This is a genomic window from Paucisalibacillus algeriensis (assembly GCF_000577245.1).
In the GTDB taxonomy this organism is placed as follows: domain Bacteria; phylum Bacillota; class Bacilli; order Bacillales; family Amphibacillaceae; genus Ornithinibacillus.
In genome coordinates, this window is record NZ_CBYO010000007.1 from 346,029 (window position 1) to 403,699 (window position 57,671).

A 57,671-nucleotide genomic window follows, 5' to 3' on the forward strand; every position below is an offset into this window, starting at 1 on the left:
CGGTTACAGATAGTAGCCCTGTTTCATGCATGATTTCATCAGCAACAGTGAAACAGAAGATAACAACCGTAAACACTGCAGGAGATTTAAGGAATTCTGGAATATGACCTCTTTCAAAGATGAAGCCAATTCCCTTACCACAAAACCAACCAAATATCGCTGCAAAAAGTGAAGCTGCAAAGAACATCATTAATGCTGTTCCATCTGGGTCAGTAGCAGTTAAATAAGCAATGATTTCAAAAGCAAATACTGCAAGAAGTGCCCCGATTGGATCAACAATAATGCCTTCCCACTTCAGGATTTTTGCTGGTCTTGGTTTTAATTTTGACTGACGTAGTAATGGCATAATAACGGTTGGACCGGTCACGATAAATAATCCACCAATAACAAATGCCACAGGCCAAGATAACCCAGCAATATAGTGTGCTGTTAATGACCCCAGAATCCATGCTATAAAAGCACCTACTGTAGAGATTCTAAAAACTGGCTTTCCTAATCCTCGTAGCTCTTTGAAGCTTAAATTCAAACTACCTTCAAAAAGTATAATTGCAACTGCAACAGAAATAATTGGACTATATAAATTACCAAAATCTTCTTGAGGATTAATAAATCCTAACAATGGACCAATGATTAGACCTGTTAAGGCCATCACTACAATTGCTGGCATTCGGTAGCGCCATGCAACCCATTGTGAGCCAATCCCAAGAAAGAAGATTAACATTACTTCAAATAATAAAGATGTTACCATTACATGCCCCCTAGTTTTAAAATATATGGTCATTCTAATTGTCCCACTAAAAAAAGTAAACTAATTTCTCCTTAAAAAATAATACGTTTACTTAACAAAATGTTATTCCATTATTACTAGTATCCTCTTTTTGTTTGATATTTAATTATGCCTCTAATGAAAACAGCATTCTTTCCATATTATTACTAGATAGTAAGCTTTCTACATCATAAATAGGTTATAATTTCTAGTTTTATCAACTCGTTTCAACCAAAAATATGTGGTAGGATATACAGGTGAGAGGAGTAATGTCATGATCCTAGAACAAGAAAAAGTATTAAAAACATATTTTGGTTATGAATCCTTCAGACCCGGTCAAAAGGAAGTTATTGAACGTGTTATAAAGACAACGAATACATTAGCGGTTATGCCAACAGGTGGCGGTAAATCCATTTGTTATCAGGTACCTGGATTGACTTTAGACGGAACCGCTATCATTATTTCCCCATTAATATCACTTATGAAAGACCAAGTAGATTCTCTCCTAGCTTTAGGAATTCCCGCAACTTTTATTAATAGTTCGTTATCCAATGAAGAACAGGAAATTCGTATGTCTGAAATAGCTGATGGACGATTCAAGTTTGTTTATGTTGCACCGGAACGCTTTGAGTCCTATGGATTTGTAAACGTAATTAAAAAAATCAATATTTCATTAGTAGCTTTTGATGAAGCACATTGTATCTCCCAATGGGGACATGACTTTCGTCCAAGCTACCGATCCATTGTTCCAAATCTGAAACAGATTGGTAATATTCCAGTTTGTATGGCTCTTACAGCAACAGCTACAGAAGAAGTTATTTCGGACATTCAAGAATTACTACATATAGATAATACTAATGTCATCAATACAGGTTTTGCCCGTGACAATCTTGCTTTTCACATTGTCAAAGGTAAAGACCGGACAAGCTATGTTCGCTCATTTCTAGAAGAGCATTCCGGTAAATCTGGTATTATCTATACGGCTACCCGTAAACAAGCAGATGCGTTATTTGATCAGCTTGAAAGTCGTGGTGTTCAAGTTGCGAAATATCATGCTGGAATGTCTGAACAAGCACGCAAACAAGCACAGGCTGCGTTTATACATGATGAAAAACCAGTCATGATTGCGACAAATGCCTTTGGAATGGGAATCGATAAGTCAAACGTACGATATGTGATTCACTATGCAATGCCGATGAATATTGAGTCTTATTATCAAGAAGCAGGTAGAGCAGGACGTGATGGAGAAGCTAGTGATTGTATTTTATTGTTTTCCCCGCAAGATATTCAGTTACAAAAGTTTCTAATTGAACAGTCCTTAATGGATGAAATTGCCAAGCAAAATGAATACCGAAAGCTTCAATCTATGGTGAATTACTGCCATACGCAAGGATGTTTAAGTTGCTTTATTTTAGATTATTTTAAGGATAGTTCTCCAATTGAAAATTGCGGTAGATGTAGTAACTGCGTAGAAAAGGTCGAGAAAACAGATATCACAGAAGAAGCACAAATGATTCTTTCCTGTGTCAAACGGATGGGCGAGCGTTTTGGTGTGAGCATGACAGCCAAGGTTTTAAAAGGTTCTAAAGATAAAAAGCTTCTAGAATTCAGACTGCAAACTCTATCAACCTATGGGTTGTTGTCTGCGTACACAGAAAAAGAAATCACAGAGCGGATACATTTTCTTGTTGCGGAACAGCTCCTTGGTACTGAAGAAGGAAAATTCCCTACGCTTAAATTGAACCAACACTCTGTAGATGTGTTGAAAGGTAAGCGAAATGTTGAAATGTATACAGCGCCTATCCCAACAAGTGAAAATGATGACTATCATAAAGACCTATTTGAAGAATTACGTGCACGAAGAAAACAAATGGCCGATGAACTCAATGTTCCCCCTTATGTGTTATTTTCGGATGCAACACTTAAAGAGCTTAGTAGGTATTTCCCCGTTACCAAAGATGATATGCTTGAGGTTAAGGGAATTGGGGAGAAAAAATATGAACAATATGGTGAAGTGTTCTTAGAGGTTATTAAAAAGTGGAGAAACGAACATCCAGAAGCTAAAACTAGAGTGAAAATTTCTAGCTCCGCTCCGCCACCAAAACCTAAGAAGAAGGAAGAGGAAGGGCCAAGTCATCTAGTAAGCTATAAACTTTTTCAGTCTGGAAAGTCAATCAAGGATATTGCAGCAATACGTGATATGACGACTATTACAATTGAAAATCATTTATTCAAAGCCTTTCAAGATGGCTATCCAATTGCTTGGAATATCTTTTTTAACGAAGTAGAGGAAGCTACTATATTAACTGCAAGAGAGCAAATGGATGAGTTAAAACTTAAACCATTAAAAGAGTCACTACCTGAAGAATATGATTACCTGAAGATAAAAGCAGTTTTAGTTAAAAATGGAATGATGTAGTTGATGGAGTGCTTGAATGCGCTCCTTTTTTTATCGTATAATTCATCAATTTTTTCTTTCCACTTCTAATTAATTAATCATATGTGTATAATTGTTACTATCACCGAAAAAAGGGGGCTATATTCTGAAGAAATATTTTGCCCTATTGATACTATTTTCCGTCATAACTCATTCCTATTTTGCTATCATAACTGACCCGAAACTTGATAATCCACTAGTCATCCAAGAAACTGAATCAATCAGTTATTCTGTTCTTGGGGATATTCATCCAGTTGACGGAAATTGGAAACAAAAGGGACACAATGGTATTCACGAGCTAATCATAGCAATAATATTAATTGTTACATTTTCCTTCAATCGCTTTATTCAATTCATCAAGAGACTCACCATTCTTTGCCCCGTTTTCTTCCAATCGAGTTATTTGATCCATTCTCCTTCGAATTTAGATTAAATCTTTATTTCAGGAGGAGGAAAAGCAATGATATGGGCTCGCTTTATTATGATGGGATTTTTTTCTTTATCTGCGGTGACTTTAATTTCTTATCAAGGTATTGAAATATTCCAAGCGTATATGGATTACTTTCGTAAAAACTAATATTTAATAATTTCGGAGAAGTGTTAGACACTTCTCCGATACTACTTTCTTTATTAGTTTATCTCAATGAAATTCAATATCCCTAATAAAACAAAACGTTAATCTTTCCACTATCATCTACCGTGGCCAGTAATATATTATTCAAATCTGCAAGTTGATAGGTGCTAGATATTTTATGTAATAACCAAGCATCATCTTTTCCAAGTTGTTCTAATACCTTATAATCAATCTTCTTTTCCTTAATGACTGTTTTGGGAAGCTTAAAAGGCTTAACTGTTTTCCCAATGGTAGAAGGTGTTAATGTTTGATGTTCAGCTCTTAGAAAGATGGATACTGTTCCCCCTGGTTCCCAAAGGGCAAGAGCAACCTTTTGAATATCCTCTGTATTATTCTTCCTTAACTCCGACATTAAGATATCAATAGAAATTCGGACCTTCTTTAAATTTTTATAGATGATCGACCCGTTTTCTATAAGCGGTATAGGAGATGGAATAAATAATTTCCGTATGCCTGGTACATGAAGACTCAAACCTATTCCAATTAAATACATAACTAAAATAACAACCATCGTTATCATAGATCCTTCTAATCCGAGCCCTTCATCTGATAGAGGATGGGCAATAATATTACCGATCAGTAATACTATAACAAAGTCTAATAGGCCAACTTGTGATATCGTACGCTGGCCCATTACCTTTACAACAACAACAAAAAATGTAAAGCCAACCAATGCTCTTAATGTCCATTGAACCCAAGTTAATGTCTCTTGAGAACTGAAGAAATCCATTACAATCATCTACCCTTACTAGAGATATACTTGCCCTAGTTTTAGCTAAATCAATGAAAATTATTTTCTATTCTCTGATATTATCCACCTGGTCTTATCGTTCTTTCTTCACCTTTATTATCGAATATGTCATACTTACAAATACCAACAATTTCTTGAAAGGAAGACACGCATTGGGTAAAACTATCATTCTTCTAATTGTATTAATGGTAATCATTGCGATATTAACTAAGAAAAACATCCTAACGTTAACGCAAAAATCAAGTTATAAATATGTTAAAGGTCCACGAAAAGCTACCTTCTCGTATAAATACTTTAATGGAATTGAGCATTTTCAGTTTGAATTTATTCCTAATCAACCTGTTACCATTCACTATCAAATGGAAGTGGAGCAAGGTCAACTTGTACTTTTAATAGGTCGTCCATACACCAAAGAAAGAAATGCAGATATTCATAAATTATTTACCGAAAGTACCAATGGAAGTATAGAATTCACTCCCACTCAAATTTATTATACGATTCGCCTTGAAGGGTTAAAGACAAGAGGTAGTGCTAGAATAGAGTATTAATCTATCTTTAATTTCACAGCCCTAGTTGCTATGAACGTATTTATATAGTTATCTAGCATCCGGCTCCCACCGAAATTATCTTCATAGAACCCTGTAATGACAAAGCCTGCATCCACTTGTCCTTGAATTTGGTCTTCTAAACTATGTCCAAATTCTAATGCGCGCTTAGATTCCCTATATTGCTCAAGTTTTTCCTCTGATAGAGTCTCTAAGTCAGAATATGGAACTTTATGTTTAACAACCAGTTTCCCTTTGTCCTCTTCCTCCTCATCAAAAATATAGAGAAGTGGATTCGTAATCCCTGCAATGAGAATGCCCTTATCTTTTAATACTCTTGAGGCCTCCTTCCATACTGGAAGCACATTTTCAACAAATACATTTGATACAGGATGTACAATCAAATCAAAAGAATCTTCCTCTAAAAAATGCAGGTCTAGCATACTACCTTGAATTGTTTGGATGGATAATCCATCTCGTTTAGCTACATATTGATCTTGCTCTAATTGTTTTAAAGAAAGGTCTACAACAGTTACATTTGCACCCGCAGCAGCTAATACCGGACCTTGTTGGCCACCGCCAGATGCTAAACAAAGTACCTTTAAGCCCTTTAACGAATCAGGAAACCAATGTCGTGGAACCATCTTCCCTGCTGTTACACCAATCTCCCAGTCTCCTGCTTTACTTCTTTCAATAGTTTCTGAACTTACAGGTCTAGTGTAATTACCTCCGTCTTCAACTTTTTTATCCCATGCCATACTGTTTTGTTTTAATACGTCCATAATTATTTCCCCTCTATAATAAATTCCAGAGCTCTTGTTATATATTCGTCTTCTCTACTCTTAATTCCTTCTAGAGTAGTTTCTACGAGATTTTTCAACTATTCAATTGTCTTTAGTTCCTTTGTTACTACGAAAATATTCATGAAAATGGTTTCAACCTGCTTATTTTTAAATCTAAATACAAAAAACCTGCTGCACCTTATTTTGTGCAGCAGGTATCATTCGGATTATTTACTTTTAATATCTAATGCCCAAGTTCCATTACGGAATACAGCTTCTGTTGTGCCATCGGCTTTTACACCATCAATATCTAATTGCTCAGATCCAAACATGAAATCAACGTGTGTTAAGCTGTCATTTACTCCAGCTTTATCGAGTTCTTCATCACTCATCGCAGATCCGCCTTTTACATTCGTTGGATATGCTTTACCTAAAGCAACGTGGCAAGATGCATTCTCATCAAATAAAGTGTTATAAAAAAGTAAACCGGATTGTGATACAGGTGATTCATGTGGTACTAGTGCAATTTCACCTAGACGACTTGCACCTTCATCCGTTTCTAGTAAATGTTTTAGCGTGTCTTCTCCTTGCTCGGCTTTGAAATCAACTACTTTACCGTCTTTAAACGTTAAAGTGAAGTTGTCGATTAAACTACCACCATAGTTTAATGGCTTCGTACTAGATACAGTTCCATTCACACCATATTTACTTGGCACAGAGAAAACTTCTTCTGTCGGCATATTCGGATTGAAAGTAATTCCTTTTTCTGAGACAGCAGAACCACCTTTCCAAATATGACCTTCTGGAAGTTCCATTTCTAAATCTGTTCCAGGTGCTTTAAAGACTAATTTCTTGTAATTTTTCTCATTTAACACTTCACGTGCCGTTTTTAAAGTTTCATTATGCTCGTCCCATGCTTTGATTGGATCCTCTTGGTCAACACGGACGATCTTAATGATAGCTTCCCAAAGGCTGCGGATTGCATCTTCACGAGACTTTTCAGGAAAGATTTTTTGTGCCCAATCACCAGTTGGGATTGAAATGATTGACCAAGTAATCTTGTCGTTCATGGTATATTTGCGGAAATTTGTCATTGCTTGTCCAGCAGCTTTATTTGCTTTAGCTATTTTTGTCGGATCGATATCTTTTAATAAATCAGGGTTTGTCGAACGAATGGAAAGTACTGCAGCCCCATCCTCGGCATACATATCATGAAGTTTTACTCTCCACTCAGGGAAATCTTCTAGTACTTCATCTGGAGCATATTGATATTTCCAAAGGGTTAGATCATCGTCTCCCCAATTAATATGTACATCCTTTGCACCCAATTCATAAGCCTTTTTGGCAACGATTTTTGTGAAACCTGCACCCTCAAGTGAGGAATTTATCATTAATGCTTGCCCTTTTTGCAAATTAACGCCTTTTCGAAGGGCTAATTCTGCATATTTTTCTTGAATTTGTTGAGATACCATCTGAAAACCTCCAAATAAAAAATTATTTCGCATATCGTTATTATTTCATAAATTCGCAAAATATCCAACTACAAATATACGATATTGTCGATTTGTAATTATTGGTATTTTACACTATTCTATATTTTATGATACAATCTTAATAGTTACTTTTTGTAAGTTGATGAACTCTTTCGATATAGAAATGTGAGGTGGATTATCGTGAGTGAATTATGTCCACGTTTTGAAAAAGCAATGCAAATTATTAGCAAACGCTGGGTTGGATTAATTCTTTTTGAATTATTGGAAGGACCGAGACGTTTTTCTGAGATGGAATCAAATTTACCGATCAGCGGAAGATTACTATCTGATCGCCTTAAAATGCTGGAAAAAGAAGGTATTGTCAACCGTAATATATATTCTGAATTTCCAGTCCGTATTGAGTATACTTTATCTAAAAAAGGTGAGTCGTTACGTCCTGTTATTGAAGATATACAAGGTTGGGCAGACGAATGGATCACCCCGGAAGAATTAGATAATGAAAAATAAGGCTGTTTTGGAAATATAATTTTCACGGTTGATAGAAACTGTGCGGTATTTGAGAATTTTGTTACAGCAACTTACCCGCTCCGGAAATACACTCCGCTTTCTGCGGGAGGACAGGCATAGGTGAGACCCCGCAGTGCGATAGCACGAGGAAGCTCACCAGCCGCCCGCGGAAAGCGGAGTATTCTGCCGGAGCGGTAGTCCTAGCTTCACTAATATTTAAATGGTTACCGCGCAGTTTCTATCAATTATATAATTAATAATCACCTTTTTGGCAATAACCAAAAGTAAACATTAGCACGCATGGATTTTCCATGCACGCTAATGATTATTTAATTTCTTCCCCTTCATAAATTCCAACAATACATATGCCGCTACTCTACTTGTCATATTCCGAAAATCTATGGTTGGGTCTATTTCTACAATATCCATTGCTTTCACAGAATCGTACTGGGAAGCTATGTGGATTCCTTGAAGTAATGTCATACTGGCCATTCCACCTGGTCCTATTGCTGGACATCCCGGTGCATATGCTTGGTCTAGGACATCCATATCAACTGATAGATATATATAATCCACACGTTTCGCCAATTTTTCTATCTCATATTTTAGAATAGATTCTATTCCTTTTTCTTGAACATCCCCCATTGTATATACGGTTACTTTGTTCTTTTTGGCATACTCATGGTAGGACTTCGCATTTGTAAAATCTCGTATTCCAATTTGCACAAGATCCTCACCAGAAATAATTGTATCTTCTAATAACCTCCGAAAAGGAGTCCCGTTTGTCGGTCCGCCGTCCTCGGTATTACGTAAATCGTGATGAGCATCGAATTGTATAATTCCAACCGATCCATATCGCTCCTTGAAGGCTTTAATAGCTGAATAGCTAACTGAATGGTCTCCGCCAAGTAAGAACCAATTTTCTACAGCTTCCGTTTGAAAAGCATCCAGTAATCCCTCGTATAGCCTCTTCTGACTTCCAACTATATCAGTAGGATGCATTTCCAAATCCCCAAAATCTATGATTTCATCTTCCAAATCAAACGTTTGTTCACCAGAATAAATAGAATAGCTCTGTAATGCATCTCGAATTGTTCCGGGTGCAAAGGCTGCTCCGGAATGACTGATTGATGGTTTTGATAATGGTAAACCTACTAATCCAAATACTGCCTTTTTACCTGGGGACCATACTGTCAATAATTCCTTTGCTTTCTTTGTGTAACTGTCTGTAAATATTGCTTTTCCTGCAGGCTTTAAATGGCGAATTTCACTCATCGTATTTCCTGCCTTTCATATATTACTTTACCGTTTTTAATGACAGTATTCGTATGATTCACACCATAATGGTAAGGAATATATAGGTAATTTGGAGCATCCCACAAGACAATATCTGCCTTTCTTCCAACTGCTATTTTTCCAGCAACATCACCTCGACCTATCGCATGAGCGGCATTGACTGTTACCGCATGCCAAATTTCTTCTGGTGATAGTTTTAGCTTCAGAGCAGCAATAGACATAATAAGCTGTAGATTTTCTGTCACCGAGCTACCTGGATTGAAATCGGTTGAAATAGCAATTGCAGCTCCCGCATCAATCATTTCTCTTGCTCTACCATAATCATCTTTTCCAAGGTAAAAGCTTGTTCCTGGTAGGATAACACCAATAGTATCCGAGTTTGCTAGCTTCCCGATTCCTTCGTCGGATGCCACCGCCAAGTGATCTCCACTAATCGCACCCAGCTCTACAGCTAGTTCTGTTCCACCTAATGGGTCTATTTCATCTGCATGTATTTTTAATCCAAATCCTTTTTCTCTTGCTTTCATCAGATAGCGTCTTGACTCTGGTACAGAGAACACGCCTGTTTCCGTAAAAATATCGACAAACTCAGCTAGGTCCTCTTGTTTGATTTCATCAAACAGCCCAGCCATCTCATTTAAAAATGCTTCAGGGTTTTCCTTGTACTCCGGTGGAATAGCATGTGCCCCTAAAAATGTGGAAACAATATCAAGTGGATGTTTTTCATTCGCTTCTTTTGCCACCCTTAATTGCTTTAATTCTGTTTCACGGTCAAGGCCATATCCGCTTTTAGCTTCAACAGTAGTAATTCCATATGTCGCCATCCGGTCCAAGTGAAATAAAGCTTTTTCTAAAAGTTCTCCATAGGAAGTGGCTTGAGTTGCCCTTACTGTAGATAAAATGCCTCCACCTTGCTTTAATATCTCTAAGTATGGAACACCTTGCTGCTTTAGGGCCATTTCTCTTTCACGGGAACCACCAAACACAAGATGGGTGTGTGGTTCTACTAAGCCTGGTGTAACTAGTCTTCCTTTTGCATCAATAGTTTGTGAGGCATCTAGAATACTAGCTTCTTCCGCCGAGCCAAGCCATACTACTATATCATCTTTAATTCCGATTGCTGCATGATTCCATACAGTTAGGTCTGACATTTCTGTGCCTTTAACCGGTCCTATTGTATCCATCGGTAATAGCTCACCTATATTGGTAATGAGTATGTCTACTTGCACGTTATTACCTCCTCATCGGTACCTTAATATCATGTTCATCTGCAAATTTCTGCGCACTCTCATAACCGGCATCTGCGTGGCGAATAATGCCCATTCCTGGATCCGTTGTTAATACTCTTTCTAGTCTCTCTTTTGCCAAATCAGTACCATCTGCTACTGCAACCATGCCAGCATGTAAGGAGTACCCCATCCCCACACCACCTCCATGGTGGAAGGAAATCCAAGAGCCTCCTGCAGCGGTATTAATTAATGCGTTCAATACTGCCCAATCACCTACAGCATCACTACCATCCTTCATTCCTTCTGTTTCACGGTTTGGTGATGCAACAGAACCACAATCTAAATGGTCACGACCAATGACAATTGGAGCTTTCAATTCTCCTTTACGAACAAGTTCATTTATCGCAAGGCCCATCTTGACCCTCTCCCCATATCCTAACCAACATATTCGCGATGGAAGGCCTTGGAATGCCACTCGTTCCTGTGCCATATCAATCCAGCGAAGTAATGCTTCATTTTCAGGGAAGAGTTCTTTTATTAACTGGTCTGTCCGATAGATATCCTCCGGGTCTCCTGATAATGCTGCCCAGCGAAATGGCCCTTTTCCTTCACAGAATAATGGGCGAATATAGGCTGGAACAAAACCAGGGAAGTTAAATGCATTTTTAATTCCCTCATCTTTGGCAACTTGTCGGATATTGTTACCGTAGTCGAATACAATCGAACCTTGGTCTTGATACATTAGCATTGCGTCAACATGTTTCGCCATACTTTGTTTAGCAAGAGTCATGTAATGTTCAGGATTAGATTTCCTTAGTCCTTCTGCCTCCTCAACAGAGTGCCCAATTGGAATATACCCATTTAAAGGATCATGGGCAGACGTTTGATCTGTTACGATATCAATCTTGATAGTTTTTTCTAATAGCTTGTAATGTACTTCCGCTGCATTTCCAACTAAGCCAATGGATAAAGCCCTTCCCTCTGCTTTGGCCTCATTTGCAAGTGCAACTGCCTCATCAATACTCTCTGTCATCACGTCACAGTATTTTGTTCTCAAACGCTTTTCAATTCGGCTTTTATCCACATCAACCGCAATCACGACACCCTCATTCATCGTAACTGCTAAGGTCTGAGCTCCACCCATTCCACCAAGTCCTGCAGTTAAGGTAATCGTCCCTTTTAACGTTCCACCAAAATGTTTCTTTGCAACAGCAGAAAATGTTTCATATGTCCCTTGTAAAATTCCTTGTGTTCCAATATAAATCCAACTTCCTGCTGTCATTTGCCCATACATCATTAATCCCTTTTGATCTAATTCATGGAAATGCTCCCAATTCGCCCATTTTGGAACGAGAACCGAATTAGAAAGTAATAACCTTGGTGCATGTTTATGTGTTTTAAATACACCTACAGGCTTTCCAGATTGAACCAACATTGTTTCGTCATTTTCTAAATTCCTTAGTGTTTTCACAATTGCCTCAAATGCTTCCCAATTACGGGCAGCTTTACCAATGCCACCGTAAACGACTAATTCTTCTGGGTTCTCTGCAACATCTGGATCAAGATTGTTATAAAGCATTCTTAATGCTGCCTCTTGTTCCCAGCCTTTACACTCCAATTCCAGGCCCTTTTTAGCCCGCACTTCAACTTTATTCATATACTTTCACCTCTTCTTTTTTGTTTTTAATACCGCTTTTATTATCTTCTTTCAGCCATTTAGTTAGGTTTTCGATATCACTTGAGAAAATTCGATCCTTCGTAATGCTAGGAACAATTTTTCTAGCTTTCGTATAATAGGTGCCTGTTACTGAGGATAATTTTTCAACACCACGATATTCTACTGCTTGCATGGCACAAATGAGTTCGATGGCAATTACTCGTCTTGTGTTTTGCAACATGACTAGTGCATGTCTTGCTGCAATGGTTCCCATACTGACATGATCCTCCTGGTTAGCAGAGGATGGAATAGAGTCAACACTAGCTGGGTGTGCCAGTGTTTTATTCTCGGAAACTAGTGATGCTGCACTATATTGCATAATCATGGCTCCCGATTCGAGACCCGGATTTGGGCTAAGAAATGCTGGTAGGTCATTCAGTTGAGGGTTCACGAGACGCTCTATCCTTCGTTCTGAGATATTTGCAAGCTCTGCAATTCCTAACTTCAAAAAGTCCATCGTAAAAGCGATTGGTTGCCCGTGAAAATTACCTCCTGAAATTACTTTGTTATCATCTGAAAAAATTAATGGGTTATCGGTTACGGCATTAATCTCTATCGTCAGTTTATCTTTTGCATAATGTAATGGTTGCCAACATGCACCCAGTACTTGTGGAATGCATCTTAAAGAATAGGCATCTTGAACCCGAATCTCACCTTGAGACGTTGTGAGTTCACTATCATGCAGGATGTTTCGCATTCTCTCCGCAACCTCTATTTGCTCTTGATGTCCTCTTACATGATGTAAATCTGCATCAAAAGCATCGATGATTCCATGAAGTCCTTCCATTGTCATTGCGGCGATTAGTTCGCTTTGATACAATAACTTTTCCATTTCTAAATAAGTGATAACGCCAGTGGCAGTCATAGCTTGGGTCCCATTAATTAGCGCTAAGCCCTCTTTTGCTTTTAATGTTATTGGTAGTAATCCTGATAGTTCAAATGCTCTTTGCGTCAACATCCGCTTCCCTTGATAAAATACTTCTCCTTCCCCAAGTAGGACTAGTGCTAAGTGTGAAAGTGGAGCCAAATCACCACTAGCTCCTAGTGATCCTTGTTGCGGAATCACAGGACAAATTCTTGCATTTACAATAGAAATTAAGTGTTCCACAAGTTTTGAACGAACTCCCGAATATCCTTGTGCGAGAGCATTTGCCCGAAGCAATACCATACATAGACTAATGTTTTCATCAAAAGGCTCACCAACTCCACAAGCATGGGAGTGGATCAGGTTCAGCTGTAAATCCTCTAAATCTTCTTCATTGATAATGACGTCACTAAACTTTCCAAATCCAGTATTAATTCCATACATTACTTTCTTTGCTTGTAGCATATTTTCAACTGTTTCACGATTTGCATCTATTCTTTGCTTTTGGATATCACATAGTATTACTTGTTCATTTTCGAATACGACGCGTTTCACATCATCCAATGTTAAATTTTTCCCCGTTAATACAACCATCTTTTTCACTCCTTTGTTGCATCACTTTAGTAGGGTAAAGTCGGCAAATAAAAAGGAGGCTTTGGTCTTAAACCAAGCCTCCATTATTATATTGCTTAAATTGCGCGTGAATGAAATTCATCCTTGCACCTCATTTTTAAATTTTCCTACTATTTATATTGTAAGCGTTTTCTTTCGAAGTTTCAATAGTTTTATTGAATTGGGGTATTAGTATAGCCAATTATTTAAATTTGTAGGTTTAAATTAGGAGTGCTCTATTATTCAATTTGGGATGAATTCGAGGCTGATATGATGTATAGCGGTGTTCTATTCTTCATTTTGACATGAAATCCAGGTTAAAATGATGTATAGCAGTGCCCTATTCTTCATTTTGACATGAAATCCAGGTTGAAATGATGTATAGCAGTGTCCTATTCTTCACTTTGACATGAAATCCAGGTTGAAATGATGTATAGGGTACATAAATATAGCTGATTGTGGATTAGAAATAAAGACATCCGTTCTTACTCAAGACGGATGCCCTTCATCTTAAACTTAATCTTTTCCCTTCACCTGACCAGATTGCCAGAATTCAACACCTGATGGGTCATCTAATATCTCCCGATTGAACACAGGATCTTTGCCTACTTTACGTTGCTCTCGGTAATCTAATAACACTCGGTGAACGATCTTATATAACATAACAATTGCATACAGGTTTATTAAAGCCATAATTGCCATGGTTAAATCTGCTAACGCCCACACAAAGTCAAAGCTTGCTAAAGCACCAAATGCCACCATTGCGAGAACTGCTAATCGATATACGAACAACCATGCCGGACTATTTTTTATATATCCAATATTACTTTCACCGTAATAATAATTACCTAAAATGGAGCTGTAGGCAAATAGAAAAATAGCAATAGCGATAAAAATTCCTGACCATTCTCCAACATGCTGTGTAAATGCATTTTGTGTCAATTGTATCCCGTCTAACTCACTTCCTGCATACCCACCTGCCGTTATAATGATAAAACCTGTGGCTGAACAGATTAATAACGTATCAAAAAACACTCCTAAAGCTTGAATTAAACCTTGCTTTACGGGATGTGTTACCTCCGCAGTTGCAGCAGCATTGGGTGCACTACCCATACCTGCTTCATTAGAGAATAACCCGCGTTTTATCCCCATTAAAATTGCTGCACCAAAGCCGCCACCGGCAATTTCCTTCAAACCAAACGCATTGGCAAAGATGAGGGAAAACATTTCCGGCATTGCACTTATATTAATAATCAGGACATAAAAGGCAATCAGTAAATAAATAATTGCCATAACCGGAACGATTACCTGGGACACATTGGCGATTGATTTAAGTCCGCCAAAAATAACGGCTGCAGTTAATACGATTAACACAATTGCCACTGTTGTTCCTGAAACTGCAAATTCACCTTCAAATGCCAGACTAATGGTATTCGATTGTACCGAATTAAAAACAAGCCCATAGGTAAAGGTGATTGTGACCGCAAAGACAACACCCAGCCAGCGTTTTTTCAATCCTTTTTCCATATAATAGGCAGGTCCACCTCGATATTGGTTCTTATCTGGAACTTTATAGACTTGTGCAAGTGTGCTCTCTACAAATCCAGATGCTGCTCCTAGAAGCGCGATAACCCACATCCAAAAAATCGCACCAGGTCCACCGACTGCCACAGCTGAGGCAACACCAGCTAAATTTCCTGTACCTACCCTAGATGCTGCACTAATTGCAAATGCTTGAAAGGAAGAAGTACCTTTTTTACCAGAGGCATTGATTGCTCGCCTATCAAAAATAACACGCAACATTTCTGGTAAATTAACAAATTGAATAAATCCAGTTCGGATTGTAAAATACAAACCCAAACCAATTAGGACTATGATAAGTACATATGACCACAATATATCATTGGCTGTACCTACAAATCCTTCTATAAAATCCATAGTGTTTCTCCTTTCACATCGTGGCATTATATCCTTTTTTTTAGCATAACCAATTATGAGAATTTCCCTCCTAAATTAAGAAAGAAACCTATTAAAAATAGGCTTCTCCGATTAAAAAAGCTATAATTTTAAAAGCACTTTATCTATTCCACGGATAAACAGTCCCAAACTTTTCTGCAAATTCTTTGGAATAATTTCTTCGTTCTCTTCTTCGCTCCGCTCTTAATGCTGCACCTTCATACAATAATTTTTCTGATTCAGACTCCGGATAAACTTCTGGAACCGGAACAGGACGAAGGTTCTCGTCTACGGCTACAAAGGTTAAAAATGCTGTTGCAGAAACCTTTCTTTCGCCAGTGAGGAGGTCTTCTGCTACTGCTTTAACAAATACTTCCATCGACGTATTTCGTGTCCAGGTGACAAATGCTTCGACACAAATCGAATTACCTTGTTTAACAGGTTCTAAAAAGTCGACAGAATCTGTGGAGGCTGTAACAACTGCCTTGCGACAATGCCTAACTGCTGCAATTGCCGCAACGTCATCGATATGTGCCATTAATATGCCTCCGAAGAGTGTTCCGTGGTAGTTTGTATCAGGTGGTAATACGTGTGATGTTTTTACTGCTAATGAGCTTGAGCAGGGTCTCTTTTCCATGTAGTATTCACTCCATTTGTATTCATTAGTTATAGTATAGGCGAAAGTAATCTAGATATTGATTCTTTAATGCGTATTCCTATTGAACGTTTGTTGTATAGCTTTTTGGTCATTTGTGTGGATTGTTTTATATCGTTTTGGAACGCCTTTACTAGTTGGGTTGCTAGACCTCGGTCATAAAGAAAGGCATTCACTTCAAAGTTTAAACGGAAACTTCGAACGTCGATGTTTGCAGTTCCAACTGAGGCAATTTTTCCATCCACAACAATAGTCTTAGAATGTAAAAAACCTTTTTGATAAATATAGACTTCCGCACCTGCTTCCAGCATATCACCGCAATAGGAAAGGGTAGCCCAATAAACAAACGGATGATCTGGCTTATTTGGAACCATTATTTTCACATCAACACCAGATAAAGCCGCAATTCGTATTGCATCTCGTAAGCTTTCATCCGGAATAAAATATGGTGTTTGAATAAAAACATATTCTTTTGCCGATAAAATCATCTTAATGTATCCATTTTTTATTTGTTCCCAATCTGAGTCTGGGCCACTCGATACAATTTGCACTCCTGCTTTTCCGCTAGCTTTGGAAGAATAGTATCGCTCTTCATATAAAATATCATGTCGTGATGCTTGATTCCAATCTAGTATGAATCTCGTCTGCATACTTTGTACAGCTGTCCCAATGATTCGAAGGTGAGTATCACGCCAATATCCAAATTTCTTACTATTGCCAAGGTATTCATCCCCAATGTTAAACCCACCAATATAGCCAACTTCTCCATCGATAATCGCCAATTTACGGTGGTTACGGTAATTAATCTTGAAATTAATTTTCGGAATAAACGAAGGGAAAAATGCAGCTAATTCAACACCAGATTTTCGGAGTTTCCTTAAATATCTTGGCCTTAAATATCGGGTACCTAAAGCATCATATAGAACCCTAACTTCAACACCTTCTTGTGCTTTTTTTATTAGCATATCTGCAATACGTTGGCCTAATTCATCATGTCGAATAATGTAGTAGAGCAGGTGAATGTGGTTAGTAGCTTTTTCCATGTCATCCATTAATGACTGAAACTTGGCCCTCCCGTCCACGAAAATTTTCACCTCATTATCTTGAGTAAAGACGGCATCATCATTACGTAAGTGTAAATAGTATAAGTCCTTATATTCTTCGAGTTGATTAAATATAAATTCGTCATTCTCAATCGCCCGTAATTGTGATTGAACTATTTTTTTAACACCAAGTTTTGCCTTTGCATCCCAAGTAAAGATTCGTTTTCCACTAAGTCTTCTGCCAAAAATGAGATATAGAAAAAAACCTGCTACCGGAACAAAAAGTAAGACCATTAACCATGCCCATGCTGCAGATGCATCTTTACGTTCTAGGAACACAATAGATAGTCCTAAAGCAATGTTAAAAATAATAATTGCCATCAGTAAATAGGGTATAAATTCCATGCGCATTCCCCTCTTGTTAAATTCATAGAAAAACAAAAATGACAGAAACTAACGGTAGACTTGATATTCACTCTACAATAGCATACGTCTAGGATTTCCGATTATACTCGAATTCGAGTTGCTATATAATACTATAACAGAAGGGAACTGAAATCGTGAGAAATTTTGCATTTGTTATTGGCGGGACCGGTATGTTAGAGGGAGTTTGTCATTGGTTAACGAATGAGGGGTATGATGTGTTTGTTATCCATCGGGATATCGATAAATTTGAATCGATGCGTTCTAGAGGAATACACCCGGAAAAACTGTTTCCTATCTCTGTCGACTATCATGATGATAAAGCACTGCAAATAAGTTTTCGTAAAGCCATAAAGCAATATGGTAAATGTCCTGATTTAATCGTTAGCTGGATTCATAACTCTGCCCCGAATGCACTATCTATCATTCTAAAAGAAGTTAGGCCAAGAACACACCCTTGGAAGTTAATTCATGTACAGGGTAGCTCATCTTTTTTTGTAAAAGAAAACACGTCTATACCCGACTCTTGCGAATACAGACGTGTTTATTTAGGATTTTCACTGGAGAAAGAAAATTCCAGTTGGCTATCCAATGATGAAATTGCTAATGGGGTCATTAAAGTTATTAAACGAGATTTTAAAGAAACGGTTATCGGGACTCTTAAGCCTTGGAGTAGGCGTCTGAGCTAACATTAATTTTATTGAGCGCTTGCTCCAAGTCTGCCCAAATATCCTGCCATGCCTCAAGCCCAACGGATAGTCGGATTAATTGGTCTGTAATACCCATATATTGCTTTGACTCATCTGGGACAACAGCATGAGTCATCGTCGCAGGGTGTTCAATTAAGGTTTCTGCATCTCCTAGAGAGACAGCGATTTTTAAAAAGGATAATTCATTTAAAAACTTTTGAGCATCAACTTTTGTCCCTTTGATCTCAAATGAGATAATTCCACCACCACGCCTCATCTGTTTTTTCATGATGTGGTAATCCGGGTGAGCATCATCATTTGGATAATAGACGGTAGCAACATTCGGATGGGTTTTTAATCGTTTAAATATCTCTTCCGCGTTATCACAATGACGATCAACCCGAACTGGTAAGGTTTTCAGTCCCCTTAATAGAAGCCAAGCGTCGAATGGAGAAATGATACCGCCGATATCCTTCAATGTTGTTACTGCAACATTATCAAGGAATTCCTTTTTGCCAACTGCAAGTCCTGCGATGACATCTCCATGTCCCCCGATATATTTCGTTGCACTATGCACAACAACATCACATCCAAGATCTATTGGATTTTGCAAATATGGCGATGCAAACGTATTGTCCACTACCACTGGAATTCCGTACTCCTTTGCAACTTTAGCCACCATCTCCAAATCAATCAGTTTCATAGTCGGATTTATAGGTGTTTCCACGTAAATACATGCAGTTTCTGATTTAATTTTTGAATGAAGTTCATCCTCTGTTACCATAGTGGAAAAATCAAAGGATATATTATATTTCTCTTTCATCATAGTTAACAAGCCAAATGTACAGCCATATAGACCTGGTGAGCAAAGAATATGATCATTAGCTTTAGTTAGAGCAAAAAGCATCGCGGATACGGCAGCCATTCCAGAACCAAAGGCAAGTCCTCGTTCTCCATTTTCTAATGCTGCTATTCTTTCTTCTAATACGGTAACGGTTGGGTTTCCAAGTCGTGAGTAAATGTATCCTTCTTCTTCTCCTGCGAAGCGTCTTTCGCCTTGTTCGGCGGTGTTAAAGGTGTAAGTTGAGGTTTGAAACAATGGTGTGGTAAGGCTTCCTAACATGTTTTTAGAGTCGTAGCCTTCGTGGATTACGGATGTTGCCATATGTTTATATGTTCTTGCCATTTATTTCTCCTCCTTGTTTCTTTGTTTCTAGTATAATCATATGCTATTTTTAGTTATTTTGAAAGCGTTTTCTTTTTATGGTATAAATCCTTTTTATTGCGTTTTTTATTAAGTAGTTTTAGAATTGTCATTATTTATGATGGAGGCTGTTCTCTAAAATATTGATGATAATCTATTTAACTGATAGAAATTAAGCGGTGATTTATAGTTTGGAACAACATACCCGCTACGGAAATACACTCCGCTGGGATAGAGAGAATTGAAATTGATGTACTTCATTGCTGACAAAACAATATAATTACTAACTTAAATTAGAAAACAAAACTAGCGCAGGCAGAATACGGAGACTCCTCGAAAATAAAGTACGATTTTCATCGTGCGATGATTATGCTGACGAAGCCTTCCTTGTTCTGCGGGAATAGCACGTGTCCGAAGACCCCGCAGAGGCGCATTTTCCTCGAGGAGGCTGAGGCCGGGCCCGTGGAAAGCGGAGTATTCTGCCGGAGCGGTATCATACCACTATCCTTAATACTAAAGAAGTGGGGATTGGTATCAGTTATCATACTGTTTCTATCAACCATGAAAGTAAATCATTAATAATCAATACTTAATAAACAAATAATCTATATACAAAGAAGGGTTAATATGGAGAAGAGTACGGATCGTTTGGGGATTGTTTTTGCGGTGGGGGCTTATGTGCTTTGGGGGTTTTTGCCGATATATTGGAAGTTTATTGATTATGTGCCGGCTGGAGAGATCTTGGCACATCGGATTATTTGGTCATTTGTTTTTATGGTGGTCATTGTGTTAATGGTTCGAAAATGGCCTGGGTTTATTCGTGAATGCAAATTGATTTTAAAAGACAAAAAGAAGTTTATCAGTATCACAATGGCTTCCATTGTTATTAGTATAAACTGGCTTACTTATATTTGGGCAGTAAATAGTGACCATGTTCTCCAGGCAAGTCTTGGTTATTATATTAATCCATTAGTTAGTATCATACTTGCTATTATCGTTCTGAAAGAAAAGCTAACGAAAAGTCAAACAGTGTCTGTCGCTTTAGCAGGTATGGGTGTGCTTTATTTGACATTTAGTTATGGTGTTTTTCCATGGGTATCTCTTCTATTAGCTGTTACGTTTGCATTATATGGCTTGTTTAAGAAGGTAGTTGATATTCCTGCCATGTATGGACTAACAATTGAAACGATGATCATTACACCAATTGCATTCATTTATCTATTCTTTTTGCCTGAAAACACATTTTCATTTCAGACTATTAATACTTCAGAAAATGCTATACTAATGGGAGCTGGTATTGTAACTGCAATTCCACTTTTGCTGTTTGCAAGTGGAGCGAAGCGAATTCCATTAGCGATGGTGGGATTTTTACAATATATCGCTCCAACTTTGATGTTAATAATTGGTGTATTTATTTACCATGAAACTTTTTCATTAGAACATCTCATTTCATTCGGGTTAATCTGGTTGGCTTTACTAATTTACTTAGGTTCCGTTTACCGATTTCCGATTCGGAAAATGAAAAATGTCGAACGTTAAATTTAATTTACTGTTGACTTTTCATTTTGGAACCGATAGTATAATACTCAATAATTTAAATATTTTAATCTCTTATCAAGAGTGGTGGAGGGAATAGGCCCTATGAAACCCGGCAACCTTAGGTGAAAGTTTGACTTTCCTTAAAAGGTGCTAAATCCTACAGGTCATTTTGATCTGGAAGATAAGAGGAGGAACGGTTATTGTATACACGCCCTCTTCTTAGGAAGGGGGCTTTTTGTTTCCTCTCTCTTCCTCCAGACAACAACTACAATAAGGAGGAATTTTTCATGACCAATTTTCATGTGGAAAGACCAGAAACAACATTACTTCACGGGGGGCAGGCACCTGATCCAGCTACAGGATCACGTGCTGTACCAATCTACCAAACTACTTCCTATGTTTTTCGTGACACCGAACATGCCCAAAATTTATTTGGATTAAAAGAACCAGGTAATATTTACACAAGAATTATGAACCCAACCGTTGATGCATTTGAACAACGGGTTGCACTTCTGGAGGATGGTGTAGCTGCTGTAGCAACCTCATCTGGAATGGCAGCTATAACTCTAGCAATTTTAAATATTGCAGGTGCTGGTGATGAGATTGTTGCCGACAGTAATCTGTACGGCGGTACATACAACCTATTTGCCAAAACCTTACCGAAGTATGGAATCACAGTGAAATTTGTGGATGGAACAAAAACGGAAGAAATTGAGCGAGCGATTAGCGATAAAACAAAAGCTGTATTTGGGGAAATTATTACCAACCCTAGCTTGAATGTTTTTGATGTGGAAACTGTTGCATCCATTTGCCATCAATATCATGTACCTCTAATTATCGATAATACGTTTGGTACTCCCGTTTTATCGAAACCATTAACTTGGGGGGCAGATATTGTTGTACATTCTGCTACCAAATGGATCGGTGGTCATGGTACATCAATCGGTGGTGTCGTTGTAGATGGAGGACGTTTTGACTGGAATCACGATCGTTTCCCTGAATTTACAGAACCTGATGAGAGCTATCATGGACTTCGTTATGCTGACATCGGCCCGGCTGCATTCGCAACGAAACTTCGTGTTCAATTATTACGTGATATTGGGGCTTGTTTAAGTCCAAATAATGCGTTTCTATTACTTCAAGGATTAGAAACATTACATTTACGCATGGAACGTCATTGTGAGAATGCTAGACTTGTTGCTAGTTATCTTGAACAACACCCAGCAGTAGAGTGGGTAAACTTCCCTGGTCTTGAAAGTCATCCATCACATGATCTTGCTAAAAAATATTTAAATGGTAGCTTTGGCTCGATCATTACCTTTGGAATTACAGGTGGCCGAGAAGCAGGAAGTGTTGTTATTGATTCAATAAAACTATTTTCCCATGTAGCTAATGTTGGTGATGCTAAGTCATTAATCATCCATCCCGCTTCCACAACCCACCAGCAGTTAAGTGCTGAGGATCTAAAGAAAAGTGGTGTTTCAGAAGAACTTATCCGCTTATCAATTGGTATTGAATCAGTCGAAGACATTATTCACGATTTAGATCAAGCAATTGCTAAAGCAACTAACAATAAGTCCGTTACAGGTATTTCTGAGGAAAGTATTATCAATTGGCTATTGTCATCACCTTTTGAAAGAAGTACTGGTGCTCCACGCAAGAAGGTAATTGCTACCCTAGGAGAAGATTATACGAACGAATTCAAACAAACGATTGAACGACTCCAACAGTTTGGATATGAGGTTCAATATTTAGCAGAAACAACCGCACCTGACCTTGTACTTGTGCATCAGGGATCACTCCCTCCAGCGATTATTGAGGAGTTTGTCAATAAACAAGTTAACGTTCTATGGGTTGAAAAGCCCAATGCCAATGATCCAGTTTTACAAAATTTGAAAGCTACTGGGATAACAACTGTTTCTGATAAGAATATCATTGTTGAATTACTAGCTTTACGTGGGATAAAAAAACAACCAGTGCCAATTGGATAATGATTAGTAGGAGTGGTAATTTTGATTAATAACATATATAGGGAAACGAACAGGATTGAAATAGGACCACTCCTATTAGAAAATGGAGAAACACTTCCTTCTGTTTCGATGCAGTATGAGCGAGTTGGACCTGAAAATGCACCAATCATCTTAGTATGTCATGCGCTAACCGGCAATCATCAAACGGTTGGGAGTGAGGAACAACCAGGTTGGTGGAGTGGACTTATCGGGATTGATAAAACAATTAATACAACTGAGTTCCAGGTTATCACATTCAATGTACTTGGAGGGTGCCACGGTTCAACTGGGCCAACATCTATAAATCCAGAAACCAATGATCTTTACCGGACTGACTTTCCTACTATTACTATACGCGACATGGTTCAGGCTCAGTTCTTAGCTCTCCAAAAGTTGGATGTGCGCAAGCTATTTGCAGTTATCGGGGGCTCGTTAGGGGGAATGCAAGCTTTAGAATGGGGCCAGCTTTATCCAGACTTTGCAGAAAAATTGGTAGTATTATCTGTCACCCCTTTCCTTTCTGATTATGGAATTGCCTATAATCACATTGCAGAACAAGCAATCAAAAGAGACCCCGCATGGCTAAATGGCCACTATCCAACTACACTTCCTTTACAAGGATTAGAGATTGCTAGAATGATTGGGATGGTTACGTACCGTAGTTCTGAACTATTTTCGGAACGGTTTAGACGTGAGAAAACAGTTAATGGATACTCAGTTAATTCATATTTAGACTATCTGGGTGAAAAGTTAGCAAAACGTTTTGATCCAAACAGTTATCTATACCTATTACAGGCAATGGATACACATGATATAGGTCGTAATCGGGGCGGATGGAAAGAAGCTTGTAAAACGTACATTTGTCCAATCATAATTATTAGTTATGCGCATGATCTAATTTATGAGCCCAAAGTAATAGCTGAATTTGCAGATCATACTCCAAACAGTACGTATCATCATGTCCAAACTAAATTTGGGCATGATGGCTTTCTAACGGAATTTGAAAAATGGAGTTGGGTAATTAAAGAATTTCTTACATGAATGATAAAGGAGTGATGACTTGAAGAAAATCAAGGTTGCACTACTTGGGTTTGGAACAGTCGGAAAAGGTATTTACCACAGTTTAAAGAACCATCCGAGACGAATTAGCAATATTGGCTTCGAAATTGAAATTGTTTCTATCGTTGTCAAACACTCAGAAAAGCACCAGGATTTTGAGGATAGAAAACTGATAACGACTAATTTTCAAACGGTTATCCAGAATTCGGAAATCGATGTTGTGTTGGAAGCAATTGTCGGCAAAGAACCTGCCTTCACTTACTTATCCCAAAGTATTAAAGCTGGAAAACAGATCATAACTGCCAATAAAGAGATGTTTGCTCATCATAGCCGAGAATTGCTTGAACTCGCTAAAGAGCACCATGTTGAAATTGGCTTTGAGGCAACAACAGCTGGTGGAATCCCCGTTATTAATACGATTGAAAAACTATTTCAATTCAATGAAATTAAGAAAATCACCGCAATCTTAAATGGAACATCAAATTATATTTTGACCCAAATGCGTGTACTAAAGCTTCCATTTAATATTGCACTCGAACAGGCACAGGAGCTAGGTTATGCGGAAGCAGACCCTACAAATGATATTGAGGGGTTTGATTCATTTTATAAGCTTATGATTTTGAGTCAATTAATTTATGGTAAACAACCAGATTGGAGTAGCGTCAACCGGGAAGGTATCGTGAATATTACAGAAAAAGATATTGAGGAATACGAACGTTATGGTAGACGGATCAAACATGTAGCATCCTTAGAATTACAAGATGGTAATATTACGGCAAGTGTTGAACCAATCGTTTTATCTTCTGAACATCCATTGTATTCTATTGAAGGTGTTGAAAATGCGGTTGTCATAGAGGGAGACGTGGTGGGGAGAATCACACTCTCAGGACCTGGTGCAGGAGCTTTCCCCACCGCCAGTGCTATGTTAGAAGACTTAAGCTTGATACTACAATCCAATCAAGTTACGAAATTAGCACCTATCCTAGCTAATTAATACGAAGCGCCTTTATAAGGCGTTTTTTCTTTTATTAAAAAGTATAGGTGTTTGGAATTACCATTCCATCAGGAGCAATAACCACGTCCAGCTTCAGCGCCCATTGACTAGAGTGACTTTCCTCACCTCCGTAAGTCACTAACCGGGCGCTTCCACTTTTGAACATTTATATGACAAATTACCATTTTGCTTTTAAAATTCGTCAAAATTGGGTATACATAATAAAATCAGTAGATTTATGTTTTTACCATACATACATTAAAGTAACGAAGGCATTTTAAAGATATAAACTACTTGCATAGGTGTGTTCAAATGACTAAGAAGACAATCATCATGACCTTCATTATTATACTTATTATTGTCTTAGGTATTGGAATATATAACTTTCATCGCCAAGAATCCTTATCTATAAACCCTGGAACTGAAAATAAAACAATTATTAATGAATCAGCTGAACCAGATGAGCCAACGGAAACGATAGATGAAACCAATGAAAAGCCTAATACCCCTGCAGCAGAATTATCGCAAGAATTTTCAAGTGCTATTGAAAATACAATCAAATTTTTCTCTGGAAGTAACACGCAGATTGTTGCTATTGGAGATTCACTTACTCAAGGTGTTGGGGATAGCACTAGGCAGGGCGGGTATGTAGGCATTTTAGATAAAAATATCAATCATGGTAAAAGGGTTGCAACATTCGAAAACTTAGGAAAACGTGGCAATCAAACAACTCATTTACTAAAACGGTTAAAAGAACCAGCAATTAAGAGGTCGCTCAAAAATACAGATATTGTCCTAATTACTATCGGAGCAAACGATATCATGCAAGTGGCTAAAGAAAACTTTACCGAAATGACCTATGATATTTTTGCAGAAGAGAGAGTATATTACGAAGATCGCCTTCAAACAATTTTTTCTAGCATAATTGCTCTTAATCCTGATGCTTCTATTTATCTAATAGGCTTCTATAACCCATTTCAACAATATTTTGAGCATATTAAAGAACTCGATATGATTGTAGACGATTGGAATAATACAAGTAAGCAGGTTGCTGAGGAATACGGGGCTACATTTATCCCTACAAAGGATATATTTATGAATGAAGAAACAAATTTATTTGCGGATGATCATTTTCATCCAAATGAACAAGGATATCAATTAATGGCAGAGAGAATATTAGACTATTTAGTAGTAGATTGAAACATTAGAAGGTGAACAGGTTGGAAAAAAATAAAAAGAAAAAGAATAAGTGGAAGAGGTATTTTTTTACTCTGCTCCTTTTAAACGTTTCCGCACTGGTTATCATTGTATTGCTCATCTTTTGGCCTGTTAATCATTCCATTGTGCCATTTTCAGAACATAAAGCAACCCATGAGAGTTCTGAATTTATTATCAGAACCACGAAAAAGAATTTAAACGAGCTAATCAATGCCTATATGTATGAATATCTAAAGGATTCCAAACACCAATATCGAGTTTCATTAGATGAGGACGTCCATTTAATCGGAGAATTACCTGTCTTTTCTACTACAGTACCGATTCAAGTTCATTTGGAACCTATTGTACAAGAAAACGGGGATGTTATTTTAAAACAGAAGTCTATTTCATTAGGTTTAATGGAATTACCTAACAAAAAGATTATGGAGTATATGGATAAGTACTTGCCCGTTCCAAAATGGGTTTCGATTGACCCAGAAAAAGAAGAGATTTATGTTGCCGTAACTCAGATGGAAATTAAAAGTAATTTCCGTGTGAGTGTCGAGCAAATGGATTTGGAAGCAAATAATTTAGCTTTTAAACTTAAAATACCATATGAGACATTAGGTATTGAGACACTACTGATGAAACAACCATAAAAGGGTCGGACCGCCACTAATGTGAGGTTGACCCTTTTTTTAATTGAATAATCTATTATTCTTTTCTTATTATCTAACAACAAATTCTTTAAGCTTTCGCGATATAGAATATATAAATGATTGCTTTGGTGATTCGAGCGTTTCCTCACGCAGCTGGTGCTTTGGATAATCTCCTAATCTACCTTGATATATTAATTGCAATTCTGAGTTTTCTCTGATGTCGGCTGGTGTTACGAAGTTGGATTTCTTTGATAGTTTAAAAGACTCCGTATCTTCCATTACAGTAGCAACGAATTGAGAACAAAAATAAGCATTCTTTCTTTGAACCTCAACCTTAAGTGGTATGGCAATTAATCCAATAAAATTATATTTAAAATCAGAAGCACGTGATTCAAACTTATTTATATGGTGCCTTATACTCACATACTCTTGTTCTGTAATATTCAGTGCATAAACAGCACTCTTAGAGTTTCTTAAGAAATCCCCCCGAATATCTTCACGAACAAAACCACCACTAAACGGATTTTTAGGATTAATTCTGCCAAAGCTATAAACCTCTTTTAATTCATGGTCAAAACCAATGGATACATGATTTAAAGGCTTATTTGTATATAAATTTATCATTCTTGAAAGGTATGTTCCTGTATCAGTAAAGATAAAGTAGATTGTCCTTTCTCTCATGTTTTCCCCCTCCACTCAGGACTTCAGACCGAGCTTTTCTCTTTCTTTTAACTAGAATCACAAACGGATATAACAAAACTTTACCGAAAAAACAACAAATATACAAGTCAATTTTGCAATTTATTTTATTCAAATCATCTAAATAGTCATAAATCCGGGGTTTTACATTGACGAAACCCCTTAAATTTCGTAAGCTTACGGTGAAGTAATTATTTTGGAGGAAAACCAAACAATGATAACTGTTACTAATGTAAGTTTACGATATGGCGATAAAAAATTGTTTGAGGATGTAAATTTAAAGTTTACTCCTGGAAATTGTTATGGTGTTATTGGCGCAAATGGTGCCGGTAAATCAACTTTTTTAAAGATATTATCTGGTGAAATAGATCCACAAACCGGGAATGTATCCATGTCCCCTGGCGAACGCCTAGCAGTCTTAAAACAAGACCACTTTGCATACGAAGAGTTCCCTGTTTTAGAGGTTGTATTAATGGGACATGAAAAACTATATGCAGTAAAACAAGAAAAAGACCAAATTTATATGAAAGCAGACTTCACTGAAGAAGACGGTATCCGCGCCGCTGAACTTGAAGGTGATTTCGCTGAAATGAACGGTTGGGAAGCTGAATCGGATGCTGCCGTCCTTCTTAAAGGATTAGGTATTAAAGAAGAACTTCATACGAAATTGATGTCTTCGTTAACAGAAGATGAAAAAGTTAAGGTATTGCTTGCTCAAGCGATTTTCGGTAACCCGGATATCTTACTTCTAGACGAGCCTACTAACGGTCTGGATATCCAAGCTATTCAATGGCTTGAAGAATTCCTAATTAATTTTGAAAACACCGTTATCGTTGTTTCACATGACCGTCACTTTTTAAATAAAGTATGTACGCACATTGCAGATGTTGACTATGGAAAGATACAAATTTATGTGGGTAATTATGATTTTTGGTATGAATCAAGCCAACTAGCATCTAGAATGGCACAAGAATCCAATAAGAAAAAAGAAGAAAAGGTTAAAGAATTGCAAGCCTTTATTGCCAGATTTAGTGCAAATGCTTCCAAATCTAGACAAGCTACCTCTCGTAAGAAAATGCTTGAAAATATCACACTAGATGACATTAAACCATCATCTAGAAAATATCCTTATATTGCCTTTACTCCTGAGCGTGAGATTGGGAATGATCTTTTACGTGTTGAAGGTATATCGAAAACTATTGATGGAGAAAAAGTATTAGATAATGTTAGCTTTATCGTAAACAAGGATGACAAGGTTGCATTTGTTGGTAAGAATGATATTGCTAAATCAACGCTTTTCAAAATATTAGCTGGAGAAATGGAACCTGATTCCGGATCGTTTAAATGGGGTATTACAACCTCTCAATCCTACTTCCCAAAGGATAACAGTGAGTTCTTTGAAAATGGTGATTTAACACTTGTTGACTGGCTGCGTCAATACTCACCTGAAGACGAAACAGAGACATTCCTTCGTGGATTCCTAGGAAGAATGTTATTTTCCGGTGAAGAGGCACTAAAGAAAGCTAATGTTCTATCTGGTGGTGAAAAAGTACGCTGTATGCTATCTAAAATGATGCTATCCAATGCAAACGTGCTTTTACTAGATGAACCTACTAACCACTTGGATCTAGAGTCAATCCAAGCATTGAATAATGGCTTAATTAAATTTAAAGGCTCTATCCTATTCACATCCCATGACCATCAATTCATCGATAGTATTGCAAATCGACTGATTGAAATTACACCGAATGGTATTATGGATAAAGAAATGCGCTATGATGAATATGTTCGAGACAAGGCAATACAGAAACGAGTTAGAGAAATGTATGCTGGATAATTTGTGGTTGTTGACCCCTGCTTTGAAGCAGGGGTTTTTTGTTTTGGGATTTTTTTTGGAGGGTTCATGCTTTGATTTTTCGGGTGCATCCTGTTTTTTTGGGGGAGCCCTTCCTGCTTGGACTTGGGCGTATGCTCCCCAGAATCAGGCTCATCACCAACTTTCCATTCACCTACATCTCTCACTTCCCACATAAAAAAAGACGCCCTCATCCAAAGATGAGAACGCCACAATCTATTTTATCTTCTCAGCAATCTTTTCCAGCATTTCTTTCGTCATACTATTAATATCATATTTAGCTTTAAAGCCCCATTCCGCTTCGGCTGCAGATGAATCTATACTGTCTGGCCAGCTGTCTGCAATCCTTTGCCTTACTGGGTCAACATTGAATGCTATTTCAAATTCTGGAATATGGTTTTGAATTGCTTTAGCAAAGTCCATTGGTTCTGCTGATATTGCAGAAATGTTAAACGCATTGCGATGTACTAGTTTAGTAGAATCTGCTTCCATTAATTGAACAATTGCTTCCAGTGCATCTGGCATGTACATCATATCCATGTAAGTTCCTTCTGCAATATAAGAAGTATAAGCTTTTTGTTTTATTGCTTCATAGTAAATTTCCACTGCATAATCCGTTGTCCCACCACCTGGAGGTGCTACATACGAGATTAGCCCAGGGAAACGCACACCACGTGTATCAACTCCAAAACGTTCATAATAATAATCACAAAGTAATTCGCCTGCTACTTTGTTTACACCATACATCGTTGTTGGACGTTGAAGCGTATCCTGTGGCGTTTGAACTTTCGGTGTAGATGGTCCAAAGGCTCCAATAGAACTTGGTGTAAAGAATTGCAATTTAAGTTCTCGGGCTACTTCTAATGTGTTTACAAGCCCTCCCATATTGATATCCCATGCTATTTTAGGCATTTTTTCAGCAGTTGCCGAAAGAAGTGCAGCCAAATGCATAATCGTATCTACTTGATGCTTTTTTGCAATTTCAAAAATACGTTTTTCATCCGTAACATCCAGAATTTCAAATGGTCCTTCTTTTAATTCGCCTTCCGCTGTACGAATATCTGTGGCGATAATATTGTCATTACCATATACGCCTCTTAATTTCGTGATTAACTCGGAACCAATCTGCCCCCGAGCACCAGTAACAAGTATTCTTTTCATGGCTTTCCCCTCTTTTTAGATGACTAAATTAATCCCATGTCCTTGCCAACCTTCTCATAAGCTGCAATTGCTTGGTCTAACATTTCCTTTGTATGAGCAGCTGTAGGCATATTACGAACACGACCAGTACCCTTTGGAACAGTTGGAAATACAATTGATTTCGCGTAGACACCTTCTTCAAATAGACGTTTACTAAATTCTTGTGCTGCCTTTTCCTCTCCGATAATACATGGTGTAATTGGCGTTTCGCTATCACCAATATTAAATCCTATTTTCTTCAATCCAGCTTTTAAGTAATTGCCATTTTCCCATAATTTATCATGTAATTCAGTACTTTCCATTAAAATCTCTACTGCTTTTCTACTTGCAATGGCGTCAGCAGGTGAAACGGCAGTTGAGAATAAAAATGGGCGTGAACGAACTTTCAGCCAATCAATTAGATTAGCTTTACCAGCGACATAACCACCAATTACGCCAATTGCTTTTGAAAGTGTACCCATTTGAAAATCAACTTTATCTTGTAAACCAAAATGTTTTACAGTTCCAGCACCTTTACCAAGTACACCAGAACCATGTGCATCATCTACATAGGTGATTAAGTCAAATTCCTCTGCAATCTTAACAATTTCAGGGAGCTTTGCAACATCACCATCCATAGAAAATACCCCGTCTGTAATAACCATTATTTTATTATACTGCCCGGATTCAACCGCCTCTTTGGCCTTCAGACGTAAGTCATTCATATCTGAATGTGCAAAACGGATAATCTTGGCTTTTGATAAACGGCAACCATCTATGATGGATGCGTGGTTTAACTCATCCGATAGTATAGCATCGTTTTTATCCATTACAGCTGAGATTGCTGCCATATTACAGTTAAAGCCCGATTGATACGATATTACTGCTTCTGTGCCTTTAAATTCGGCTAACTTTTTCTCTAGTTCAATATGTAAATCAAGTGTGCCATTAATCGTACGTACAGCACCAGCACCAACCCCATGTGAGTCAATCGCTTCTTTAGCGACCTTTTTTAAACGTTCATCTGTTGCAAGTCCTAGGTAATTATTTGAGGAAAGATTAACTACCTTTTTTCCACGGATATTAATTACAGGGCCATTTGCACCTTGAACTGGATCAATTTCATTATATAGACCATTTGCTTTCAAATCTTCTAGATTTTCGTTTAAAAACTTATCCAAAGTTTTACTACTCATGTTTAAATCCTCCTAAGTTATAGAGTATTTACCTTGTAAGCGTTACCATATTACTTACCATATTAAGTTTATCATAATCTATTTTAAATGTTTAGGCTAATAACTGGCTACATTTTTCTATAGTTACCTAAATGCAATTATTACCTATTATTTTTTTGAGATTCTCATTGAATCTATGTATTACTTTCTATTATACTAACATTTAGGGACATATCAATTTGGAGGAAGACAGCTATGAGAAAGCTATTAGTTGTGTTATTTATGATGATTATTTTAGGTTTTGGGGTTGTGGGTGTTAATCAGCAATTTAATGAGCCTGAAGAGGTTATTAATCCTACTAATCCTAATACTATTAATATACAATCATAATTTTTTTCATTTAAAGGCAAATTTTAAAGGAAGCATTCATTGATGAACGCTTCCTTTTTTTAATCGTATTATTCTACTATTGTTACTTTCACTTCTCTTACGCCCCAATTAAATGCTTCTTCTTTGGTTGGTACGTGGATGTCAATTCGGTTACCTTTTATCGCACTACCTATATCACCTGCAATCGCATATCCATACCCTTCCACATGTACCTTTGATCCTAGTGGAATTACATTTGGATCTACAGCGATTACTTTTGCATTTCGATCTTCATTTAAATTAATACCAGTATAGGTGATTCCGGAACATCCATCACATTCTGCCGTATATGCTGTGGCAACAACTGTAAGTGTTTTTCCTTCAGGTTCTTTAACTTCTTTCTCTTGTTTTACCTCTTTTGTCATAGTACTTGACTTAACCTCTGTTGGTTGGATTGATTTAGCAGCAGCTACCACTTTATGTTCTTCTGCTTCTTGAATCAATAGTTCTTGTCCAACTAAAATTAAATCTGATGTTAATTCATTCCACTCTTTAATATCATCAATTGTTACACCATGTTCTTTGGAAATACCGTAAAGCGTATCTCCTTTTTCTACTAGATACTTTTTGTAGACAGCTAGTTTTTGTTTTGGATAGATTATATTTGTTTCTAGGTCGTTAAGTTCAGTTAGTGAATCTACAGTTGTGTTATGTTCCATCGCAATATCCCATAGTGTTTCACCTTTTAACACTTCATGTTCTAGCTCGAATGCAAAAGCATTTGTAGTTGGGGCTAGAAGCATAATTCCTGTAGCAATTGTAGCTACCATCTTTTTCATAGTAGTCCCTCCTTAAATTCCGGACAAGCCTTATCGTAACATAGTTTCATAGGCTATACCGTTACAAGACTTTTATAAGTCTGTTACAAGGATTGCCAAAACTACTATGATTTATTACAAAATTAATAGATTTGAGACAAAAGTAGTATATTACTAGAAATATTTTCTAATTATTAGTTATGATTTGATTAAAATGCACGAAAAAAAACGAAGAAGCGATAAAGCTTCTTCGTTTTTCGTACCTCTTAATCTTAGTGCTTGAATGGCTCTTCTTGAGTTACTGCAATCTCATGACGCCCCATTGTACTACCATACTCAAGTGAGTAGTTTTGTACACGTTTGTTTACCGGCATTAATAAAGCACGGTATAGAGTAGGGAATACTGGGATATCCTCTACCATTAATTCTTGCCATTCTTTGTAAACTTCTTGACGGTATGCTACATCAAATGCATCAGTTGAGTTACCAGCTAGAAGTAATTCAGTGTTCTTTTCAGATTCGTATCTTGGGAAGTTGAACATTTGGTCTGCACCGTATAGTCCATAAGGGTTTACGTCTGTACCAGTACCCCATGCACCTGCATAGATATCGATATTAGGATCATCTTCACCATTTTGACCTACACGATCATAGAATGCATTAAATTCTAATAAACGTCCATCAATAAGCTCAACTTTTAGTCCAACAGCTTCCCAAGATTGGATGTAGTATTGTGCTAAAGGTTCAGCTACATCTGATCCTGACATAGATGCAAAGTTAATTACTAGCTCTTCGCCATCTTTGTCTTCTCGGATTCCGTCACCATCAACATCTACGTATCCAGCATCATCTAGAATTTTCTTAGCTTCTTCTGGATTATATGTTGGTGTTTCAATATCTGCATTATGATAATCAGCGAATGGTGGAATAATTAGTGTAGTTGCGTTCCAACGAAGTCCATTATAGAACTTCTCACCAACCGCATTATTATCTACTGCATACCACATAGCACGACGAAGGTTTACGTCAGCCATTTTCTTTTCTGGATCCATGACAACTTTCTTTTGCTCTGCATCCCAATTTCCAAGTTTAAATCCAATGTAAGAGTAAGATAAATCTGTATTTCCTAACCATTCAACGTTAGACATATCCGCATTATCAACAAATTGGTCTGATGGGAATTCATCAACCATATCTACTTCACCAGTTTCTAAAGCTTGAACTACAGTTTTAGGGCTGATTACCTTTAATACAACCTCGTCAAGCTTAGGCTCTCCACGCCAGTAGTCTTCGAACTTTTCGTATACTACAGACTCACCAGGAGTAATGCTCTTAACTTTAAATGGCCCCATACCGATTGGGTTTTTACGAACTGCATCCGATTCTTGCATTTTAGCTACAGGAATATCTTTAAAGATATGCTTAGGCATTGCGTAAGACCATACACCACCAGTTAATAGTGATGGTTGAGATTCTTTATAAGTAATTTTCAATGTTTTTTCGTCAACAATTTCGATACCAGAAATTGTATCTGCTTCACCAGCATTGTACTCATCCATACCTACAATGTTAGAGAAATCAGCGCCATAACGAACACCAGTGTAGTCCGGATGTCCAATTACTTCAAATGAGTATGCCCAGTCTTCCGCTTTTACTGGCTCACCATCATGCCAGTTTACATTGTCTTTAATTGTGAACGTGAATGTTACACCATTTGGATACTCATCTGTTTCATAAGGTTCTGTTGTAAATTCAGCAGGACCATCATTTGTGAACGTAAAGTTTCCATCAGTGTAAAGCATAGACTCGTCAAACCAAGCAATTACTTCCGCATCAGGAGCACCTGAATAGAAGTTATAGTTTAGCGTACCTTCAAACACTGTGTCAGAAACTAAACCGAAGTTAAGTCTTCCACCTTCGATAGCTTCACCTTCGTTAGTTTTTTCTCTTGGAAAATCATCGATAGAATATAAGCCATCATCTTCAGCAGGCTCTTCCCCATCTTCTTTTTCTCCATCATCTTTTGGATCCTCTTGATCAGTCTTAGGATCATCTTTCTTGTCATCATCACCAGCTGTGTCGTTGCCACATGCAGCTAACACTAGTAACATTGCAAGCATTAGCGCAAATAGCCACTTTAAACTCTTGCTCATGCTAAATACCCTCCCTTTTTTATAAACCCTTTTGTTTTGTCGAGTTACTCGACAGTTTATACTCAACATTAATACTGTGTAGTATTAATGTAGGTAACAAGAATATATCATCTATTAATTCCAAGCCTCACCTCCCTAAAATCCTATGCTTCACTTAGTTGAATTATTTAGAAAGTCTTGACTTCTTAAATATTACCCTCTTCGTTGTCTAGCATCTACTGCACGTCTAAGTGCTGTACCAACATTATTAACAGCAAGCATTAGAAGAAGAATCATGAGAGATGCAGGTACCCAAATCCACCATCTGTATTCTAGTGTTTGTGGGTTTCTAGCATAACTTAATAGAGTACCTAAACTAGGTGTGCTCTCCGGAAATCCAAATCCAAGGAAGGATAATCCAGATTCTAAGCCAATATTAGCTGCTAAGTTAAGTGTCATGGTAACAATAATAATGGAACTTACGTTTGGTAATAAATGCCTAAACATTATTTTAAAATTTGTCGTACCTAGTGTTCTAGCGGCTTGAATATAGTCTAATTCTTTTTCAGCCAAAGCCTTCGATCTTACGAGACGCGCTATCTGCATCCAGAGGAAGGCGGTCATAATGAGTGAAAACGTCCAAACACCGTACTTTGGTACAATTGCAACAAATGCAATAACAATCATCGTAAATGGTAAAATTAGGAAGAAATCTAATATACGCATCATAATGTTATCTACATGTCCACCAAAGTAACCAGAAATTAATCCATATAAGATTCCAATAATTCCAGTCATTAATGTAACAAGTATTGCAATAGATAATGAATTACGTGTACCGATTATCAGCTGTCCGAAAACATCACGTCCACCATAATCTGTACCAAGAATAAACTCTTCTCCTGGTGGTTCATAGATGGAGAATAAATCTACCCTAACAATTTCATCTTGATCTAGAAATAATGCGGTACCATATACAAAAGCTGTGATTCCTATAAGAAATATTAAGGAAATTAATGCTAATTTATCTTTAATTAATTCTCGCCCAACTACACTAAAACCTGAAGGACTTTTGATTACTTCTTTTGTTTTAATTTCAACATTTGTTGTATTTGCTTCCACTTTTTATCACCTCACTGTTTACCTGAAATTATTTAATACGAATTCTTGGATCAACTAGACTTAATATAATGTCTGAGATTAGTGCCCCTAGTATTGATGCAACTCCAAACAATAGTGTAGTTGCAGTTACAACACTAAAATCTCTAAGACTAATAGATTCTATCAATAATTGCCCCATGCCAGGATATCCGAAAATATTTTCTATAAAGATAGAACCCCCGATTAATCCAGTAATTTCGAATCCAAAAAATGCTGCTATTGGTAAAAGTGAGTTTCTAAATATATGTTGGTTGTAAACCCTTGATTCAGAAGCACCTTTAGATCTTGCTAGTAAAATGAAATCTTTCTGTTTGGTATCAATAATTTCATTTCTAAGATATAAAATAGTACTAAATGTTGTAATAAGCGCCATGGATAAAGCTGGCAAGAGTAAATGATAAAATTTACTCATAAAATAGTCGAATGTACCTGGTTGCATACCCGGTTCGACACTTCCACTAGTCGGGAACCATTGTAACTGGAATCCAAATATCCATAGCATGACGAGTGCGAATATAAATAAAGGAGTAGCAAATCCCACATAGGAATATCCAGTAATCAATTGATCTCGAAACGTATCATTATATCTACCACTAGTAATACCTAATGGAATAGCAATCAAATAGGTCAAAATTAGCGTTGCAACTGATAACCAAAATGAATTAACAATTCGCTGACCAATTAATTCTGTTACCGGCATCTTAAAGCGGAATGACATTCCAAAATCACCCTTCATGACACCGCCTACCCAACTGGCGTATTGCTCATGCCAAGGATCGTACCAGCCCATTTCTATACGAAGTTCTTCAATACGCTCTGGATCAATATTCGGATCTATCTGGCCAGACAGTGCATCACCTGGCATCATTTTTGCTAGAACGAATATTAATAAACTCAGAACAAAGAGCTGAGGAATCATTATTAAAATACGACGTACACTAAATTTCCACATAATATCAACCTTTCTCCGGTAAAGCCACTAAATGAGTATCAGATATAGGTTTTAGCCCGTAAGCCAGACCTTCCTCATTGAAGTAATCATTGTAGGATTGTTCATACTCCGTATTGACCTCTGCACGGAATTGTTTCATCTCTTCCCGTTTTCTTGGATCAATGTCTGGAATAGCAGCTACAAGTCTCTTCGTATAAATATGTTGTGGATTTTCGAATATTTCTTTTGCTGACCCTTCTTCAACATAACGACCTTTGTACATAATCCCGATATGGTCACACATATGTTTAATAACACCCAGGTCATGACTAATAAACAAGTAGGTTAAATCCAATTCATCCTGAATTTCCTTCATAAAGTTCAATACTTGGGCTTGTACAGAAACATCCAGTGCAGATACTGGTTCATCAGCAATGATTAATTTAGGTTTTAAAGCAATCGCCCTTGCTATACCAATACGTTGGCGTTGCCCACCAGAGAATTCGTGTGGATATTTAAGAATACTTTCTGGGTTTAAACCAACTAATTCGAGTAACTCCTGTACCCTTATCCGTTCTTCTTTTCTAGTTAATTTTTCAAAGTTCCTTATAGGTTCCGCGACCAGATCAATTACACGTTTTTTAGGATTTAAGGATGAATACGGATCTTGAAAAATCATTTGGATATCTTTTCGAAAATCGGATTTTGCTTTTGTTTCGCCAGTAATCTCTTTATCTTCAAAATATACTTTTCCAGAGGTTACATGGTTTAAACCAATAATTGCTCGACCTGTAGTAGATTTACCTGAGCCAGATTCCCCTACAAGTCCATATGTCTTCCCTTTTTCTAATGTGAAAGATACACCATCTACTGCTCTTACATAATCTAAAGTTCTTCCAAAGAGTCCACCCTTAATTGGAAAATGAACTTTTAAATCCTCTACTTTAAGAAACCCCATGATGTTCTTCCTCCTTACGTACTTCTTCCGGAAAGTGGAAATGTTTGTAACAGGTACAACGAACAAAATGTCCTGGTTTGATTTCATGTAATTGTGGATGTGCCTCATGCGCTGATCCATCTATCCAAGGTATTCTTGGGGCAAAGCGGCAACCATTACGTGGTAAATTTTGTAATGATGGCACGATTCCTTGAATTACATGTAATCTATCTTGTTCTTCACTAGCATTTGGAACGGAATTAAATAGTGAACGTGTATATGGATGTAAAGGCTCTTCAAATAACGTTGTTACCTCTGCAATCTCTACTATTTCACCCGCATACATAACCGCTACTCTGTCCGCCATTTCAGCCACAACTCCTAGGTCATGGGTAATAAGTACGATACCAGAGTTCATATCTTCCTTTAAATCCTTAATCAAATCTAAAATTTGTGATTGAATGGTTACATCTAATGCTGTAGTTGGTTCATCAGCAATTAGTATTTCTGGTTCATTGGCAATCGCTGTTGCAATAACAACTCTCTGTCTCATACCACCAGATAACTCATGTGGAAATTGTTCGTATACATATTCCGCTCGAGGAATACCTACTTTATTTAACAAATTAATTACTTTTTCTTTTCGCTGTGTTTTAGATAGTTCTTTATTATGAAGAAGCAGTGCTTCACCAATCTGATCTCCAATTATCATTAGTGGGTTAAGTGCCGTTAACGGGTCCTGGAAAATCATCCCCATATGTTTTCCACGTAATTTATTCAACTTAGAAGCAGAGATACCAACGATGTTTTCACCTTTATATAAGATATCTCCTTCCATTTTTGCTCTAGTATGTAGTCCCATAATAGAGAAAGCTAGAGCACTTTTCCCGCAGCCAGATTCTCCAACTATCGCTAAAACTTCATTCTTATTAACATTTAAAGAAACATCATCAACTGCTGCGAAGTAATCGTCCTTAATACGGAAAGATGTTTTTAAGTTCTTGATTTCCAATAACTTCTCTGCCAAAATAATCCCCCTAACTAAAAATTGCAAAAATTCAATGTATAATTTGGACATTAATATAGTAATAATATCTTTTAAACATATTAAAGAGCAGAATTTCATGATGTGAATCTGTTCTTAAATGTGTCGTCTGCCCTACTATAAGTTATTATAATTTTAATTTTCCAATAATTATCTATTGACTTTATTACGATATCTAGGTAATTTTCCGTAATTCGTAATGTAATTGTAATATGTGTTTGATTTTTTTAAAGTATATATTATTTTCAGAGTTTTAACAAGCTTTTTTTAAACAATTTATTAAAACTTTTTAGACAATTGTTACTACTATCCGAGATTTACAGCGCTTTCAACGTATATTCTAATAGGAATATGAAAAATAGAAAACTTTATAGAAAAGTTAAATTTAATAAGGAATTTTACCTAATTCTATTTTGATTAGTAGAAGATTTGGGAATAATGCGGTAGGAGAATAAAAAAAGAAGAAGCAATCGCTTCTTCTTTTCGTTTTGAATAATTATTCTGCAACTACTGATTCAGCTTCTGTTACACCAATTTGGTAACGACGAAGATCTGAAGCAGGGTCCATTGTGTAATTAACTACACGATTGTTCACTGGAACAATTACAGAACGGTATAGAGTTGGGAACAAAGGAATTTCATCAACCATTAGTTGTTGCCACTTGTCGTAAACTTCTTTACGATATTCAGTGTCCATTGCCTTCATAGAAGAACCTTGAGCAAGTAACTCATCGTTTTCTTCATTAGTCCAACGTGGGTAGTTAGCAGGCGAGTTTCCACCAAAAATACCAGATGGGTTAACGTCAGTACCAGTACCCCAAGCACCTTGGTAAATATCGTATGCAGGGTCATCTGCTTCTAAACGATCATAGAATGAGTTGAATTCAAGTAAACGTCCATCAACAAGTTCAACTTTAAGTCCAACTGCTTCCCAGCTTTGGATGTAGTAGTTTGCTAATGGTTCAGCAGTGTCTCCACCAGCCATTGATGCAAAGTTAATAACTAACTCTTCGCCATCTTTGTTTTCACGGATTCCATCACCATCAACATCTAGATATCCAGCTTCGTCTAGAATCTTCTTAGCTTCTTCTGGATCATAAGTTGGTGTTTCAATATCAGCATTATGATACTCAGGGAAGAAAGGAATAATTAGTGATGTAGCGTTCCAACGTAATCCGTTATAGAACTTATCTCCAACAGCATTGTTGTCAACAGCATACCACATAGCACGACGTAGGTTTACATCAGCCATTTTAGCATTTTCATCTGGAACAACCTTACCAGCTTCAGCATCCCATTTACCTAATTTGAATCCGATATAAGTGTATGCAGCATCAACTGCACCTAAGAATTCAACATTAGACATATCTGCATTATCAATGAATTGATCAACAGGGAAGTTGTCAACCATATCAACGCCACCAGTTTCTAATTCTTGAACTACAGTAGAAGTTGATACTACTTTAACAGTTACTTTATCTAAAGCAGGAGTACCTCTCCAGTAATCTTCGTTTCTTGTTAAAACAACAGATTCACCTGGTACAACTGATTCAACTTTATAAGGACCGAATCCAATTGGCTGTTTACGAACTGCGTCAGATTCCATCATGTTTGCAACTTCCATTTCACCGAAGATATGTTTCGGTAAAGCATATGGCCAGATTCCTCCAGTAATTTGAGAAGGGCCACCTTCTTTATAAGTAATTTGTAGCGTTTTCTCATCAATTACTTCAATACCAGAAATTGTATCTGTTTCTCCAGCATGGTATTCTTCCATACCAACAATGTTTTCGAAGTCAGATCCGTAACGGATACCAACATAGTCAGGGTGACCAATTACATAGTGAGCGAACGCCCAGTCTTCAGCTGTAACAGGCTTACCATCATGCCAGTTTACACCGTCTTTAATTTTAAGTGTGTAAACTGTTCCACTTTCATCAACATCCCATGTTGCTGCGCCATCTTGAGTGTATGCATAGTTAGCATCTGAGTCGAATAAAGGCTCATCAAACCATGCAATTACTTCATAGTCAGGTGCTGCCGAGTAGAAGTTGAAGTTAAATGTACCTTCTAGTACAGTATCAGACACAACACCATAAGTAAGTGTACCATCTTCAAGTGCTTCACCGTCGTTAGTAGCAGTCATACTGAAATCTTCAATATTAAAGACGCCATCTTCATTTGCCTTTGCATTTTCGCTACTATCCGTGTCTCCTGAATTTTCTTTTTTGTCATCAGAAGACTCATTATCGCTACCGCCACCACAAGCAGCTAGAGCAAGCAGTAATACTAGCATAAGAGCTAAAAGCCATTTGCTTGTCTTTCTCATCTTTGTTGCCTCCCTATTTTTTGTTATTTTTTTCTTGGCCATTCCATACAGCGCGACCAAGAAGGATATACTGAACATCAATTTGATGTTTAGTAGCAATACTCTGAATTTTTTCCGTGCAGGGAGTGGTACTCCCCGTCACTAATGTGATAAAATTATCCTCTTCTTTGTCTTGCATCTGTTGCACGTTTTAAAGCTTGTCCTACGTTGTTAACGGATAGCATTAGAAGTAGGATCATGATTGATGCAGGAACCCAAATCCACCATCTATACTCAAGTGTTTGTGGGTTTGTTGCATAACTTAAAAGTGTACCTAAACTTGGTGTACTTTCTGGGAAACCAAAACCTAAGAAGGAAAGTCCAGATTCCAGTCCAATGTTCGCTGCTAAGTTAAGTGTCATCGTAACAATGATTAGCGAGCTACAGTTAGGTAATAACTGTGTAAATATTATTTTGAAATTTGAGCTTCCAAGTGTTTTAGAAGCTTGAATATAATCAAGTTCCTTCTCTTGTAAAGCTTTTGATCTAATTAAACGGGCAATTCCCATCCATAAGAAAGCCGTCATAATAAGCGAAAATGTTATCGTGTTATATTTCGGCACAATTGCTACGAAAGCAATTACGATCATTGTAAAAGGTAGAATCATGAAGAAATCTAAAATACGCATCATTATATTATCGATTTGACCACCAAAGTAGCCTGAGATTACTCCATATGCAACTCCAATTATCCCAGTCAATAGTGTAACAAGTAATGCAATGGTCAATGAATTTCTAGTACCAATAATTAACTGTCCAAAGACATCTCGGCCACCGTAATCGGTACCTAATACAAACTCTTCACCAGGCGGTTCATAGATGGAGAACAGGTCTACCTTAACAATTTCATCTTGATCTAATACAAATGCAATCCCAAAAACAAAGGCAATTATTCCCAATAAAAAGAATAGAGATATTAACGCGAGTTTATCTCGAACAAGCTCACGCCATATTATACTAAAGCCAGAAGGACTCTTATTTGGTTGATTTGCTTTTTCTTCTTTTACTTTGTTTTCCATTTATTTCACCTCACTATTTACCTAATTTATTTAATACGAATTCTTGGATCAACAATACTTAAGATGATATCGGATAGAAGTGCACCCAGTATTGAAGCAATACCAAACAATAATGTTACAGCAGTTAATACTGTGTAATCACGTAGGCTAATCGATTCTACAAGTAGTTGTCCCATTCCTGGGTAACCGAAAATGTTCTCAATGAAGATAGATCCACCAATTAACCCTGTAATTTCAAACCCCAGAAATGCTGCAATTGGTAATAGTGAGTTTCTTAATATATGTCGATTGTATACTCTAGTTTCCGAAGCACCTTTTGCACGAGCCGTAATAATAAAGTCTTTTTGCTTTGTATCAACGATTTCATTACGTAAATATTGAATAGTACTATATGTTGTAATAAGTGCCATTGATATTGCTGGTAATAGTAAATGGTATAGTTTACTCATAACGTACTCAAACGTACCTGGTTCTAAACCTGGTGTCACACTTCCACTAGTCGGGAACCAACCTAATGTGAAACCAAATAGCCAAAGCATTACTAGTGCAAAAATAAATAATGGTGTAGCGAATCCAACATATGAATATCCTGTAATTAATTGGTCGCGCCATGTGTCATTAAAACGTCCACTTGTAATTCCTAATGGAATAGCGATTATATAAGTTAAAATTAATGTTGCGACTGATAACCAAAATGAGTTCACAATACGTTGGCCAATCAATTCTGTAACAGGCATTTTAAATCGAAATGATTCTCCTAAATCCCCTTGAAGAACTCCACCCATCCATCTAGCATACTGTTCATGCCAAGGGTCATTCCAACCCATTTGTTCACGGATTTCATCAAGTCTTGCTGGGTCAACATCTGGTCCTACTTGGCCAGATAAAGCATCCCCTGGCATTAATTGTCCTAAAACAAATATCAATATACTAAGGACAATTAATTGAGGAATCATAATCAACGTACGGCGTACTGAAAATTTCCACATATTATCAACCTTTCTCCGGTAAAGCTACTAAATGTGTTTCAGAAACTGGCTGTAATTTATAAGCTAAACCCTCTTCATCAAAGTAATCATTGTAGGACTGGTCATATTCCGTTTTTACTTCTTCACGGAATTTACGCTTTGCTTCACGTTTATTTGGATCGATATCTGGTATAGCGGCAACTAAACGCTTTGTATAGATGTGTTGTGGATTCAAAAAGATATCCTCTGCTGTCCCTTCTTCCACATAGCGACCTTTGTACATAATACCGATATCGTCACACATGTGTTTGATTACTCCTAAATCGTGACTGATAAATAGATACGTTAAATCAAGCTCTTTTTGAATTTCTTTCATAAAGTTAAGCACTTGTGCTTGAACGGATACATCAAGTGCAGATACCGGCTCATCTGCAATTATCAACTTTGGTTTTAATGCAATTGCCCTAGCAATACCGATACGTTGACGTTGTCCACCTGAGAATTCGTGTGGATACTTTAAAATACTCTCCGGACTTAAACCAACTAATTCCAATAATTCTTGCACTCTCTTACGTTCTTCTTTGCGTGTTAAGTTTTCAAAATTGCGAAGTGGTTCCGAAATGATGTCCACTACACGTTTTTTAGGATTCAATGAAGAATATGGATCCTGAAAAATCATTTGTATATTTTTAGTCGCTTCAGATTTAGTACGCTTAATATTCGTAATATCCGTGCCATCAAAAATAACTTTTCCTGATGTGATATTATTTAATCCAATTATCGCTCGACCAGTAGTGGATTTACCTGAACCTGATTCTCCTACCAAACCGTACGTTTTACCTTTTTCTAATGAGATTGAAACCCCATCAACAGCTTTAATGTGATCAACAGTTCTCCCGAAGATACCACCCTTAATCGGGAAGTGAACTTTTAAATCTTTAACCTCAAGATAAGACATGTTGTTCCTCCTTCGTTTCATCAGGGAAACTGAAGTGCTTATAGCATGTGCAACGCACTTGGTGCCCTGGGTCTACCTCTCGTAATTCTGGATGTTTTTCATGTGCTGATTCATCCACCCATGGTATTCTAGCACTAAAACGGCAACCTTCCCTAGGGAGGTTTTGTAACGAAGGAACGATACCTTGAATTACGTGTAATTGATCTTGTTCCTGATCAGAGTTTGGAACAGAGTTTAGTAGCGACCTAGTATATGGATGTAACGGATTTGCAAACAAAGTTTTTACATCCGCGACCTCAACAATTTGCCCAGCATACATAACAGCTACACGGTCAGCCATTTCTGCCACAACACCCAAATCATGTGTAATAAGAACGATACCAGCATTCATTTCATCTTTAAGCTTATTAATTAGGTCCAGAATCTGAGATTGAATGGTTACATCGAGTGCAGTTGTTGGTTCGTCTGCGATTAATAATTCTGGTTTATTTGCAATTGCCATCGCAATCATAACGCGTTGACGCATACCACCAGATAATTCATGAGGGAATTGATTCATCACGTATTCCGCTCGTGGAATTCCTACTTTATTCAGTAAATCCAAAACTCTTTCTTGGCGAGCTGTTTTAGACATTTCTTTATTATGAAGTAGTAGTGTTTCACCGATTTGCTCTTCAATTTGCATTAGTGGGTTTAGGGAAGTTAACGGATCTTGGAAAATCATACCGATATCTTTACCACGTACTTTGTTTAATTCAGATGGTGTCATCTTTGCAATGTTATGGTCCCGGTAAAGAATGTCTCCGTCAATTTTTGCACGTGTATGAAGTCCCATAATGGAAAATGCTAATGCACTTTTTCCGCATCCTGATTCTCCTACGATTGCAAGAACTTCATTTTTGTTTACTGTTAAGGAAAGATTATCCACAGCAGCGTGATAATCATCTTTTATACGAAATGATGTGGTAAGATTTTTGATTTCTAAAAGTTTATCTGCCATTTTATTTCCCCCTATGAATTGTAATCGGCCCAAGACATCATGCCTTTTTAGGGTTTACGTTTTTATAGTATTTATGAAACACGTTAATCTTATAATTGTTTAAATTTTTCTGATAATTTAGTGTTATTGGAGTTATGTGATGAAATCTATTATACTACCTTCTTCCTAAAAAAGTCACCCCCTATCTTTAAAAAAATTTATAAAATTTTAATATTCATGTATTGCATTTTTAATAATCCCTTGTTTTTAATGGATTTATTGATACTTATGTAATATTTTATTTTCTCTATTTATTTCGGTGGATCTGTATTAGCTGGATTCAAATTTAAATTTTCATAATATTTCGTGTCGCTAAATAATTGTATTTTCACACTATTTTAATGATTTCAAGATTTTTTGTTATAAAATAACTTTTAGCTAACTGTTTTTTTCGAGCACATCCGTGATCAATATAATGAATGAGGGGGTGCTATACATCTTTTTAGCCTGGAAATTTAGTTCAAATGCCGGGAATTAAATGCTTAAGTTACACTTTTGTTCATAGAAAAAAGGATTGGTGTAAAAGTTGTTTTACTTTTACACCAATCCTTTTTAAACTCTCTATAATATTAGGTTTACCTTTTATCTCCATATAGATGACATGCTACCCAGTGGTCTTTTTTGTGCTCGATAAATTGTGGTTCTGCTTTGGAACAGATTTCCATTGCCATTGGGCATCTTGTTCGGAATGGGCATCCGCTTGGTGGATTGATTGGACTTGGCACGTCTCCTTCGAGAATAATTCTTTCCCTTGTGCGTTCCACCTGTGGGTCAGCCATTGGAATTGCACTTAATAATGCTTGAGTATATGGGTGTAGTGGTTCTTCGTACAAGTCGTTACTTGTTGAGATCTCCACCATATTCCCTAGATACATTACACCTACTCGATCACTGATATGCTTAACCATAGATAGGTCATGTGCGATAAATAAGTATGTTAATCCTCTTTCTTTTTGTAGCTTTTTAAGCAAGTTTACAACTTGCGCTTGGATGGATACATCTAGTGCGGAGATAGGCTCATCCGCTACGATAAAATCAGGATCTACCGCAAGTGCTCTTGCAATTCCAATCCTCTGTCTTTGTCCACCACTAAATTCATGGGGATAACGGTTTGCGTGTTCCGCATTTAATCCAACTGTTTCCAATAATTCTATAACACGGTCGTCACGTTCTCTTTTTGTTTTTGCAAGACCATGAATATCGATACCTTCAGCGATAATATCCTTAACTGTCATTCTTGGATTCAAGGAAGCATATGGATCTTGGAAGATCATTTGCATACTGCGAGTTATTTCTTTTAATTGTTTCTTTGACTTTTTCGCATGGACGCTTGCACCTTTAAAGGAAACTTCTCCATCTGTTGCTTGATAAAGTCCCATAATCGTTCGACCAGCAGTTGATTTCCCACATCCTGACTCACCAACTAGCCCAAATGTTTCCCCTTTGTAAATATCAAAAGTAAGTCCATCTACAGCTTTTAACACGTTTTTGCGGTCTACTTTAAAATGTCTTTTTAATTCTTTAATTTCAAGAATCTTTTCCCTAGGCTTAGCCATTTACCTTCAAACCTCCTACATTCACAAATTCTGGTGGTTCTACTTTTGGAGCACGCTCATCTAATAGCCAGCATGCTGTCTTTTGTGTTTCGGATAGTTCAAAGTACTCCGGCATATGGGTACCGCATGCTTTCATTGCATATGGACAACGAGCTGCAAATGGGCATCCTTTTGGTGGATCGCTCAAGTCTGGTGGTGAACCAGGTATTGCCTTTAGTTCTTCATCACGGCTATCTAGTTTTGGCATAGAGCCAAGCAGCCCCCAAGTGTATGGATGTCTTGGATTATAGAAAATCTCATCAACAGAACCAGTTTCTACTATCTTACCTCCATACATAACCGCGACACGATGCGCTGCATTTGCTACTACTCCAAGATCATGGGTAATAAGGATAATAGCTGTACCTGTCTCCTTTTGTAATCCCTTCATTAAGTCTAATATTTGTGCCTGAATGGTTACATCAAGTGCAGTAGTTGGTTCATCTGCGATTAGAATTTTGGGGTTACACGCTAACGCAATCGCAATCATAGCACGCTGACGCATTCCACCAGAAAATTCATGCGGATATTGCTTTATTCGCTTTTCTGGGTTAGGAATACCTACTAATTTTAGTAGTTCTATCCCACGCAGTTGCGCTTCTGTTTTAGACATATTTTGATGCTTAATAAGACCCTCAGCAATTTGTTTACCAATTGTCATCGTTGGGTTTAAAGATGTCATTGGGTCTTGGAAGATCATACCTATCTCTTTACCACGAATGCTTTCCATTTGCTTCTCAGACTTTTGAATCAGATTCTCTCCATTAAACTCAATGGATCCGCTAACAAATTTACCAGGGGGCATCGGAATAAGTCGCATAACCGATTGAGCGGTTACACTTTTTCCTGAGCCTGACTCCCCTACAATTGCAAGTGTTTCCTCTGCATGTAAATCAAAGGACACATCACGAACTGCCTTTACCTCTGCTTTATATGTTTCAAAGTTTACAGAAAGGTTTTTTACACTTAGTATTTTTTTCATTTGTATTTCCCCCTTCCTACTTACGATCTTTCGGATCTAATGCATCTCTTAGACCATCGCCAATTACGTTAAATGCCAGCATCGTTAAACAAATAAAGAACGCTGGGAAGAAAAGCTGATACGGATAATACTGGAATGCACTAAGAGCATCATTTGTCATGACACCCCAACTAGAGTGTGGCACCGGTACACCGAGTCCCAAGAAGCTAAGGAATGCCTCTGTAAAAATTGCACTTGGCACGGTTAATGTTAACGTAACAAGGATTGGGCCTAGTGTATTAGGAATCAAATGTCTAAACATTATTCTAGAATTGCTTGCTCCAAGAGAACGAGAGGCTAGTACATATTCTTCTGATCGTAGTTGCATGACCTGACCGCGAACTATTCTAGCCATATTAATCCATCCCGTAAAAACCATCGCAATAATCATCGTCCAGATACCTTGCCCCATCAGAACCATCAGTAAAATAACAACTAAAAGATATGGCAGACCAGATAAAATATCGGCAAACCGCATCATATATTCGTCTATTTTTCCACCGAAGTAACCAGCAATGGCTCCCCAGATGATTCCAATGATAAGATCTAAAAATGCAGCCATCAATCCAATAAACAAGGAAATTCTAGCACCATCCCAAGTTCTTGCGAAAATATCTCGCCCGATATTATCTGTTCCAAACCAGTGTTCAGCAGACGGTACTAAATTTGTTGACATTAGGTCTGTATCTTTATAATTTTTTCCGGAAATTTCAGCACCAAATATTGCCATGAATCCTAACATAACTAGGATTAATATACCTATTAAGGCTAATTTATTTTTCCTAAACCTTCTCCAAGCATCTTTCCAATAAGAAGTACTTTTCCCTACGATTTTCTCGGATTCTGCATGATCCATATGAAGGGGATTAAAATCTGCATTTGAAAGCTGTGGTTGTGCCATCACTTTTCACCGCCCTTTGCTGCAATCTTAATTCTAGGATCAACTATTCCATAAATTAAATCTACTATTAAAATACTAACTAATAAAAGCACACTATAAAATACAGTGGTTCCCATAATAACTGTATAGTCACGATTTGTAATACTCGTTACGAATTCACTACCTAGACCAGGGATACCAAAAATCTGTTCAATAATAAAACTCCCTGTTAATATACTTGCAACTAATGGACCCATATAAGAAATTACAGGTAACATAGCATTCCTGAGACCATGCTTATAGGTTACAATTCGCTGACTCATTCCTTTAGATTTTGCTGTTTTAATATAATCTGAACTTAAAACATCTAGCATGCTTGAACGCATTAACCGTGCAATAAAAGCAAGTGGCGTTGTTGCTAGAGCTAGTGCAGGAAGAATCGTGTCAGAGAAAGATTCCATCCGTGCAACGGAGAACATTTCAAGCTTGATGGCGAATATATACTGTAAAATGGTCGCCATGATAAAGCTTGGAACCGATATTCCTAATACCGCTATTACCATTGCAGTATAATCTCCAAATCGATTATGTTTAAGTGCTGCAAACACACCGAAAAGGACACCTAATCCTAGAGCTATAAATACGGCTTCAAGCCCTAAGACGAGAGAATAAGGGAAACTACGTAAAATAATATCCATTACATCTTGTCCAACAAACTTAAAGGATGGTCCGAAGTCAAATGTAAGTGCATTTACAACATAGGTAATATATTGTTCATGAATGGGATCATTCAGTCCGTAAGCATTTTCCATTTGTTGCTCTAATGCAGGTGTCATCTTACGTTCGGATGCAAATGGGCTACCGGGAGCGGCCCGCATGATAAAGAATGTTGCACTGATGATTAAGAATAAGGATATCACAATATAGCCAACTCTTTTTAAGATATACTTTGCCAATACATACACCTCCAATTAACTTGTTACAATCAATACTACTTAAACGAAAAAAAGAGGTGAAACAATCCACCCCTCCTATTCCCTTTTCCTTTTCAAGAAAAAAGAATATCATCTTGTGTTTATGCGAAAGAAATACTCTTTGTCCTGTATTTCTAAGAAGGCGTCAACGGTTTCTTTTTGCATGTTAAAACTAGATATTTAGTTGCTATTCTCTAAATCTCTTGAAAAGCCTTGTTCCCACAAGTTACAAAAGGGTTTCATTTTATATGGAAGTAACCAAGAATAGGAAACATACAAGATGCTTCCTATCTTGGTTAAACTTCAATAGTTATTTATTAAGCAATTATTTTTCGATGTAGCCCCACTTGTATTGAACTCCACCAAGTCCAGATACTTCCACATTTTTCACGTAGTCTTTAGCAGTCCATACGTTTGTGTAGAAGTAAACAGGTGCGATAGGCATTGCATCCATAAAGATTGCTTCTGCTTCTCTTAGGACTTCTTTACGAGCAGCTGGATCTGTTTCCGTTCTAGATTGTGCAAGTAATTCTTGGTACTCAGCATCCTCCCAGTTCGTGTAGTTGTTTCCGCCAACGGAATTGAAGATTTCAAGGAAGTTAATTGCATCGTTAAAGTCTGCAAGCCATCCCATACGTCCAACTTGGAAGTTACCAGATCCCATAGAATCTAGATAAACGTTCCACTCTTCGTTTCCAAGCTCAACCTCAACACCAAGGTTCTTGCTCCACATATCTTGAACTGCTTGTGCAATTACAGCATGTGCTTCACTTGTATTATAAGATAACTTAAGTGGTGGCAATTCTTCTAAACCAAGCTCTTCTAAACCAGCTTCCAAATATTCCTTGGCTGTTTCAACATCATTATCAGCAAAGTATCCTTCATTGCTTTCTTCCCAAATGGAAGGTGGTACTAGTGCCATCGCAGGTTGTTGCTCACCTTTTGTGATGTTGTCAACAATACCTTGACGGTTAATTGCTAATGCAAATGCCTTACGAATATTTTCGTTATTAAATGGTTCTGCCTCTGTATTAAATGCATAGTAGTAAACACCTGCAAGAGCAGTAATGTTTAAAGATCCGTCTTCTTTAAGTGTAGGGATTGCAGCTAATGGAACCGAGTCAGTTGGTGATCCAACCCAATCAAGGTCACCAGCTTCATACATTTGAAGTGCCGTATTCTCATCTTCTACCATGAACATGTTAATTGTTTCTAGTTTTACAGTATCAGCATCCCAATAATCTGCGTTTTTCTTAAGTACGACCTTGTTTTTGTGCTCCCAAGTGTCAAGTACGAATGGACCGTTTGTTACATAATTTTCACCAGCATCAAGTGCCCATTCAGGGTTAGCCTCTGCAACAGCTTTGTTAACAGGGTAATAAGTATAGAAAGCAGTTAAATCTAGAAAATATGGAGTTGGCTGAGCTAAAGTAACTTCTAGAGTCTTGTCATCTAGCGCTTTAACACCAACATCATCTAATGAGCCGCCTTCTTCCTTAGCAGCCTGAGCTCCTTTGATTACATATAACTGATAGGCATAGTCCGTATCAGCATTAGCAGGGTCTAGTACCCATTTCCATGCAAATTCGAAGTCATGTGCAGTAACTTGATCACCATTTGACCAAGTTGCATCATCACGAATCGTGAATGTATACGTTAATAAGTCATCTGAAACCTCAGGCTCAGCAGCAGCCATCGCTGGCTCAACAACACCTTCTTGATTAATTCGCATTAACCCCTCGAATACTTGATCAAGTACAGCACCAGAAGTTGTATCTGTTGCTAGACCAGGGTGTAATGAAGGTGGTTCCGATTTAATATTTACATTTAATACTTGCTCCACATCGCCAGTGTCTCCAGCATCTTCTGTTTCACCAGAATCGCTAGAATCCCCAGAACCTTCACTCTTTTCTTCTGTTCCGTTATCGCCATTTGCATCACTGTCTCCGCCACCGTTACATGCAGCGAGAACTAGGCCAAGTGCAAATAAAAGAACTAAAAGTAATGACCATTTTTTCCACATATGTGAGACCCTCCTATTTTTAAAATTCCTTCAATTCAGGATAGTCTAAATCCTGAACTTGTTTTCCATTATACAACCTATTATAAAATATTTCATTAACTTTTTTACAAAATTTAATATATTATAATTAATCGACAAATTCCGATATAACTAAATAATCGTTTTTTACTAAATTATTAGTTAATTAGTAGTGGGTAGTTTTTCTTATTTTATTAGGCACAAAGAGGGACAGCCTCCCCAAGAACCAAATTAGCTAATTATACTAATTCTATTGCTTAGGGGGCTGTCCCTCCTACACTAGACGCGGTCAACACTACTATTTAAATAGATTAGAGAAAAAATTTGCAATTGCTTCAAATAGTTGTTTAAAAAAGTTACCTACACTATCCCAGAAACCTTCATCTGCTAATAAATCTCCAATTTGCTCTTGGACTTTTGTAGCAATATCATTTAATTGATTTTTAACCTGATCAAAATCAATATTTAGATCACGCATTTTCTCAAATAAATCAATTAACAATTGACGATCTTTTTCACTTAATGAGATTTCAAGTTTATCTAATTGTTCTTGTACTATTCTCTCAATATCTTCTATAGAAGCAGGATTTTGCTCTGCAATAGCTTGCTTAATTTGAGTAATTAATTCACTCACTTGCTCCTTACTTAATCCCGCATCCGAAACTAAGTCCGTTGCTACATTAAGTTCTTCATTCGCGAGCTCCATTCGCTCCTTATCAAGCTCTACACCCTCAACATCATATGCTTTATATATCCCTGTTAGTGCTGAATGTCCTGTTACTTTTACAGGAGAAGCAACAACAACAGTTGCATTTTCTACACCAGCAGTAAGTAAAGCATTTGCATACATTTCGCTTGTTACTTCCGTGATGTTATCTGGGGTGATGATGGAAATATTTAATCCTTTACCTTCCTCTTCCATCGTAATTTTAGCGGAAGAGAACATTCTGGAATTCGAGTTTCCACCAATATATTTTGCCAAGTCTTCACCAGTAACTGAATATTCATCGACCATTTCTGGATCTGTTATTTCAAGTAGTTTTTGTGTTTCAGCTTTTTGTTCTTCCGTTAAATTACCACCATAAACAACTATAGGAACCCCAAGTTTTTCATTAATTACTTCATCTGCACTTACAGGCATGATAAAGGCCGCGACTAAGCTAATTATTAATGTAAACAGGGCTGTTAGTTTTACATAACGTTTCATATTTCTAGCTCCTTTTCCTTTAATTTTCTTTTATATTACTTGTCTATCAAAATATTAATTTATAACTTAGATTATACCCAATCTCCAAAAAATAACACCTTTTAACTATTAATCTATAATACTTTAAATTTATTTCGTTTTCCGTTATATTTAGGGTACCGAAATATTTTATAGAAAGAAGGCAATTATTTATTAATACTGAAAACCTCTATGTTAAACGTAATTTAGTTATTATGTGGTTTGCTAATTTCTTTATAGCAGGAAGCATGACCATGGTTTTACCCTTTCTGTCACTTTATATCGATTCTTTCGGTGACTATTCGGATGTTTATGTCCAGAATTGGGCAGGCTGGGTTTTCTTAGTTACTTTTATTGCTGCATTTATATTTTCCCCGATTTGGGGACGGTTTGGGGATAAGTTTGGAAGAAAGAAATTACTAGTCTTCTTCGCAACCGGAATGGGAATATCCATATTTTTGATGGGGTTTGCTACGAACGTTTGGCAATTATTTATATTACGACTCATAATGGGAATATTCACAGGTTTTATTCCGATGTCTCAAGCACTTATTACAACACAAACACCCAAGAACATTGCTGGAAAAGTTCTAGGAACCCTACAAACTGGTAGTATAACAGGTTCATTAATGGGGCCACTACTCGGAGGAGCATTGGCGGATATATTTGGCTTCTCTACTACATTTAAATGGACCGCACTTGCCATATTCCTATCTGCACTTATTGTACTTTTCGGGGTAAAGGAAAAGCCATTAGAGTTCAGTTCAGATAAGGAACATAAAGCTTATACAAGTAAGGAAGTTATTTTACACATTATAAGACACCCTGTATTATTAGTAGTTATGATTATTTCCGCACTTGTGCAAATTGCTCACTTTAGCGTTCAGCCTATACTCTCCTTATATGTAGAAGAAATCCACGGCCCCCTTCATATTGCCTTTTTCTCTGGTATTGCTTTCTCCGCTGCCGGGGTTGGTAATTTGTTAATGACTAGAAAATGGGGGAAACTCGGCGATCAATATGGTTATATTAAATACTTAATCCTCCTCCTATTCATGGCTGGTATTGTGTATATACCGGGTGCATTTGTTACATCTATTTGGCAACTTGTCATCGTCCGATTCTTATTAGGAATATCAATTGGAGGAATCATCCCATTACGGATAGCATATATACGCCAAGAAGCACCATTATCAATGCAAGGTGAAGTGCTTGGTTATAATACTAGCTTGAGATTCTTAGGTAATATTATCGGCCCTGCTCTTGGTGGTGCTATTGCTGGATTTTATGGCATTTCTTCCGTCTTTTTCATTACGAGTGGAATACTTATTTTAAGTGGTGTGATCTTGTTAGTAGCTTGGTATAGGTATGAACATGCTGATCATAAGGGACATTCACTGTCTTCTAGGTAATAATAAATATTTAGCTTAAATAGTTCTTTAGTAAAAGTAATCCGAGTATCATTCAATATTCTCCCTTCGGAATTTGAATGTTAACTCGGTTTTTTGGGTTTTATCACTACAAAAGATACTGTTTGTTTGATAGAAACCGCTCGACTACTTTTAACGTACAAAGACTTCAGTCGCATGGGCCTTCGGTTCGGGCGCGTAATTCCTTGGTTTGGGCGCATGCTCAAGGTTTTCCGGCACATGGTTCCTCGGTTTGGGTACATATTTTTACATATGTAACGATATTCTCTTTTTATTTACACAATTTCGTTGTAAACTATTCCTATTGTTTTACAGAAAGAAGGAAAAATATTGGACAAAAAGACTACGAAGAATTTAACCTTATTTTCGATTACGTGGCCAATTTTCATTGAAATTTTACTGCATATGTTAATGGGAAACGCAGATACACTTATGCTAAGTCAGTATTCTGATAAATCAGTTGCCGCAGTAGGGGTTTCTAATCAGATACTTTCTGTAGTTATTGTCATGTTTGGCTTTGTCGCACAGGGTGCCGCAGTTTTAATTGCACAAAATATCGGCGCAGATAAACCTAAAGCAGCTGGACAAATTGCCATTAACGCATTAAGTATGAATCTACTATTCTCGATCCTCCTTAGTCTAGTATTATATATTTGGGCTAAGCCAATTTTGCATGTAATGGATCTCCCTCAAGAACTAATGGATGAAGGGTTAGCCTATATGCAAATTGTTGGTGGCTTAATTTTCATTCAAGCATTAATCATGACAACAGGTGCTATATTAAGAAGCTATGGTCATACGAAGGATACCATGATTGTAACTATTGGTATGAACATCCTTAATATTATTGGAAATTACTTTGTTATTTTCGGACCTTTTGGATTTCCTGTTCTAGGTGTTGAAGGAGTAGCTTATTCTACTGCTATTAGTAGATTATTGGGATTTATTGCTCTTGTTTTTCTACTCATTAAACGTGCAGATGGGGAGATTAATTTTAAGCACTTTTTCCAGTATGAAAAAAACCATGTTAAAAGTCTATTAAAAATAGGTATCCCCTCTGCCGGGGAACAATTATCCTATAACGCCAGCCAAATGGTTATTACCTACTTTGTCGCTCAACTAGGAACAATTGCGATTACGACAAAGGTATATACGCAAAATATTATGATGTTTATTTTCTTATTTTCAATCGCCATTGGTCAGGGCACGCAAATATTGATTGGTCATATGATTGGTGCAGGTAAAATAGAATATGCATATGAGCGAGCACTAAAGAGTTTACGTATTTCTATCTTTGTATCTTTTGCTATTGGTGGAATTGTATATCTCGTTGCAAAACCATTTCTTGGTATTTTTACAGACAACGCGTCTATCATTGAGTCTGGTACATTTCTTTTACTGCTCACTATTGTGCTGGAGCCTGGTCGTGCTTTTAACCTTGTTATGATCAGTTCGTTAAGAGCTGCAGGGGATGTAAAGTTCCCTGTATATATTGGTATTATTGTTATGTGGGGTGTAAGTGTAACCTTCAGTTGGTTTTTTGGAATTTTCCTCGGCCTTGGGTTAATAGGGATTTGGATTGGCTTTATAGCTGACGAATGGTTACGTGGTGTTTTAATGCTTCGCCGTTGGAAACAACGTAATTGGGTAAATATGAGTTTTGTACAGAAGGATACAGGAACGAAAGATGCATGATATTTGAAATTGGTATAGTGATAATGCTATCATTCAATCATTCCATTTAATTCTTGAAAGAAAGTGATGGCTAATGGGTATTGTTGTTGTTGAGATATGTGATGGTAATGCGATTACTACTTTAGATATAGAGGGGATTCTTGAAGAGGAGTTTCCTGAGGTCGCGGTTTTAACGAGTGATTGTTTGTCGTTTTGCGGATTGTGTAGGGTAAAGCCCTATGCAATTGTGAATAATCGGAGGATATTTGGAAAGAGTCCTGAGGATTGTTTGGATAAGATTAGGGAAGTTATTAGGGAAGAACTGGCTATCTATCAGTAAGACAGCCAGTTCTTTTGTTCTTTCGACATTTTTTATTGCCGGGGAAATAATTTGTCATTATTTCTGGACATGTCCGCGGCCTGAATACACTTCGCTTTTATTGCCAGCACAGTGGAGACATCTGTTCGAAGGACGTAGCGTTCTTACCTTTTGAACCCCTAATTCGCACTGTGGGGTCTCACCGATGCCTATCCACCCTTAGGACAATGGTTTTCGATGGGGCGAGTAAGCGCAGTCCCAAGGAATGCTTCGACAGCATGACATCGCACGATAGAAAAAGCGTTTTTCTTTTTCAAGGAGTCTTCGTGTATTCGGGCCACTCAGAGGTTATACCAACTTCCTCCTTCTCTTATAAACCTTACATTGAAATAACTATTACAAACTTGCTTTAAATATCTCTAATGAGTCTTCTTTTGTTAGCTTTTTAAAATTACCGTAGGCAGGTGAGGCAACTACGGTTTTTTCAGCCATGATTTCTAGGGAGCTGTCGTCTATTCCGTAGTCGGATAGTTTGGATGGGGCTCCGATGCTATTCCAGAATTGGCGTAGTTTTTCTATTCCTTCTACGGCTATGTCTTTGTCTGTTTTCCCTTCTGAATTTACGTTGAAGACGCGTACTGCTAATTGTTTAAATCGGAATACGTTTTCATCGTCTAGAACGTGATTCATCCAATTGGGGAATAGTATAGCTAGACCCCCACCATGTGGTATGTCGTGTACGGCACTTACCGCATGTTCTAGGTTGTGGGTTGCCCAGTCGCCACGGAATCCCATGTT

At 37.3% G+C, this 57,671-nt stretch carries 48 protein-coding genes and 1 riboswitch (2 of these 49 cut by a window edge); of the genes, 15 read left to right on the forward strand and 33 right to left on the reverse strand.

Features of this window, described 5'->3' with window-relative positions:
• Positions 1 to 748: the start of a cation:proton antiporter gene (locus TY11_RS06195; RefSeq protein ID WP_042143994.1), read on the reverse strand. 1,091 nt of this gene lie to the left of the window's left edge; the window shows 748 of its 1,839 coding nt (coding positions 1–748); it begins with the start codon at positions 746 to 748; its stop codon lies off the left edge, out of view.
• 292 nt (positions 749 to 1,040) lie between these two features.
• On the opposite strand from TY11_RS06195, the gene recQ reads away from it, so the two are divergent.
• A complete protein-coding gene (gene recQ / locus TY11_RS06200) occupies positions 1,041 to 3,185 on the forward strand; it encodes a DNA helicase RecQ (RefSeq protein WP_042143996.1) in 2,145 nt (714 codons plus the stop codon).
• Positions 3,186 to 3,862: 677 nt separating this feature from the next.
• Here recQ and TY11_RS06205 read toward each other — a convergent pair.
• Positions 3,863 to 4,567, reverse strand: a complete 705-nt coding sequence (locus tag TY11_RS06205; RefSeq protein ID WP_042143998.1) for a DUF421 domain-containing protein — start codon at positions 4,565 to 4,567, stop codon at positions 3,863 to 3,865.
• A gap of 173 nt (positions 4,568 to 4,740) precedes the next feature.
• Between TY11_RS06205 and TY11_RS06210 the strand changes: the two genes are divergently transcribed.
• Positions 4,741 to 5,136, forward strand: coding sequence for a hypothetical protein (locus tag TY11_RS06210; protein ID WP_042144001.1), 396 nt, complete (start codon positions 4,741 to 4,743; stop codon positions 5,134 to 5,136).
• Here the strand turns inward: TY11_RS06210 and TY11_RS06215 are convergent.
• Positions 5,133 to 5,915 (reverse strand): class I SAM-dependent methyltransferase, encoded by a 783-nt coding sequence (locus TY11_RS06215; protein WP_042144003.1) that lies wholly within the window; start codon positions 5,913 to 5,915, stop codon positions 5,133 to 5,135. The genes TY11_RS06210 and TY11_RS06215 overlap by 4 nt on opposite strands.
• A gap of 227 nt (positions 5,916 to 6,142) precedes the next feature.
• Entirely contained in the window at positions 6,143 to 7,387 is a 1,245-nt protein-coding gene (locus tag TY11_RS06220) for an aminopeptidase (RefSeq protein ID WP_042144006.1), read from the reverse strand.
• A 201-nt stretch (positions 7,388 to 7,588) separates the two neighbouring features.
• Between TY11_RS06220 and TY11_RS06225 the strand changes: the two genes are divergently transcribed.
• Complete coding sequence (locus TY11_RS06225; RefSeq protein WP_304413177.1) at positions 7,589 to 7,915, forward strand: winged helix-turn-helix transcriptional regulator; 327 nt, start codon at positions 7,589 to 7,591, stop codon at positions 7,913 to 7,915.
• 318 nt (positions 7,916 to 8,233) lie between these two features.
• On the opposite strand, the gene hutG is transcribed toward TY11_RS06225, so the two are convergent.
• The 7 genes from hutG to cls form a co-directional block, all read right to left on the reverse strand.
• The gene (gene hutG, locus TY11_RS06230; RefSeq protein WP_042144008.1) at positions 8,234 to 9,190 is read right to left on the reverse strand and encodes a formimidoylglutamase; all 957 of its coding nucleotides are present in this window, start codon (positions 9,188 to 9,190) and stop codon (positions 8,234 to 8,236) included.
• Complete coding sequence (gene hutI, locus TY11_RS06235; RefSeq protein ID WP_042144269.1) at positions 9,187 to 10,395, reverse strand: imidazolonepropionase; 1,209 nt, start codon at positions 10,393 to 10,395, stop codon at positions 9,187 to 9,189. The genes hutG and hutI overlap by 4 nt, the downstream gene beginning before the upstream one ends.
• Before the next feature lie 49 nt (positions 10,396 to 10,444).
• Positions 10,445 to 12,097, reverse strand: coding sequence for a urocanate hydratase (gene hutU, locus TY11_RS06240; protein WP_042144010.1), 1,653 nt, complete (start codon positions 12,095 to 12,097; stop codon positions 10,445 to 10,447).
• Positions 12,090 to 13,616: a histidine ammonia-lyase gene (hutH, locus tag TY11_RS06245; RefSeq protein ID WP_042144012.1), complete on the reverse strand. Its 1,527-nt coding sequence runs from the start codon at positions 13,614 to 13,616 to the stop codon at positions 12,090 to 12,092. The genes hutU and hutH overlap by 8 nt, the downstream gene beginning before the upstream one ends.
• 534 nt (positions 13,617 to 14,150) lie before the next feature.
• Positions 14,151 to 15,572 carry an alanine/glycine:cation symporter family protein gene (locus TY11_RS06250; RefSeq protein ID WP_042144013.1) on the reverse strand — a complete coding sequence of 474 codons (1,422 nt, stop codon included), beginning with the start codon at positions 15,570 to 15,572 and terminating at the stop codon, positions 14,151 to 14,153.
• Positions 15,573 to 15,711: 139 nt separating this feature from the next.
• Positions 15,712 to 16,227, reverse strand: a complete 516-nt coding sequence (locus TY11_RS06255) for an acyl-CoA thioesterase (protein WP_042144015.1) — start codon at positions 16,225 to 16,227, stop codon at positions 15,712 to 15,714.
• A gap of 29 nt (positions 16,228 to 16,256) precedes the next feature.
• A complete protein-coding gene (gene cls, locus TY11_RS06260; RefSeq protein ID WP_042144017.1) occupies positions 16,257 to 17,693 on the reverse strand; it encodes a cardiolipin synthase in 1,437 nt (478 codons plus the stop codon).
• Between the two features lie 155 nt (positions 17,694 to 17,848).
• On the opposite strand from cls, the gene TY11_RS06265 reads away from it, so the two are divergent.
• Entirely contained in the window at positions 17,849 to 18,400 is a 552-nt protein-coding gene (locus TY11_RS06265) for a Rossmann-fold NAD(P)-binding domain-containing protein (protein ID WP_052345763.1), read from the forward strand.
• On the opposite strand, the gene megL is transcribed toward TY11_RS06265, so the two are convergent.
• A complete protein-coding gene (megL, locus tag TY11_RS06270; protein ID WP_042144019.1) occupies positions 18,372 to 19,586 on the reverse strand; it encodes a methionine gamma-lyase in 1,215 nt (404 codons plus the stop codon). The two genes, TY11_RS06265 and megL, sit on opposite strands and share 29 nt — an antisense overlap.
• Before the next feature lie 645 nt (positions 19,587 to 20,231).
• Here megL and rarD point away from each other — a divergent pair.
• The 6 genes from rarD to TY11_RS06300 all read left to right on the forward strand — a co-directional run bounded on the left by rarD (position 20,232) and on the right by TY11_RS06300 (position 27,061).
• A complete protein-coding gene (gene rarD, locus TY11_RS06275) occupies positions 20,232 to 21,143 on the forward strand; it encodes an EamA family transporter RarD (protein ID WP_042144022.1) in 912 nt (303 codons plus the stop codon).
• Positions 21,144 to 21,212: 69 nt separating this feature from the next.
• Positions 21,213 to 21,331: riboswitch (SAM riboswitch) on the forward strand.
• A gap of 99 nt (positions 21,332 to 21,430) precedes the next feature.
• A complete protein-coding gene (locus TY11_RS06280) occupies positions 21,431 to 23,134 on the forward strand; it encodes an O-acetylhomoserine aminocarboxypropyltransferase/cysteine synthase family protein (RefSeq protein WP_042144023.1) in 1,704 nt (567 codons plus the stop codon).
• 12 nt (positions 23,135 to 23,146) lie between these two features.
• Positions 23,147 to 24,193 carry a homoserine O-acetyltransferase MetX gene (metX, locus tag TY11_RS06285; RefSeq protein WP_369797395.1) on the forward strand — a complete coding sequence of 349 codons (1,047 nt, stop codon included), beginning with the start codon at positions 23,147 to 23,149 and terminating at the stop codon, positions 24,191 to 24,193.
• 19 nt (positions 24,194 to 24,212) lie between these two features.
• Positions 24,213 to 25,205, forward strand: coding sequence for a homoserine dehydrogenase (locus tag TY11_RS06290; protein WP_042144025.1), 993 nt, complete (start codon positions 24,213 to 24,215; stop codon positions 25,203 to 25,205).
• Positions 25,206 to 25,517: 312 nt separating this feature from the next.
• Entirely contained in the window at positions 25,518 to 26,405 is an 888-nt protein-coding gene (locus tag TY11_RS06295) for an SGNH/GDSL hydrolase family protein (RefSeq protein WP_042144027.1), read from the forward strand.
• Positions 26,406 to 26,425: 20 nt separating this feature from the next.
• The gene (locus TY11_RS06300) at positions 26,426 to 27,061 is read left to right on the forward strand and encodes a YpmS family protein (RefSeq protein ID WP_042144029.1); all 636 of its coding nucleotides are present in this window, start codon (positions 26,426 to 26,428) and stop codon (positions 27,059 to 27,061) included.
• Between the two features lie 69 nt (positions 27,062 to 27,130).
• Here the strand turns inward: TY11_RS06300 and TY11_RS06305 are convergent, their stop codons facing one another.
• The gene (locus TY11_RS06305; protein WP_042144031.1) at positions 27,131 to 27,742 is read right to left on the reverse strand and encodes a hypothetical protein; all 612 of its coding nucleotides are present in this window, start codon (positions 27,740 to 27,742) and stop codon (positions 27,131 to 27,133) included.
• Between the two features lie 232 nt (positions 27,743 to 27,974).
• Here TY11_RS06305 and TY11_RS06310 point away from each other — a divergent pair, with 232 nt between their 5' ends.
• Positions 27,975 to 29,597 carry an ABC-F family ATP-binding cassette domain-containing protein gene (locus TY11_RS06310; protein WP_042144033.1) on the forward strand — a complete coding sequence of 541 codons (1,623 nt, stop codon included), beginning with the start codon at positions 27,975 to 27,977 and terminating at the stop codon, positions 29,595 to 29,597.
• A gap of 234 nt (positions 29,598 to 29,831) precedes the next feature.
• On the opposite strand, the gene TY11_RS06320 is transcribed toward TY11_RS06310, so the two are convergent.
• Positions 29,832 to 30,776: an L-threonine 3-dehydrogenase gene (locus TY11_RS06320; protein WP_042144038.1), complete on the reverse strand. Its 945-nt coding sequence runs from the start codon at positions 30,774 to 30,776 to the stop codon at positions 29,832 to 29,834.
• Positions 30,777 to 30,799: 23 nt separating this feature from the next.
• Complete coding sequence (locus TY11_RS06325) at positions 30,800 to 31,990, reverse strand: glycine C-acetyltransferase (RefSeq protein ID WP_042144040.1); 1,191 nt, start codon at positions 31,988 to 31,990, stop codon at positions 30,800 to 30,802.
• Between the two features lie 234 nt (positions 31,991 to 32,224).
• Here TY11_RS06325 and TY11_RS20975 point away from each other — a divergent pair, with 234 nt between their 5' ends.
• Complete coding sequence (locus TY11_RS20975; RefSeq protein WP_255342656.1) at positions 32,225 to 32,359, forward strand: hypothetical protein; 135 nt, start codon at positions 32,225 to 32,227, stop codon at positions 32,357 to 32,359.
• 68 nt (positions 32,360 to 32,427) lie between these two features.
• On the opposite strand, the gene TY11_RS06330 is transcribed toward TY11_RS20975, so the two are convergent.
• The 17 genes from TY11_RS06330 to TY11_RS06410 form a co-directional block, all read right to left on the reverse strand.
• Positions 32,428 to 33,177 (reverse strand): 3D domain-containing protein, encoded by a 750-nt coding sequence (locus TY11_RS06330; RefSeq protein ID WP_042144042.1) that lies wholly within the window; start codon positions 33,175 to 33,177, stop codon positions 32,428 to 32,430.
• Positions 33,178 to 33,428: 251 nt separating this feature from the next.
• Positions 33,429 to 35,309 (reverse strand): oligopeptide ABC transporter substrate-binding protein, encoded by a 1,881-nt coding sequence (gene opp4A / locus TY11_RS06335; RefSeq protein ID WP_042144044.1) that lies wholly within the window; start codon positions 35,307 to 35,309, stop codon positions 33,429 to 33,431.
• A 192-nt stretch (positions 35,310 to 35,501) separates the two neighbouring features.
• The gene (locus tag TY11_RS06340; protein ID WP_042144046.1) at positions 35,502 to 36,410 is read right to left on the reverse strand and encodes an ABC transporter permease; all 909 of its coding nucleotides are present in this window, start codon (positions 36,408 to 36,410) and stop codon (positions 35,502 to 35,504) included.
• 28 nt (positions 36,411 to 36,438) lie between these two features.
• Complete coding sequence (opp4B, locus tag TY11_RS06345) at positions 36,439 to 37,401, reverse strand: oligopeptide ABC transporter permease (protein WP_042144048.1); 963 nt, start codon at positions 37,399 to 37,401, stop codon at positions 36,439 to 36,441.
• 4 nt (positions 37,402 to 37,405) lie between these two features.
• Positions 37,406 to 38,338 carry an ABC transporter ATP-binding protein gene (locus tag TY11_RS06350; RefSeq protein ID WP_042144050.1) on the reverse strand — a complete coding sequence of 311 codons (933 nt, stop codon included), beginning with the start codon at positions 38,336 to 38,338 and terminating at the stop codon, positions 37,406 to 37,408.
• Positions 38,325 to 39,344 (reverse strand): ABC transporter ATP-binding protein, encoded by a 1,020-nt coding sequence (locus tag TY11_RS06355; protein ID WP_042144052.1) that lies wholly within the window; start codon positions 39,342 to 39,344, stop codon positions 38,325 to 38,327. The genes TY11_RS06350 and TY11_RS06355 overlap by 14 nt, the downstream gene beginning before the upstream one ends.
• Positions 39,345 to 39,858: 514 nt before the next feature.
• Complete coding sequence (gene opp4A / locus TY11_RS06360; RefSeq protein ID WP_042144055.1) at positions 39,859 to 41,691, reverse strand: oligopeptide ABC transporter substrate-binding protein; 1,833 nt, start codon at positions 41,689 to 41,691, stop codon at positions 39,859 to 39,861.
• Positions 41,692 to 41,846: 155 nt separating this feature from the next.
• Positions 41,847 to 42,749 (reverse strand): ABC transporter permease, encoded by a 903-nt coding sequence (locus TY11_RS06365; protein WP_042144058.1) that lies wholly within the window; start codon positions 42,747 to 42,749, stop codon positions 41,847 to 41,849.
• A gap of 26 nt (positions 42,750 to 42,775) precedes the next feature.
• Positions 42,776 to 43,738: an oligopeptide ABC transporter permease gene (gene opp4B, locus TY11_RS06370; RefSeq protein WP_042144060.1), complete on the reverse strand. Its 963-nt coding sequence runs from the start codon at positions 43,736 to 43,738 to the stop codon at positions 42,776 to 42,778.
• A gap of 4 nt (positions 43,739 to 43,742) precedes the next feature.
• A complete protein-coding gene (locus TY11_RS06375; protein WP_042144064.1) occupies positions 43,743 to 44,675 on the reverse strand; it encodes an ABC transporter ATP-binding protein in 933 nt (310 codons plus the stop codon).
• Positions 44,662 to 45,675 (reverse strand): ABC transporter ATP-binding protein, encoded by a 1,014-nt coding sequence (locus TY11_RS06380; RefSeq protein ID WP_042144066.1) that lies wholly within the window; start codon positions 45,673 to 45,675, stop codon positions 44,662 to 44,664. The genes TY11_RS06375 and TY11_RS06380 overlap by 14 nt, the downstream gene beginning before the upstream one ends.
• Positions 45,676 to 46,289: 614 nt before the next feature.
• Positions 46,290 to 47,270, reverse strand: a complete 981-nt coding sequence (locus tag TY11_RS06385) for an ABC transporter ATP-binding protein (RefSeq protein ID WP_042144068.1) — start codon at positions 47,268 to 47,270, stop codon at positions 46,290 to 46,292.
• Positions 47,263 to 48,291, reverse strand: coding sequence for an ABC transporter ATP-binding protein (locus TY11_RS06390; RefSeq protein WP_042144070.1), 1,029 nt, complete (start codon positions 48,289 to 48,291; stop codon positions 47,263 to 47,265). The genes TY11_RS06385 and TY11_RS06390 overlap by 8 nt, the downstream gene beginning before the upstream one ends.
• Before the next feature lie 16 nt (positions 48,292 to 48,307).
• Positions 48,308 to 49,231, reverse strand: coding sequence for an ABC transporter permease (locus TY11_RS06395; protein WP_042144073.1), 924 nt, complete (start codon positions 49,229 to 49,231; stop codon positions 48,308 to 48,310).
• Complete coding sequence (locus TY11_RS06400; protein WP_042144074.1) at positions 49,231 to 50,166, reverse strand: ABC transporter permease; 936 nt, start codon at positions 50,164 to 50,166, stop codon at positions 49,231 to 49,233. Before TY11_RS06400 ends, TY11_RS06395 begins: the two co-directional genes overlap by 1 nt.
• A 343-nt stretch (positions 50,167 to 50,509) precedes the next feature.
• Positions 50,510 to 52,207 carry a peptide ABC transporter substrate-binding protein gene (locus TY11_RS06405; RefSeq protein WP_042144076.1) on the reverse strand — a complete coding sequence of 566 codons (1,698 nt, stop codon included), beginning with the start codon at positions 52,205 to 52,207 and terminating at the stop codon, positions 50,510 to 50,512.
• A gap of 316 nt (positions 52,208 to 52,523) precedes the next feature.
• A complete protein-coding gene (locus TY11_RS06410; protein WP_042144079.1) occupies positions 52,524 to 53,432 on the reverse strand; it encodes a DUF1002 domain-containing protein in 909 nt (302 codons plus the stop codon).
• Between the two features lie 233 nt (positions 53,433 to 53,665).
• Here TY11_RS06410 and TY11_RS06415 point away from each other — a divergent pair, with 233 nt between their 5' ends.
• The 3 genes from TY11_RS06415 to TY11_RS06425 all read left to right on the forward strand — a co-directional run bounded on the left by TY11_RS06415 (position 53,666) and on the right by TY11_RS06425 (position 56,894).
• Positions 53,666 to 54,862, forward strand: coding sequence for an MFS transporter (locus TY11_RS06415; RefSeq protein WP_042144081.1), 1,197 nt, complete (start codon positions 53,666 to 53,668; stop codon positions 54,860 to 54,862).
• Between the two features lie 348 nt (positions 54,863 to 55,210).
• On the forward strand, positions 55,211 to 56,575 hold the full coding sequence (locus TY11_RS06420) for an MATE family efflux transporter (protein ID WP_042144083.1): 1,365 nt from the start codon (positions 55,211 to 55,213) through the stop codon (positions 56,573 to 56,575).
• A gap of 73 nt (positions 56,576 to 56,648) precedes the next feature.
• The gene (locus TY11_RS06425; RefSeq protein ID WP_042144085.1) at positions 56,649 to 56,894 is read left to right on the forward strand and encodes a YuzB family protein; all 246 of its coding nucleotides are present in this window, start codon (positions 56,649 to 56,651) and stop codon (positions 56,892 to 56,894) included.
• Between the two features lie 375 nt (positions 56,895 to 57,269).
• On the opposite strand, the gene TY11_RS06430 is transcribed toward TY11_RS06425, so the two are convergent.
• On the reverse strand, positions 57,270 to 57,671 hold the final stretch of the coding sequence (locus tag TY11_RS06430; protein WP_042144087.1) for an iron-containing alcohol dehydrogenase. Its footprint extends 771 nt past the window's final position; 402 of the gene's 1,173 nt are visible here — the last part of the coding sequence; its start codon lies beyond the right edge, outside the window — the gene reads right to left on this strand; its stop codon occupies positions 57,270 to 57,272.

Excerpts from the sequence above, each read along its gene's own strand:
- recQ (WP_042143996.1), top strand. The coding sequence starts at position 1,041 with ATGATCCTAGAACAAGAAAAAGTATTAAAAACATATTTTGGTTATGAA.
- TY11_RS06205 (WP_042143998.1), bottom strand. The coding sequence starts at position 4,567 with ATGGATTTCTTCAGTTCTCAAGAGACATTAACTTGGGTTCAATGGACA.
- TY11_RS06215 (WP_042144003.1), bottom strand. The coding sequence starts at position 5,915 with ATGGACGTATTAAAACAAAACAGTATGGCATGGGATAAAAAAGTTGAA.
- TY11_RS06220 (WP_042144006.1), bottom strand. The coding sequence starts at position 7,387 with ATGGTATCTCAACAAATTCAAGAAAAATATGCAGAATTAGCCCTTCGA.
- hutG (WP_042144008.1), bottom strand. The coding sequence starts at position 9,190 with ATGAGTGAAATTCGCCATTTAAAGCCTGCAGGAAAAGCAATATTTACA.
- hutI (WP_042144269.1), bottom strand. The coding sequence starts at position 10,395 with ATGGATACAATAGGACCGGTTAAAGGCACAGAAATGTCAGACCTAACT.
- hutU (WP_042144010.1), bottom strand. The coding sequence starts at position 12,097 with ATGAATAAAGTTGAAGTGCGGGCTAAAAAGGGCCTGGAATTGGAGTGT.
- hutH (WP_042144012.1), bottom strand. The coding sequence starts at position 13,616 with ATGGTTGTATTAACGGGGAAAAATTTAACATTGGATGATGTGAAACGC.
- TY11_RS06250 (WP_042144013.1), bottom strand. The coding sequence starts at position 15,572 with ATGGATTTTATAGAAGGATTTGTAGGTACAGCCAATGATATATTGTGG.
- TY11_RS06255 (WP_042144015.1), bottom strand. The coding sequence starts at position 16,227 with ATGGAAAAGAGACCCTGCTCAAGCTCATTAGCAGTAAAAACATCACAC.
- cls (WP_042144017.1), bottom strand. The coding sequence starts at position 17,693 with ATGGAATTTATACCCTATTTACTGATGGCAATTATTATTTTTAACATT.
- megL (WP_042144019.1), bottom strand. The coding sequence starts at position 19,586 with ATGGCAAGAACATATAAACATATGGCAACATCCGTAATCCACGAAGGC.
- rarD (WP_042144022.1), top strand. The coding sequence starts at position 20,232 with ATGGAGAAGAGTACGGATCGTTTGGGGATTGTTTTTGCGGTGGGGGCT.
- TY11_RS06280 (WP_042144023.1), top strand. The coding sequence starts at position 21,431 with ATGACCAATTTTCATGTGGAAAGACCAGAAACAACATTACTTCACGGG.
- TY11_RS06295 (WP_042144027.1), top strand. The coding sequence starts at position 25,518 with ATGACTAAGAAGACAATCATCATGACCTTCATTATTATACTTATTATT.
- TY11_RS06305 (WP_042144031.1), bottom strand. The coding sequence starts at position 27,742 with ATGAGAGAAAGGACAATCTACTTTATCTTTACTGATACAGGAACATAC.
- TY11_RS06310 (WP_042144033.1), top strand. The coding sequence starts at position 27,975 with ATGATAACTGTTACTAATGTAAGTTTACGATATGGCGATAAAAAATTG.
- TY11_RS06320 (WP_042144038.1), bottom strand. The coding sequence starts at position 30,776 with ATGAAAAGAATACTTGTTACTGGTGCTCGGGGGCAGATTGGTTCCGAG.
- TY11_RS06325 (WP_042144040.1), bottom strand. The coding sequence starts at position 31,990 with ATGAGTAGTAAAACTTTGGATAAGTTTTTAAACGAAAATCTAGAAGAT.
- TY11_RS20975 (WP_255342656.1), top strand. The coding sequence starts at position 32,225 with ATGAGAAAGCTATTAGTTGTGTTATTTATGATGATTATTTTAGGTTTT.
- TY11_RS06330 (WP_042144042.1), bottom strand. The coding sequence starts at position 33,177 with ATGAAAAAGATGGTAGCTACAATTGCTACAGGAATTATGCTTCTAGCC.
- opp4A (WP_042144044.1), bottom strand. The coding sequence starts at position 35,309 with ATGAGCAAGAGTTTAAAGTGGCTATTTGCGCTAATGCTTGCAATGTTA.
- opp4B (WP_042144048.1), bottom strand. The coding sequence starts at position 37,401 with ATGTGGAAATTTAGTGTACGTCGTATTTTAATAATGATTCCTCAGCTC.
- TY11_RS06350 (WP_042144050.1), bottom strand. The coding sequence starts at position 38,338 with ATGGGGTTTCTTAAAGTAGAGGATTTAAAAGTTCATTTTCCAATTAAG.
- opp4A (WP_042144055.1), bottom strand. The coding sequence starts at position 41,691 with ATGAGAAAGACAAGCAAATGGCTTTTAGCTCTTATGCTAGTATTACTG.
- TY11_RS06365 (WP_042144058.1), bottom strand. The coding sequence starts at position 42,749 with ATGGAAAACAAAGTAAAAGAAGAAAAAGCAAATCAACCAAATAAGAGT.
- opp4B (WP_042144060.1), bottom strand. The coding sequence starts at position 43,738 with ATGTGGAAATTTTCAGTACGCCGTACGTTGATTATGATTCCTCAATTA.
- TY11_RS06375 (WP_042144064.1), bottom strand. The coding sequence starts at position 44,675 with ATGTCTTATCTTGAGGTTAAAGATTTAAAAGTTCACTTCCCGATTAAG.
- TY11_RS06380 (WP_042144066.1), bottom strand. The coding sequence starts at position 45,675 with ATGGCAGATAAACTTTTAGAAATCAAAAATCTTACCACATCATTTCGT.
- TY11_RS06385 (WP_042144068.1), bottom strand. The coding sequence starts at position 47,270 with ATGGCTAAGCCTAGGGAAAAGATTCTTGAAATTAAAGAATTAAAAAGA.
- TY11_RS06390 (WP_042144070.1), bottom strand. The coding sequence starts at position 48,291 with ATGAAAAAAATACTAAGTGTAAAAAACCTTTCTGTAAACTTTGAAACA.
- TY11_RS06395 (WP_042144073.1), bottom strand. The coding sequence starts at position 49,231 with ATGGCACAACCACAGCTTTCAAATGCAGATTTTAATCCCCTTCATATG.
- TY11_RS06405 (WP_042144076.1), bottom strand. The coding sequence starts at position 52,207 with ATGTGGAAAAAATGGTCATTACTTTTAGTTCTTTTATTTGCACTTGGC.
- TY11_RS06410 (WP_042144079.1), bottom strand. The coding sequence starts at position 53,432 with ATGAAACGTTATGTAAAACTAACAGCCCTGTTTACATTAATAATTAGC.
- TY11_RS06415 (WP_042144081.1), top strand. The coding sequence starts at position 53,666 with ATGTGGTTTGCTAATTTCTTTATAGCAGGAAGCATGACCATGGTTTTA.
- TY11_RS06425 (WP_042144085.1), top strand. The coding sequence starts at position 56,649 with ATGGGTATTGTTGTTGTTGAGATATGTGATGGTAATGCGATTACTACT.